A 46,442-nucleotide genomic window follows, 5' to 3' on the forward strand; every position below is an offset into this window, starting at 1 on the left:
GTTAACCTTTAACCTTTAACCTTTAACCTTTAACCTTTAACCTTTAACCTTTGACCTTTAACCTTTAATAGTTATCTATCCCCTCTCCAAGGTAATAAGGGTGACTTCTGGGTTACAAAAAAAGCGTCCTGGTAGATAAGTTCCTAAACCCCGGTTTACATAAAGTTGATTAGTCCCTATTTGATGAAATCCCTGGGCCCATTGCCAATTTCTGATTACTTGGAAGAATTCTTTTTTGACAAATGGCATCCGACGGCGCAGTTTTCTGGGTATGCTGCGAACAATATTGTTATAAACTGCGATCGCAGGACCGACACCGGGAATTACAATATGACCACCGTGAGTATGACCCGATAGCTGTAAATCTACCCGCCATTGTCGCAATATATCGGCGGTATCGGGGTTGTGGGATAAAACGATGCGTGGTGTTGCTGGGTCTAACTGGTTCATTACTAATCCAGGATTGAAATCAGAAGACCAATATTCAGCAAGTCCGACTAATGCTAATTCTTTCCCTAATGGATACGCAATTTTGTTGTCAAGTAATTCAATTCCTACTCTGTTAAAAGCGGCTGCAATTTCTGCTTTTGAATGGGGATAATATATGTCATGATTGCCAAGCACTGCATAAGTACCGCAACGACTTTGTAAATGCTTGAGTCGAAGTACTAATTGATTGATTGGAGCAGGGTCATCAGTTACATAATCGCCGGTAAATACAACTAGATCGGGTTCCGCTTTGTTGCAGGCAATTATGGCTTTTTCTAACATTTTTTCTGACAAACGTAAGCCGTCATAGTGAAAATCTGACATTTGCACTATACGGACACCTTTTAACGATGCTGGCAAATCTTGAATCTTAACTGTTAGTTTTTCTACACTTAACGGTCCGGTCAATAACCAGTGCATAAAGTAAGAAATCTCATTAAACCAATGCCCTTAGCGTATCAAATTAAAACTCTAGTAGCAGTATATTAAATAACTTGTTATCTCTAATGGTAGATGAAATTATTCAATAAGTCTCTGCCCAAATACTTTTAATTTAATTTAGATTTAAATCTAACTATTGAACCAATGGTAATAATTCATACTTGTAACTATTGCTTTAGTTAGAACATATACTTCGCATCTGTCTTAGGTCATAATACCTATTTATGTCGCAAGCAGGGTTAATTTAAGGGTAATAATTGATTAAAAATTAAGAGAAAGAAATTATTTAGCAATTTATCAACTTATGACTTTTACAACTGAAGACAAAACCAGAAAAGCTGTAGAACAATTTCTTGGCTTTGATGCTGATACTCAACTAGCGTTATTGTGGTATGGTTACTTAGATATCAAAGATAATTTAAATCCTGTTAACCAAGATTCCGCACAGCAAACTGCTAAGGCTTTATTCGATCAAATCCAGGCAATGCCGAAGGAAGAACAACTACAAGCACAGCGGGATATTGTTTCTGGTGCTAGCAGTGATATTAGTAGCTCCTATACATCTTTAAGTTCTAGCGCGAAGCTTGATGTATGGTTGAGACTTGCACAAGGGATGGAAGATGGTAGTGTTATTCAAGTACCCGATGACTATGAATTACCATCTAATACAAACGATTTTGTAAGTTCCATTAAAGAATTAGACTTTGAACAGCGCGTTAATTTTATGCGTAGTGCTGTAATGGAAATGGGTGCCAAATCTTAATTAATTTGCTATGGGGACGTAATATGATTGCGTCTCTATATAATTATGAATTGATAATTGTTCATTATTCATTGTTGATCGATTTAATCATATCGGCAGCTTTTTCAGCAATCATAATTGTGGGAGCATTCGTATTACCACCAATAATATTAGGCATTATTGAAGCATCTACGACTCTTAATCCTTTGACTCCATGAACCTGTAGTTTTGAATTAACTACTGACATCGAGTCATTACCCATTTTACAACTTCCGACTGGATGATATAAACTTTCTGCGGTGTTGCGAATAAAAGCAGAAATATCCTCATTTGTTTGTATTTCGGAACTGGGAATAATTTCTTCACCTCTATATGTATGAAATGCTTCTGATTGTAAGATTTGACGAGATATTTTGACACCTGATAATAAAACTTCTAAATCCTGTGGATTTTCCAGATAATTAGGTTGAATAAATGGCGGTTTTAAAGGATTTTTTGAACTTAATTTGATGTTTCCTTTGCTTTGAGGATATAAAAGAGTCGGACATAAAGTGAATCCATGCTGTTTGCGTTTGGTAAAACCGTGATTGATTAAACAACCGGGAACAAAATGCAATTGTAAATTAACCTTATCTAAATTATTTACGGTTTTTAAAAAGCCCCCAGCCTCGGCTATATTTGATGTTAAAGCACCTTTTTTAAAAAACAGATATTTTAGAAAATTTTGTGGATTTTTGAGATTAGCCAGGGTAATATTTTTTGTAGATTTATACACAACTGGTACAACTAAATGGTCTTGTAAATTTTGTCCAACACCGGGCAAATCTACTAATACCGGAATATTTAATGATTTTAGATGTTTCGCACAACCAATTCCTGAAAGCATTAATAGTTGTGGGGAATTAATTGTCCCAGCGCTTAATATTACTTCTCGATTAATTGTAACTTTGTGTTCTACATTTTTATTTTCATAGATTAATCCAACAACGCGCTTTTCTGCAAATAATATACTTGTAACTTGAGAATTAGTTTTTACAGTTAAATTTTTTCTAAATAACACGGGCTTTAAATAAGCAGTAGCAGCACTATGACGTTGCCCATTTTTTTGAGTTACTTGATAAAACCCAATTCCTTCTTGTTGTTTACCATTAAAATCATTGTTATAAGTTAATCCAAATTCTGTGGCTGCTTTGATAAAAACGTGAGATAAAGGATTGCGATCTCGTAAATCGGTAACGTTGAGAAGTCCGTTAACACTATGATATTCGTCGATAACTCTAGATTGGTTTTCAGCTTTTTTAAAATAATCGAGTACTTTTTTACCACTCCATCCTAAATTGCCTAAATTATGCCAGTTATCGTAGTCATCAGAATTACCTCTAATATAAATCATGGCATTAATGGAACTACTTCCACCCAACACCTTTCCACGAGGAAAATAAAGTTGACGGTTATTTAAATAAGATTGTTTTTCCGTGTAGTAAGTCCAATCATATTTAGTTTTAAATAAATCTCCATAACCCGCAGGAATATGAATTTTGAGAGATTTATCTGGGTTCCCAGCTTCTAAAAGTAGTACTTTGATTTGAGGATTTTCTGTCAAACGATTCGCTAATACGCAACCAGCGGAACCCGCACCAATAATTATATAATCGTACATTGAATTTTGGATTTTAGATTTTAGATTGGAAGTATAAAGTTAGGAGTTAGGAGTTAAGAATTAGGAGTTAGGAATTATCTCCCCCTCTCCCCATCTCCCCTCTCTTCTACCAAAGTGCAACTTGCTGTCTAACTTCTTCTATATTCAAATAATCGCTTGCAAAAGCTTTCCGTAATAAAGGATGGGGAATAAATTTATCGTATTTTTGGATTTCGGGTGCTTCTGCATCTGCAACTAAATGTTCGTTGATAATACGCTGTTCGCATAAAGATAAAATTTCATTTTCTAGCTGTTCAAATTTATCTTTTCCTAATTTTAATGTCATAAAATAAGGATTAACGCCACCTAGAGATTTAATTTCTAAAGATTCTCTACAAAAGTTATTTAATAATCTCTGGAAAGTGTTGTAAGCAACTGTACCCATCCAAGGGAAAATACAGCATTTGCCTTTTTCTAATTTGACTATATTACGTTTATCTAATTCAAAATCTTGTGTTAATTGACGTGCCGATCGCAAACGTTCTTGAGCATTTTTTTGTAAATAGGAATATTCTGTATCTTCTAATAAAATGCAACGCATACGCTGTAAGATTTTACTATGAATTGTTCCGCTACCACCACGCCAATAAATCCCGGCTTTACCTTCAACTTGTTTAACAAATATTGTTTTATTTGCAAAATCTATATCTAAAACTTCCCAGGTTTTTCCTGCTAATCCGAATTGACTACCGACGTTAGGTACTATAACTATTGTACCGATATCTTTTGCATCTTGTTTAACATTAAATTCCAAAGTTTCGGGGAATACTGCATAAAATTGAAATCTTTTAACTATTTTTTCTCCTGCTAAACCGAGGATTAATTTACCTTGTTCAGTTTTATTAATATGATCGATGCTGACTAAATAACGTAGCAATAATTTATAATCTTCTGGAGATATATTTTTAAAGGATGATAAATTTAATATATTAGCAAGAGCAGATGGTGAAATTTCTTTGCTTGCTGCCAAAATACTCATAGTCTGATGATAAAGCAAACTTAATGGGTATTTTATTGGTTCAATAGGTTCAATCCATTTGTCTTCTAAATAAAGTTGAATAATCGCAATAGACTGTAAAAGTTGCCAGGGAATTTGTTGGGGAAGGGGTGCTTCTAATAATTGCTTTTCCGAACAAACAAAGCGCATATCCGCAGGTTCTCCTCTTCTTCCGGTGCGTCCCAAACGTTGTAAAAAACTGGCTACACAATCCGGTGATTCTAACTGAATGACTCGCTGTAAATAGCCGATATCAACACCAACTTCTAAAGTCAATGTTGCAGCAGTCACTGCTGGTTTGTCAGGTTCCCGCATGGCATTTTCCGCAGCTTGGCGCAGAGAAGCGGATATACTACCATGATGAACATGATAAATATCTGGTAGATTTTGGGTTGCAGCGATTTGACGCAAAGATGCGATGATAGATTCGGTTTGTGATTTATTGTTAGCAAAAATCAGACATTTACGCGATTTACTCAAGTTAAAAATATATTTATCGCAGTCGGTGACTTCTGAGGTATCGGTTTTTCCTGGAACATAAAAGTGTTCCAAAGCTAATTTAATTTGTCGCTTTCCTGCTTCGATTTTCGGGGTAATTACCGTTCTATTTGTACCAGAACCAAGCCAATCTTCTGCAAGTGAATAATCACCTAATGTTGCTGATAAACCGATTCTACGGGGTTGATTTTTTGTTAACTTTGCCAATCTTTCTAATTGACAAAGAATCTGACAACCTCTTTCGGTACCCATAAAAGCGTGAATTTCATCGATAACTACAAAGCGAATATCACCAAAAAGACGTATTAAATCATGATGTTTGTTAATTAATAAACTTTCTAAAGATTCTGGTGTAATTTGGAGAATACCCGATGGAGTTTTTAAAAGCTGCTTTTTTCGACTTTGAGAAACATCTCCATGCCAATGGTACACCGGAATATCAGCTTCTCTCAATAAGTCGTTAAGACGTTCAAATTGGTCGTTAATTAATGCTTTGATTGGACCAATATAAATTGCACCTATAGTATTAGAAGGTTTTTCGTATAAGTGAGTTAAAACTGGCAAAAAAGCTGCTTCTGTTTTACCCGAAGCTGTACCTGCGGCAACTAATAAGTGAGCATCTGTTTCAAATATAACTTCGCAAGCAGCAGTTTGTACGGGTCTCAATTCAGTCCAGTTATGATTGTAAATGTATTCTTGGATAAATGGCGCGAGTTTACTGTAGGTATCGCTCATAAATTTGATATTATAATCCGGTTTAGCAGTAGTGCGATCGCTATGATGAATTAAGTAATTTTTATATTAGGCAAATTGTATCAGTATCTATTTAAATTGTAAAAAAATTGAGCAAGTGTTAATCCTTTAAAGAAAAGTGTAAATCAATCTAATATTTAATTATTTATTTCCCGAATTAATCGTAAGTAACATAGTTGGCAGACAAAAACGCTTAATACATAGAAGATATACAGTGAAGTAGTAATAAGCCGGGTAATCTATTATTGATATATTAAAGGCTAGACTATACTTGTGCAGAGCTTTCAGCAAGGACAATTTTATGTGGTATAAAACACTATGTAATTAAATTAGCTAGTATATTTAGTATCAATTCAAATTACTATACTAACTATATAGACATTGTGGAGACACAATGAGTTAGATTATTTAGTGTTAATTTGGATATTTATACAATGAATAATACCTCAAGATAAGGAGTTTTGTTGATGATGGAATTGTTGTCAAATAATATTTTTTTTAGCGCTAAAGTACAATTGACATTTTTGTTTGGAGTACTTAGCTTTGTTGCATTTTTTATTGGTCGTGTTTTTCCTCGGATTATCAAATTTTGCTTGAGTCAATTTGTATCTACTGAGATTGGTGATAAAGCTGAAAAATTATTGCAACCTTACATAAATTTAATTGGAATAGCTTTTGGATTGGGATTTTTAGAAATAGTTGCTTTATTTATTCCCGTATTAGATGATTATCCAGTTATAGAAAAAATTATTAGTTTAATTTTGACTATAGAAGCTTGCTGGTTAATTATTAGAATATGTGGAAAATATATAGATGATTATATATTAGAAAGTGCTTTAAAAAGTGGTCGTAAAGCTAATAGCGAACTACTTAACTTAGGAAAGTATACAGCTTACTTAGCAATTGTTTTTGGCGGAATTATCTTCTTTGCTAAAACTCATAATATAAAAATATTTAGCTTGCTAGCTAGTTTAGGAATTGGTGGTGTTGCAGTTGCTTTCGCGTCTAAAACTACAATAGAGCAGCTTCTTAGTGGTGTTGTATTATATGTCGATCATCCTTTTTATATTGATGATTATATTGGCTTACCAGACGGTACTTTTGGGCGAGTTGAATCTATTGGATGGCGTTCTACAAAAATTCGTACTTCGGGTAAAGGAACGGTAATAGTAATTCCGAATAATTCTCTGACTCAAATGAGTATCGAAAACTTTTCTGGTGCTAAAAAGGTAATTTCAATTCTTTCTTTGAATTTTACTCGTAAAATTGAACCGAAAGAACAAGCATTAATTGAGCAGGTAGTATTAACAAGCACTAAAGATATTTTTGGGCTTGATTCGCGCAGTACTCGGATAGATTTTAGAACTTTAAATAAAAATGACGAACCAAAGACTCAAGCTCAAGTTAGCTTATTCATATTAGGTACTGGTAAAGTATCTATGGAGTTGCGTCGGCAGTTACTTGATGTAGCCACACAAACTATTAATCAGAAGTTGAAAGGATACGGTATCGATTTCAATATAGAAGAACCAACTATCTATGTAGATGCTCCCGTTACAATCTAAAGGTAACTATGAAAATTCCTAATCAAGTATTTGACTTTCTATTACGAGAAGACATCCGTAACTTAGAAATATTTGTTTTGTGCGTTATCGCTTCTTTGTTTATCGGAAGATACACTCCCTTATTAATTAAAGTAGCTGTCAACCGTTTCTTGCCTCCACAAGTAACTGATATCTATGAAAAATTAATCTATACAAACCGTCAAGCCTTAAAATGGGCTGGTACTTCAATTTTAATTTTATTATCTTTAGGCTTAATTTCTCAATATGAAGGCTTCTATAAATTTTTACGCAATGTAGTGGAATTAGCAGTTATTCTCAGTATTGCTTTTTTAGCTTCCGGTGTTTTTCGGCAATTGATTAGAACATATGGTGTTACTATTATTCGTAAATTGGGCTATCAGGCTGACGATTTACTATTGATTGTTGAAACTATCTTTAATCTGACTATAGGATTTATTGCTGTTTTAGTTTTTGCTAACGATAAATTTAATTTAGTCGGTTTAATCACTGGTTTAGGAATTGGTGGATTAGCAGTTGCTTTTGCAGCCCAAAAAACTTTAGAGCAATTCTTAGGTACTATTGTTATATATTTGGATCGACCTTTTGTAACAGGTGAATATATTCATTTACCGTCATCAAGTAGCTACGGAGCCGAAATTTATGGACGAGTTGAATCTATCGGATTTCGTTCTACAAAAATTCGTTCTTCTGGTAAAAGTACTTTGATGATTGTACCTAATTCTATATTAGCTAATGTAGAAATTGAAAACGTAACCCGTGGGAAAAAAGTCATGGTGTTGCTATATCTTGACTTCAATCAAAAGCTACTTGATAAAGGACAGGCTTTAGTAAGACAAGTAGTTGAAGACAGTATGGAATCGCTTTTTGGAGTACAACCTGATAGCACAAAAGTAGTTTTTGAAGACTTAAACTCAAATTCTCAAACAACGAACGCTGATATTTCTGGTATTGATGCATCAGCGACCGATCTTACTACCGGCAAAGATTTACAACTAGAACATACAAGAGCTAGAATTACTTTCTTTCTTTTAGGTTCAAACCAAAATTCTCTTGAGTTGAGAAAACAATTATTAAATTTAGCAAATGAAAAGGTTTCTCATAAGTTGAATAATTTTGGAATTGAGTTTGTCATGCAAGAACCTAATATTTATATTGAAGCACCAGTTACTATTTAGGATTGGGAATTGGGGATTGGGCGTTGGGGATTGGGCATTGAAATTAAAGCTTTTTTGAAAGTTGATTTTTTTGTAGTGCGGGCATCTTGCCCGCTATTTCATAAATATATTGTTTGTGAATCTTTAAAAATATCTTGTTGACTAGAACTTAGTTTCAATGCCCAATGCCCAATACCCCAATGCTCTATACCTCATTTTTTCCATTTTGATGTTGGGAATATCGTAGTAAAGCTTGTTCTAATTCGGGTGAAAGTTTTAGAGGTAAATCACCGCTGCGTAAGTGTAGGTCTCTTTGAGGGAATGGAATTTCGATATTATGTTTTTTCAGAGTTGCTTCAATTCGGAAATATAGATCGCTTTTAATTGATACTTGATGACTGGGTACGTCTATCCATACGAGTAATTCAAAATCTAAAGAACTGTCACCTAAGCCGGTAAATAATACTTGAGATTGAGGAACTGCAAGCACTTCAGGATGATTTTTTGCTGACTCTAAAAGTGCTTTTTTAACAAGATTTACATCAGAACTATAAGAAACTCCTACTGGTATATGAATCCGAGAAATTGAATTCCGATGGCTCCAATTAATCACTTCATCTTCTAAAAAACGCGAGTTTGGTACTATTATCGATACTCTATCTAAAGTCCGAATTACTACACTACGCGCACCAATACGTTCTACAGTTCCCATGTATTTGCCAACTTCAATAAAATCACCTACTTGAATTGGTCTTTCAAATAATAATACTAGTCCGCTACCAAAATTTTTGGCAATGTCTTGGAATCCGAAACCAATACCAACACCTAATGCACTTGCTAATATTGCTAAAGAACTTAAATCAATTCCAAAAATTTGTAAAAGAACAACTGAACCGACCCCAATTAGCATATATCTGAAGACAATTGCGATTACTTCCTGCGCTCCCCGACTAATTCGCAGTACTCCTAAAATTCGCGATCGCAATATATTAGTAACGGCACCCGAAAGTACAATCAATCCCAGAAATAAACCAATTAAAACTAAAATATTAGTGATTGTAAAGTCTTTAAAAATTCGTGAAGTCAGGCTCAATCGTATACTATTAGCAATATCAAAACTCCATTGCCGCGTTAAAGGAAATAGATTAGTAATATAAAGAGTTACACCTACCCAAAGTGCTGTTCGGGTTAAGGCTAAAGTTACTTTTAATAATATATTTAGACTGTTTCGCTGTGAGTTTTGATCGGCAGAATCTTCCGATGTTACTAATGGGAAAACATTTTGCTGCAATCTTAGCCATACTCTTCCTAAAACCCAATGAAGTGCTACTGTTAGCACTATAAGCATAAAACTTAAAATTAATGTATTCCGAATAAACTCTGCACTTCTTTCTTTTCTAGCTTTCTCAAGTGTTTCACGAATTATCTGCGCCCATTTTTCTGCTTGTTCGTTGGGATTTTGAGGAGAAACAGCGTCTTTATCGGTGACAGTAAAATCAAAGTTGTTAATAAAAACTCTTACATATTTTTCATCTTTTTGAATCTTTATCTCAGGTTGATTTTCAGATTTTAGTGCTAATTGAAGAATTTCATTAATATACTCAGCCCTTTTTTTTGCTGTTGTATCGCTGGTACTTGCAACCTGGAAAAGCTTGCTACCATCAATGTCTACGGCCGCAAATTCATTGGACTGTGCTACCGCTTGCGTAAGCTCTAAGCTAAATACAAGCATCAAGATTATGATTGCTGCTTTTACTGCTTTAAAATATTTATAACTACGTAATTTCGGTTTATTTTTCATATTTACTGGTGCTGTGAGAATAAGAGAAGTTGTAAATAAGACAGTCGATTACGTAACAATGTCTAGAAGTAGCAAGAATCTTATATATCTTAAAAGCATTGAAAAAATAATGCCACTAATCTTTAGCATAGGCTTATACTTTTTCGATTCAAGTAGAAAAAACATCGAGCAACCGCATAATCCTAGCTACTTATATAAAGCTTTATATCTGCCGATGTTCCCATGCTGACAAGAACGCGGTAATCTGGATTTAGTTCCCAGCAAGTAGTAATTAAAGGTCAAAGCTTAAAGCTTAACTGTTCATTGATAATTGCTTATTAACTATGTTGAAAAAGATTGATAAAAGCATTTGGGTTGCCGAACAAAAGTTAAAATACTGGGGATTAGAAGTTGGTACGAGAATGACTGTTATTCAGCTTAAAAACAGTGAATTAGTTGTTATTTCTCCAATAAAGGTGGACAAGCTCACGATCGATCAAATCAACGAAATGGGTAAAGTTAGTATCATAATCGCTCCTAATCTTTACCATCATCTTTCTATTTCAGATTTCAAATCAGTTTATGCCGATGCTAAAATTTTTGCTGCTCCTGGATTAGAATCAAAACGTCAAGATATTAAAATTGATCGAACTCTTGATCGCGGTAAAATTGGTCAAGATGAAATTGAATATTTCTTGTTTGAAGGTTTTAAAATTATAGATTTAAAAGGGCTATCTCCATTAAATGAAATTGTTTTTTTGCATCGAGCCAGTAAAACTTTGATTTTAACTGATACTGCTTTTCATTTTGATGAAAGTTTTTCCTTAACAACTCAGTTGACTATGAGATTAATTGGAGGATATAAAAAATTGGAGCCTTCAATTTTAGAGAAATTAGCGACCCGAGACAGAGAAAAAGTTAAGAATTCAATTAACAAAGTGCTTGATTGGGATTTTGAGCGAGTCATTATGGCTCACGGTAGTATTATAGAAAACGAGGGTAAGAGAAAACTTAAAGAAGGATATGAATGGCTAAAGTAATTTTAGATTTTAGATACTTCGGCAAGTCTTACAGTGAGCTACGTCGAACTGCTCAGCACAAGTTTTAGATTTTGAATTAAAATTTTGTCTCTGTAAAGTATTAGAAATTGTCCCCTTGTCCTCCCATCCCCTATTCTATTTTTATTTCTTCCCGATATGTCCGCGATCGCCAAGGCTTCCATAATCATAAATTTGATTTTGAACTGGTTTTACTTCACCGTTTTAGAAAGTTCTCAATTAAAAGCTACTTTGGGAAAATTCCTGTTAGGTATTAAAGTCACAGATTCAAACAATCAGAAAATATCTTTTATGCAAGCTAATATTAGATATTGGAGTAAATTTATTTCTATTTTAACTTTAGCGATCGGTTTCATTACGATTCTGTTTACTCCCAAAAAACAAGGTTGTCACGATATGTTAGTTAAAACTACAGTTATTAAAAAGTAAAGTTTAAGTTCCTATTCCCTAGTCCTTTATTAAATATAATTTTTATTATGTCTCAACGTCCTATCTACCTCGATTGTCATTCTACAACACCCGTTGACGAAAGAGTATTAAACACAATGTTACCTTACTTTACCGAACATTTCGGCAATGCTTCAAGTATCGGTCATATGTACGGTTGGGAAGCCGAAGCTGCTGTAAAAAAAGCGCGTGTAACTATTGCTGAAGCTATCAATGCAACTCCCGAAGAAATCGTTTTTACAAGTGGTGCAACGGAAGCAAATAATTTAGCTATTAAAGGTGTTGCAGAAGCTTATTTTGCCCAAGGTCAACATATTATTACTTTAGAAACCGAGCATAATGCAGTTATCGATCCCTGTAATTATTTAAAAACTCTTGGCTTTGAAATTACATTTCTTCCCGTACAAAAAGATGGAATTATTAATCTCAAAGATTTAGAAAAAGCCTTTCGTGACGATACTATTTTAGTCTCAATAATGGCAGCTAATAATGAAATTGGGGTTTTACAACCGTTAGCAGAAATTGGGGCAATGTGTCATGAACGCAATATCATTTTTCATTCAGATAGCGCTCAAGCGATCGGTAAAATACCCCTTGATGTACAAGCGATGAATATTGACTTAATGTCACTCACAGCACATAAAGTTTACGGAGCAAAAGGTATCGGCGCTTTATACGTGCGTCGTCGTAATCCCAGAGTTAATCTGGCTTCCCAGCAACATGGTGGCGGACATGAACGGGGAATGCGATCGGGTACATTATATACACCGCAAATTGTGGGATTCGGTAAAGCAGTAGAAATTGCTCTGCAAACCCAAGCAACAGAGAATGCATATCTAACTCAACTTAGACAAAGTTTGTGGGAACAGCTTTCGCAACTAACAGGAATTCATCTCAATGGACATCCGACCCAAAGATTAGCGGGGAATCTGAACGTCAGCGTTGAGGGGGTAGACGGTTCAGCATTACTATTAGGATTACAGTCAGTAATGGCAGTTTCCTCCGGTGCGGCTTGTTCGTCAATAAGTACTGCACCTTCCCACGTTTTAACAGCATTAGGTCACTCTGAAAAACTAGCTTATGCTTCCGTGCGCTTCGGTATCGGTAGATTCAATACAGCAACGGAAATCAATAAAGTTGCAGAACATTTTATTTCCACAGTTGAAAGTTTGCGAAAACAAGCTGTGATGATTTAGATATTGATTATTGATAGATACACAATATTTAAAGCTTACTTCCTAGGGAAATCAGCCTCGACTAATCGGAATTTCAATTACGAACTCTTTACCTTCTGCTGAGGACTCATAATACAACTTCCCGTAATGTTTATCTACTACAATTTGATAGCTGATAGATAAACCCAATCCCGAACCTTTGCCGACTTGTTTGGTTGTAAAGAAAGGGTCAAATATTTTAGACTCAATTAATGGTGGAATTCCCGAACCGTTATCAGCAATACGAATTATAATATTACTATTTCCAGATAATTCTGTAGAAACTCGAATTTGAGGAATGAAAGTTTTATTGTTCTTGACTTCATCTTCTAAAGCATCGATCGCATTAGCCAAAATGTTCATAAATACTTGATTCAATTGTCCTGCATAACAATCAATTTTGGGTAAGGAAGAATATTCTTTAATTACCTCAATTTCGAGATAATTCGGTTTCAGTCTCAAACGATTATGGAGAATTAATAGAGTACTATCAATTCCTTCATGAATATCAACTTTTTTAAATTCTGATTCATCAAGTCGAGCAAAATTACGCAATGATAAAACTATTGCTTTGATTCTTTCAGTACCGTTTTGCATCGAATCAAACAGTTTAACAAAGTCTTCTTTAATAAAATCTAGCTCTACCGTTTCTATTTCCTTTTGTATTTCCTTCGCTGGATCGGGATAGTATTTCTGATAAAGTTCAATGATTCTAACTAAATCTTGAGCGTATATACTCGCAGGAATTATATTACCATAAATAAAGCTGACGGGATTGTTAATTTCATGGGCTATACCTGCGACCATTTTACCAAGAGCAGACATTTTTTCGCTTTGGATTAGTTTTGACTGGGTACATCGAAGTTCATCAAGAGTTAATTCTAAATCTTTTGCTTTTTGTCGTAGTAAAGCTTCTGATTGTCGTAAGGCAATTTCTGCCATCGATTCACTAATTCTCTTGTTGAGTAAAAGAAAATTATTGCTTGCTTCAGAACGAATTTTTAAACGTAAAAGAATCATAGCATCAGAAGTAGGAGAAGATGGTTGAATTAGCGCACCTTCACTACGACAAGTTAAATTTTCGTTATGCTGATAAAAATTCAAACATCCAAGCAGCATTTGCCGAGTTCTTGAACAAGCTTGTAAATATTGACTAACTTTCTCAACCGGGTCGGAAACTAAATCAAATAGCTTTTTTTGCTGTATTTCTTTAGTGGTTAAGCCTAACATTTTAGTTACAGCTTTGTTAATAGCTAAAATTTCACCTTCAACGTTGAGGAGTAACATCGCTTCTGGTAAAACGTTCGCTATTTCAAGAAATTGTTCTGAAGTTATTAAAGATTTTTCCCTTAACATTTATGTCCAGTATTAATTAGTTTAAATAATTTGCAGTCATTATTACACCGAAAGTATAATAATGCTAAACACTCCAATCAAACTTATGAAAAAGCTTAGTTTGTTATACCCTTTACTAGCAATTATTCTTCCCTGTTACTTGGTCAAAAGTATCCTTTACCCTTTAAAATACTCTCTCCCAACTGCTTCTTCCGCTTCTTCGCTGTGTTCTAAATAAACTACAACTCTGCATCCAGAATTACCATTAGCAATAGTTTCTTGCAACTCAACTTTTGCGTAACCGAGATTATCAGCAGCTATCGAACCAAAAACATTGGAGGTCATCATACACATTGAAGGACGACCTTTAACTTTTTCCCCGAAGGGACAAACACGGTTGCCAAAAACAATTTTTTTATCGCTCTCTTCGATGATGTAAAAGTCACCTTGGATGCGTTTTTTTAAGTCAACTAAAACTTCAGCAACTTGCTCTCGTGAAAGATTTGATAATTTGAGAGCAGATTTATATTCTTGATCGATTTGTCTACCCATTGTTTGACCGACCACGCTAATAAATCCGGAAGCTTCTTCCAAACCAACCAAATCCTCTAACGTTCCAGATAGTTCTCGAATTAAGGTACTGAAAAATCCTTCTCGTTCTAATGGAACGTCTAAATTATTTATCGAGGTATCTGTAACTGTAGATTTAATCATAATTACTTATGCTCTCTTTTTTCTAAACAACTATAGGACTCAGACACAAATTACGTAATTAAATCATTGAGTGAAACCAAATTTACCTAACGTAATATTAAAATTCTCTCGGTGGTACGTTTTAGTACAATGGAAAATCTTAATGTTAGTCCTGAATTATTTAAGGTGATTTAGTTTTATGGTTCCCAAAAATATTCCGGGAATAACATTTACGGTCTAATTTTTGTAAATAAATTAAATCTAAAATCAAACTCTCAAGGAAGAAAATCTATTTTTGTCCAAGCTGATGGTTCAGAGAGACTAAAAGCATCAGAATTTATCCTTTACCCGGAGGAATATACAAGCAGGAAAATTGCATCCTCCCTAAGCTAGATTAAAATACCGATCTATGTTGATATTAGTCTAATAAATAATTTAATACTTTGTATTAATACTTGTACTAGTATCTACAAAATAACTGATACTACAAAGCTTCCAGGTTGTTTGCCACTTTCTAGAATAGCTAAAAACGTATTAATTTGAGAATTAGAAAGTCAAGGGAAAAATATATTTACGTAAAATGACTTAGTTGATAATGCTCTAAATTCAGGATTTATTCGGGATTTTACACTTAAAATAAAGCTTGTAAATTGTAATTATATGCAATTTTTTTTTAGTAAAAAAGTTAATTTATGACCATTTATTTTCAAAATTAACCATTTTAGACTTTAAACAACTTAAAAATATTACTTGTAACTAATATTGCTTTGTATCTAAAGAATACTTAATACCGCGATAATTCAGTATGACCTCGGTTTAAACTATTATTTTTTTATTAAAGAATCATTGCAGATTCAAATAATTCAGTTAACGGCAAAGTACTTTTAAACACCTTGAGCATTTTTTACAAGGCTTTTTGAAGGGAATGTCGCCATAAATAATCATTAATGGGGTAACAAAAATGGCAGAAGTCCTTGCATTGAATGAGAAAGTGTTGCAAGAAGTCGTCGGTTTGCCATTACGTAACGATAATGATGTTGACAACTTTTGGGAAAGGGAAATTAGACCGCTATTTAATTTAGAGACTTTATTTTTTAGAGTTAAGACCTTAGATGGAAACTACGTTAACTACGTTAATCTAGATAATGGTGCTACAACCAATCCCTTTGCACAACTCAAGCAGTATGTCAATGAAAAGCTAGACTCTTATGGTAGCGTGCATCGAGGTTCCGGGCAAAAATCGATTATCACTACGCAAGAATACGATTCAAGTCGAGACGTTATCCGAGATTTTGTCGGTTCTAGCCCAAATAACTATGTAATTTTTTCAAAAAATACTACGGAAGCCATTAATGGAGCAGCTACGCTCTGGGCTAAAAGACCTGGTAAAATCTTAGTCTCGGACATCGAACATTCTTCAAACTTGCTACCTTGGGTAACTAGAGATGAAGTAGTTCAGTACAGAACCCGACCAGATGGAAGTGTCGATCTAGCTGAAATCGAAAATATTCTCAAAGCACACCAACAGAAATCAGAAACTGAGCAGATCAAGTTGCTGACCATGACTGGTGCTTCGACAATTACCGGGTACAGACCACCGATTTATGAACTAGCAGCTTTAGCACATCAGTACGGTGTGAAAATGTTTGCTGACGTGTGCCAATTAATTCAGCACGAGCAAGTAGATATGCGTCCCGATGATGACCCAAGTCATTTGGATTTTGTGGCTTTCTCCGGACACAAAATGTATGCTCCTTATGGAACGGGAGTTTTATTAGGACCAAAAGAATTTTTTGATGATTCTTATCCCTATCAAATTGGTGGCGGTAACTTACCATACATCACCAGAAACTTAGAAATTAAACGTTTTTTCACAGAACGAGCGCACGACCCCGGAACACCCAACGCAATGGGTGCGATCGCGATTGCTAAAGCGATTGAAATTATCGAAAAACTCGGACGCAAGCGAATTGCTAACTACGAGCATTCTTTGGTTGAATACACATTCGCTCGACTGCGACAGATTCCCGGTGTCAAGGTACATATTAGCGGAGAAGACATAGCTCACGTTATTCCTTTTGATATTGATGGGTTTGATGGACGTTTGGTAGCGGAAATCCTCGCGCAGGAATTTGGAATTGGAGTTAGGGCTGGGGCTTTCTGTACCTATGAATATATCCGCAAGCTGAAAAATATTTCTGATGAGCGAGATTTAGAAATTGCTGCGGAAGTTGAAAGCGGAATTACCCGCAATATTCCGACAATTATTCGGGCAAGTTTCGCCGTGTACAATACCTCTGAAGATTGCGATCGCTTTTTGTATGCAATTTCAACTATCGCTCGTAACAAAGCTGAACACTATCTATCATCCTACAAACAGGATGAAGCTACTGGTGTTTGGACTGTCAAAGATTCTAATTAATAATAAATTATTAATGTAGAGACGTAGCACTGCTACGTCTCCTTCCTTTCCAAATTCTAGATAATGTTAAGAACATCGAGGATAATAGCTTGAGCAATGACTTTGACCAAGAGGATTATCTGCGATCGCGAGTTGATGAGTATATCTGGCAAAAAAGCAAAAACAACGGTTTATCTCGTCAGCGCTTTCTACAAATATTAGCCAGTATCGGAGGTGCAGCTTTTGGGGGATTGGCTATACCTGCATCTGCTCAAGGTCAGCAAAAAAACTTTAATAGCGAGAGCAGAATAATTAAGCCATTACCACCAGGATATATTTCTCACACTAGTGGCAGTTTGGAGATGAACTGGGAAGCGATGTATGGACGCGGTTATCTAGTCCCAAATGACTGGTTTTACGTTCATAACCGCAGTAAACCTGTGGCTTTTGACCCGTCTACTTGGCGTTTGCGAGTTGGAGGTACGGGTATCGGTACTCATGAGTTTACTTACGATGATATTGTTGGTATGCCCTCAATCTCGGTAACAAGTGCGATCGAGTGTGCTGCAAATGGGCGTATTTTCTTTGAGGAAGTTTACAATAAACCGTTTTCTGGAACCCGGTGGAGACTGGGTGCAATTGGTGTCGCTGAATGGACTGGAGTTCCACTCGGTTTGCTATTAGAACGGGCTGGATTGAAATCGAATGCGGTGGATGTCTTAATTCAAGGGAAAGATGTGGATTCCCTCGATTCAAAGGGAACGAAAGCTAAATACAGCTTTGTGGTACCAATTGCAAAAGCCAAAATGGATAATTCGTTGATAGTCTATGCAATGAACGGCGAACCTCTACCTATAGATCACGGTAGTCCATGTCGGGCAATATTTCCCGGTTGGGCTGGAAACGCGAATGTGAAATGGATTGAGCGAATCGCAGTTTCTTCTGAGCCGATATATAGCGAGTGGATTGCTAAACAAGCATTCCTCCGAGGTGCGGACTATCCAGCAAAAGGTGAATTAATTACTTCGCTAAATGTTAAGAGTGCTTTTGAGTTAGCATGGCCAGCGACGCTCAAGGCTAAACCTTACTTGCTGCGAGGACGTTCCTGGTCTGGGAAAGGAAAAATTGTCCGTGTGGAAGTGAGTTTAGATGAGGGTCAAACTTGGCACATTGCACGATTGCGGGAACCTAATTTTCCCTTTGCATGGGTGCGGTGGGATGTTGATTGGAATCCAGTTCCAGGGGAATATTCTTTACAAGCTCGCGCTACAGATAATTTGGGCAATACTCAGCCTTTAACAGTTCCTTGGAATGATAAAGGATTGCTTTATGGAGCCGTTGTTAGTCATCCGGTTACGGTACAAGGTTAGAGGTCAAAGGTTAAAGGTTAGAGGTCAAAGGTTAAAGGTTGAAGGTCAAAGGTCAAAGGTAGAAGGTCAAAAGACCTGTATTTCAAATTTGGACCCAATTTTTCACAGAATATTTTATTTGACAAAATATACTTAATTATGATTGATTTTGTGTGGTTGATTTTGGCGGTTGGGGGGTTAATCAGCGGGATGATATCGGGACTGCTGGGAATCGGTGGTGGTATTGTGACAATTCCGTTGATGGTGACGTTGGGTTATACACCAGTTGAAGCGATCGCTACTAGTAGTTTGTTTATTGCGATCGCAGCGATTTCTGGAAGTGTTCAGAATTGGTTAATGGGTTATTTGAATTGGAAAAAAGTGATTTATTTAGGAATTCCAGCTTTTTTAACTACCGGAATTGGAGTCTATTTTGCTAATCGAATTCCACCCCACATTATCCTTTTTACTTTTGGAATTATCCTACTACTTAATATTTATTTGATAGATTTACGTAAACAATTAGCTGCTGTGGAAGTAAAAAATACAGAAGCAGTCGCATTTAACCCCATAATATCTAGAATTGGTACGGGAGGTTCGGCGGGAGTTTTAGCAGGTTTATTTGGTTTGGGTGGCGGTACAATTATGGTACCGATGCAAATGTTGCTTTTAAAAGAGGAAATTAAAGTAGCTATTCAAACAAGTCTTGGTGTCATTGTAATTACAGCTTTGGTTGCCTGTATTGGACATACTTTAAAAGGAAATATTTTATTTATTCCAGGTATAGTTTTAGGATGTGGTGGTATTTTAGGATCGCAGATTAGTACTCGGACATTACCAAAATTGCCGGATTCTACTGTAAGTCTTGTGCTACGAATATTCTTAGGAATACTTGCAATTTACATCTTTTGGGAAGCTTGGATCAACTATAAAATTATTAGTATATAAAGGCGATCGGCTATTAAAAGTAGTTAATAATTTTGTCTTTTTTTCTCTGTTCCTACTCCTTTATCTTATAACAACAATCAATTCTGAGCGATCGGAATTTCAATAATAAACTCTGTACCTTGTGCGGGTGAAGATTCACAAGATAATTTACCATGATGTTTATCTACTATAATTTGATAGCTAATAGATAAACCCAATCCCGTACCTTTACCAACTTGTTTAGTTGTGAAGAAAGGATCGAATAATTTAGACTGAATTGATTGCGGAATTCCCGAACCGTTATCAGCAATACGAATTAGAATATTGCTATTTCCAGATAATTCTGTAGAAACTCGAATTTGAGGAATAAAACTTTGATTTATTTTCACTTGATCATTTAATGCATCGATCGCATTAGCCAGAATATTCATAAATACTTGATTTAATTGTCCTGCATAACAATCAACTTTTGGTAAAGAAGCATAATCTTTTATTACCTTAATTTCGGGATGATTCGATTGCGACTTTAAGCGGTTATGTAAAATTAGTAGCGTACTATCAATACCTTCATGGATATCTACTCGCTTAAATTCTGCTTCATCAAGTCGAGAAAAATTCCGTAGTGATAGAACTATTTGTGTAATCCTTTCGGCTCCATTCCGCATCGAATCAAGTAGTTTCACAAAGTCTTCTTTAATAAAATCTAGTTCAACCGCATCGATTTCTGTTTCTATCTCTTTTACTGGGTTGGGATAGTATTTCTGATAAAGTTCGATAATTCTAATTAAATCTTGAGCATATTCGCAAGCAGGTTCGAGATTACCATGTACAAAGCTAACAGGATTGTTGATTTCATGAGCGACACCTGCAACCATTTGACCGAGAGAAGACATTTTCTCGCTTTGAATTACCTGGGCTTGGGTACGTTGCAGTTCTTGTAAAGTTTTCTGAAGAGATGCATTTTTATCATTTAATTCTATAGTTCTTAAATTAACTCGATGTTCTAAAGTTTGATTGCTTACTTCTAATTCTTCGTTTATTTCTTCCTGTTTTTTTAATAATAAAGCCACCTGTTTGGTCATGTAATTAAAGCTTTGAGCTAAAATACTAATTTCATCATTACCATCAATCTTAATTTGAGTCGAAAAATCTCCCGATGCTATTTTTTTTGTCGCGTTAGTTAAGTAGAGAATGCGGTTAGTTATCGAATGCGTAACTTGAATAACGACTAAACTGAATACAATTGCTCCAACAACAGAATAAATAATGATACTAACCCACATTTGCTGTTGATTTTGTTCTAAACTAGCCATAGGATTAAGCAATACTAATTTAGATTTTGTGCCGTTCAATCCCACAATCTTTACAGCATAGGCAATATAATTATTTCCAGCAATATTAACTTGTACTGGTAATGATTCAGTTGTAGGAGGCTGCCAAGAATTAATTTTGGCACTGGGTAAAGTGGATGCAGTGACGCGATTAGCTTGGAATTTAACCAAGTGTGGTTCTGTATTAGAACGGATACGAGTTAGAAACTCATCATCGATCGCAGTACCAACAATTACCCCACCTAATATTTTTTCAGTAGATTTTACTGAAGTTAAACCGATAAGCAGTGAAGCTTTATTGTCCTCGGTTGAAATCACATCAAAAAAATCCATCCCAATGCTAGCCGCTTGATTAACCGCAGCATTATTTATTTTGACCGAAATGAGTTTTTGCTGACGTACTTGTGCGAGAATTACGCCATTTGTATCGATAATTTTAATAAAATCTAGCTGTAATGATTCTTTCAGAGGTAATAAGTTTCTTAATAATGTAGCTTTATCTTTTTGTGCTACCAGTGGAGAAACTTCTTTAGAGTCTGCAACCCATCTGGCTTTGAGAAACAATAATTCTTTTTCCTGTGTAAAAGTATCTGTAACTAAAGAAGAAACTCCCTTTGTTTCTGCTTTGAGCTTTTCTTCTAAACGCTGAGTGAAAAAATAGCCGAAACTTATTGTCCCCATTGTCCAGATGCTCATAAAAACAAAAAGTAAAGGTAAAAGAATTTTGGTTTTTAGAGGGAGTTTTGAATAGGCTTGTTTTAACATCTGTGTTTATTTCTGAGTTGATGGTATAAAGCCAGAATTATTTAAAATTTCTACACCTTTTTCACCAAAAATAAAGTCTAAAAATTCTTGAGTTGTTGCGCTTGGTTGTTTACCTCGAACAATACCAATATGACGCACCATTTTATATTTCCCGGACTGAATATTCTCTTGGGTCGGTTCTACATTATTCAGACTCAAGCGGTTGACTGGTAATTTATTGGAAATAGTATAAGCAAGGGAAAAAGCCCCAATACTATAAGGAGTATTTTGCAAAGCGTTGATTAATTCTGGTTCGTGACGCATAATCGCGGCTTTTGGTGCATTTTCTAATTTCCCCAGGTAATACTCGCGTAAAAGCTTCTTTGCTGACTCGTCTTCTGGACGGTCTAAAACCACAATTTCCGCATTTGGTCCCCCTAATTCCCGCCAATTCGTCACCGCTCCACTATAAATTGCTTTTATTTGCGATGTTTGTAAGTTACTTACTCCCTTAACGCTCTCGTGAGTTGCTACTACTAATCCATCTGTAGCAAGTTCTTTATATATTGCAGAACCATCGTCTTCTTCTGGTTTCAATTTACGACTGATACTACCAACATCCACTAATCCTTTTTTGACCCCAGAAATACCACTTTCGGATTGGCTTTTGGGTAAAAAAATCAATTTAACGTTGGGATTTTGAGCCTCGTAAGCATCAGCTAACGTCTTAGTGGCTGCATGAGTACTGCTCGAACCAGTAATTTTTATTTCCTGTTGAGTCTTAATCTCTGCTTGGGTAGTGGTGTTAGAAGTGCAGCTAGGAAGACCTAGTAAGGCAGTCATCCCAAATACTACTGTAAATAATAGGTTTGGCTTCATTGAATTTGCTTTGAGATAAGATATGTAAACTAGTCACGAAGTTGTTCTAGTTATAGATTTCCCAAATTCGCCGGATAAATTGAGATATTCTCCTAATCTTTAGCTTTTCTTTAACACCTTATGACTTACTTATTATTCTTAAGCATCGGCTTCGCGATTATTTGGTTAGCGATAAATATAAAAGAGGAAGTTTATCGTATATCTGCTCTGATAATGGGAACTTTAATTTCAATTTGGGGTTTTTCTTTAAGCCCCACATCTTTTCAAGTATTAATTGAACTTGCGGGAGTTGTATCTGTATTTTCTTTTTGCGTCCGCTGTTGGAGTAAGGATTAAGATGGGGAATAGGTAATAGGTAATAGGTAATGGGTTAAAAAATATTAGTTAAACATTTATAATCCAGTCTAATATTTATTTATTACTCTTTAGCTTAATCACTTCTAACTATTCTCTTACTTAGCGAGTAATTTTAAAATTTACAATGGATTCTTATACATAATGTCAGTAATAAAAGAAATTAATCACGCGAATGCTTTAATTGTTGGTGCTAGTCAGGGGATTGGTTTGGGTTTTGTAAAAAGTTTATTGCCAGACAATAATATTGCTAAAATTTACGCAACCTATCGTAATGGCGATCGCGCGACGGAGTTAATCTCATTACAGAAGGAATATTCCCAAAAGTTAGTTTGTCTCTCGATGGATATTACCGAAGAGTCGCAAATATCTGCTGTTGTGGAACAGATCGGCAAAGAAACAGACAAGCTACATTTGGTAATTAACTGCATCGGAATTCTACATGAAGGGGAAATGCAGCCAGAAAAAAGCCTCCGACAAATTAATCCTGAAAATTTGATGCGCTATTTCCAGGTAAATAGTATCGGGGGAATATTATTAGCCAAACACTTACAGCCGTTGTTTAAACATAACGAAAAAAATATTTTTGCCTGTATTTCTGCCAAGATAGGAAGTATCGGGGACAACCGTTTAGGTGGTTGGTACGGTTATCGAGCATCGAAAGCAGCACTAAATATGTTTATGCGAACTACGGCAATAGAATATAGTCGAAGATGCCCCAAAACAATCGTAGTTACCTTACATCCAGGTACTACAGATACCAACCTTTCCCAACCCTTTCAACGCAACGTATCCCCAGAAAAGCTATTCCCCGTTGATCGCACTGTCAATCAATTACTGAGTGTAATCTCTAACTTGAAACCAGAAGATAGCGGCGAGTTTTTCTCCTGGGATGGTAGCCATTTACCGTGGTAACTTTGTGAAGATACAGGTAAATAATGTAGAGACGTTGCAGTGCAACGTCTCCCAAGATTTGATTCCCAACCGTAAATTTACCACCGTGTATATACAAACCTGTCATTTGCCTCAAATCCTATTCCTGCCATGTATATACAAATTACTCCTCATTCCCCAACCCTTCACCCCGTGCAAACATTTCAATCACTTCACTGCGGCTGAGTTGATGTTGCTCGGCAATTAAAGCCAATTTCTCCCAAGCTGTATCGGTAAGTCTCATCGAACGCAAGCGTTTTTGCTCGGTTTTATAATCCGACTCAAATTTACCCGAATCGCTACGATTACATCGATGGGATTTATGTTTTGTGGCTGAAACGCTTTGATTGCTGGTTAATAAGTAGATTAAATTATTAATCAATCTATCTTGGTCGATGGGCATGATATCTTTACCGTGTAGCACTTCACTTGTCATCACGAAATGCATGAATGTCCCCATGAATATTCTGGCTGCTACTTCTGTATCGGGTAAATTTAATTCCTGATGAGACTCGAAAAATTGGGTTAAATCCTGTAAAACCGATTTTTTAAAGTTATTTACGAAAGCTCTTGCTAATTGGGGAAAGCGTCCTGACTCTCCGATAATTATCCGTAATAATCCTAGCGCTTCTTCATCGCCCATCATCGCGAATAGCATACTGTTTGCTAAACGACGCAAAATAACCCTGACTTCTCCTGATGTCGATCGCGCTTTTTGGGGATTAAATACGGCTTGATATTTCTGTTTGATTAATCGCTCGATTAAAGCCAGAAATAAACTTTCCTTATCCTGAAAATGGCTATAAACCGTGGTTTTAGATACTCCGGCTGCTGCTGCAACTCCATCCATACTAGTAGCTGCAAAGCCATGTACTAAAAATTCTTGTATTGCTCCTTTGAGAATAGATTCGGCTTTTTCGGATAGTTGTGGTTGTTTCATGAGTTACGGAGTAGGAAGTAGGGAATTCATCCTTTAGTTAGATACCCCTTGACATTATTGTACTATACAGTATAGTTTATTAGTATAGCTAAACCGATTAGTACATTTTTTATTTTTATCATATCCAGGAGGCACCCAATGGTGCGCGATACAGCAGCTAATAATAACGATAATTTCTCGTTCAAACCTAATTCTCGGCAACTATTGATAATGGCGATCGCCGCAACAATTGCCGTGGGTGGTGTAACTACTTACAGGCAAGTTAAGACGGAATCGAATGCAGCAAAAGAAGCTCAGGTTGTTGTACCTGAAATTACGAAAATCACTGCTTTAGGAAGTTTAGAACCCAAAGGAGAGATTGTTAAGGTTTCCGCACCCACATCCAGCCAAGAAAATCGAGTCGAGCAACTGCTGGTTAAGGAAGGAGATAAAGTTAGTGCTGGACAAGTAATTGCGGTTCTTGATAATAAAGATAGACTGCAAGCGGATGTTGTTAAAGCCGAACAACAGGTAAAAATTGCCCAAGCTAATTTAGCAAAGGTGAAAGCAGGTGCAAAAAGCGGTGATATTACGGCGCAAAAAGCCACAATTGCCCGTTTGGAAGCACAATTAGAAGGCGATCGCGCTGGTCAAGCGGATGCGGTTATTCGGCTGCAAGCCCAGTTAGCAGGTGATATTGCCGCGCAACAGGCAACAATTGAGAGAATTCAAGCGGAAGTCAGAAACGCACAAGCCGAGTATCAACGCTATCAGCAGCTATATAACGATGGTGCTATTTCGCGGTCGATTTTTGATAGCAAGCGTTTGGGAATGGAAACAAGTCAGAAGCAACTGAGTGAAGCAAAGGCTGTTTTAACAAGAATTGAAGCCACAGGAAGCAAGCAAATTAGCGAAGCTCAAACTGCTTTGAAACGTATTAACGGTACCGGAAGCAAGCAAATCAGCGAAGCCGAAGCTACATTAAATAGTGTTTCTGAAGTGCGATCGGTAGATGTGCAGGCACAATTCGCGGAAGTTAAGGATACTATAGCGGCTGTAAATCAGGCAAAAGAGAAGCTCAAACAAGTGTACGTGCGGAGTCCCCAAGCTGGTGAGGTGTTGGAAATACATACTCGTGCAGGGGAAGTAGTTTCCAGTGACGGAATTGTCGAGATTGGAAAAACCAGTGAGATGTATGCAAAAGCGGAAGTTTATCAAACAGATATTAGTAAAATAAAAGTCGGACAAAAAGCCAAGATTACCAGTAATTCTTTACCAAATGAATTGCAGGGAGAAGTGGAATGGATTGGTTCCAAAATCCGTCGTCAAACAGTTATCAATACCGACCCTAGCGAGAATATTGATGCAAAAGTTGTAGAAGTTCGCGTGCGTTTGGACGATCAATCTAGCGAGATAGCGAGCAAGTTTACCAATTTGCAAGTTGAGGTGGAAATTAGTAAGCAGTGAGCAATTGAGTAAATGGCTCAAATTAAAAACCTCACCCTCAATCCCCTTGGTAAGGAGAGGGAAGCTGGAAGCAAATGAGGTCTTCTTATTTTATCTTTAATTACATCTGTTTACTTAGCAAAGAATAATCAATCTAAAATCTAAAATTATATTATGACTGGGTTTATTGCACAATTACGGCGGCGCACTCCTTTGGGATGGCTGCAATTAAATCATGATAAAGGTAGGCTATTAGTAGCACTTTCTGGTATTGCTTTTGCTGATGTTTTAATGTTCATGCAGCTTGGTTTTCAAGGGGCTTTATTTAATAGTAATACTCGTTTGAATAGGACTTTAGAGACAGATATTGTATTGATTAGTCCTAAAGCTAAGAATATGCAGAGTTTATCTACATTTTCAAGACGAAGACTGTATCAAGCAAAAGATATAACTGGGGTTAAATCTGCTGAACCCATGTATGTCAGTGTTGTCAAATGGAAAAATCCCCAAACTAAGCAAGAAACTTCGATTCAAGTGTTAGGAATTGAACCAGATCGACCGGCTTTAAATTTACCGGAATTAAAGCAGGAATCGTCGTTACTCAAGTTACCAGATACTTACTTATTTGATAGAGGAACCAAAGGGAAATATACAGAAGTTATCGCTGATATTGAGCAAGGTAAAACCGTGAATACGGAAATTGAAGGACGTACCATAGACCTAAGAGGATTATTCTTTTTAGGAACTTCCTTTGGTGCGGATGGTAATTTAATTACTAGTGGAGATAATTATTTAAGATTGTTTCCCAAACGTCAAGCTAGCAGCATTAATTTAGCTTTGATTAACGTCAAACCAGGTTATGACCCTGTAGAAGTCGCGAAAGACTTGAAATATCGGTTTCGAGATTTTGACGACATTAAAGTTCTTACCCATGAAGAATTTATTCAATTTGAAATAGACTTTTGGTCGAGGGAATCTCCCATTGGTTTCATCTTTACTTTGGGTACCGCAATGGGATTTATTGTAGGGGTAATTATTGTTTATCAAGTACTTTCAACCGATGTTAATGCTCACATGAAAGAATACGCGACATTCAAAGCAATGGGATATCGCAATTTCTACTTATTAGGTGTAGTATTTGAAGAAGCATTGATTTTAGCACTACTAGGTTTTATACCGGGTTCTGTACTACCTTTAGGACTCTACCAACTAACAAAGCAAGCAACAAATTTACCGATCGCGATGACCCTAGCACGAGCAACCACAGTATTTATCTTAACCGTAATTATGTGTGCTATCTCCGGCGCGATCGCAACTCGTAAAGTCCAGTCAGCAGACCCCGCTGATATGTTTTAATAGTTAGGAGTTAAGAGTTAGGAGTTAGAAATTTAAAGCTCGTAATTATATTACCTCTAACCTTTAACCTTTGACCTTTGACCTTTGACCTCTAACCTTTGACCTATTCTTTAATATGTCTTCTGTAATTTCTATTCAAAATCTTGACCATTTTTTCGGTAAAGGAAAGCTCCGCAAGCAGGTATTATTTGATATCACCTTAGAAATAAATGCTGGTGAAATCATCATTATGACGGGACCTTCTGGTTCTGGTAAAACGACGCTGTTAACCTTAGCCGGAGGTTTGCGATCGGCTCAATCTGGTAGTTTACACGTATTGGGTCAAGAACTATGCGGTGCTAGTGCGAGAAAGTTGACGCAAGTCAGACGCAATAACGGTTATATCTTCCAAGCGCACAACTTACACGGCAGTTTAACAGCTTTGCAAAACGTGAGAATGGGTTTGGAAGTACATAAAGACATTTCCACAGCCCAAATGAGAAATCGTTCGATTGAAATGCTCGAAGCGGTAGGATTGGGTGAACGTGTAAATTATTACCCGGACGACCTATCGGGAGGACAAAAGCAAAGAGTTGCGATCGCTCGTGCTTTGGTAGCTGAACCAAAAATCGTCCTTGCTGACGAACCGACAGCAGCATTAGATAAAAAATCCGGTCGTGATGTGGTGGAATTGATGCAGAGTCTAGCAAAGGAAAAAGGCTGCACGATTTTGTTAGTTACTCACGATAACCGCATTCTTGATATCGCCGATAGGATTATATACATGGAAGATGGACGTTTAGCGAATAATCCCGATGTTGTTACTAAAGTTGCCTAATTGTGATTTTTAGAAGTTGTGATAATTCAAAATCTAAAATCTAAAATTAATTAGATTTAATTACAGGTACCACTCGTCGTTGAAAAGGTAATTCTAAATGATCGCTAAGTTCTTCGATCAGCCATTCTAATTCCGTTTGAGTTATTCCGGTAAGTTTGTATTGCTTATTTCCAGCCCAAACAATAATTGTGGGTGAAATTTCTTTATAAATAGTTTTCCTTTTGGAACTTGTGTTTTCTTGGAGAAAAGAGTTGGTATATTCCAACTTAATTATATCTTTACGGAGAGATGGGCGGGGTCTTTTGAATTTAAAACCGAAAATTTTGTAGATTAGAGAAATTTTATTTTTATCTATAACCAGCCGAGTTTCTCCATATAATTCAAATATAAATTCTGCCCATTGAAAAAATCCTATCCAAACAATAGTTAATGAAATAAGCCATCCAAACAGCGGGAAATTCCTAAAAACCATGAGGAAACATAGTCCAATAAAAGTAGACAATAGATAACTTATTAGTTTTATTGCTGAACTAAAAATCCATCCCGGTTCTGGCTTAATAATTTCTATGTTCTCAGCAGTTTTGTTTAATTTAATTTTGGTATCAAATGGTTTAATTGCGGTATAGTTGGCAAAACTTAAATTAACTTTATCTGGTTTTTGCAAAGTTTCTAAAGCTACTTGAGCCGAACTAAACCTTTTTTCTTGACTCGGTTCTAATACCTTTTTCAACCAATTAGTAAAATGCCGACTTAGTTGGGTTTTCTCCTCAAACTGAATTTGTAAATCTTTTTGAGGTAAATCTGCTGGATGAGTTCCAGTTGTCAGATAAATTAAAGTTGCTCCCAAACTGTACAAATCGGAAGTAGGAACAGCACGTCCACCAAAATGTTCTGGTGACATATAACCGTAAGTTCCGACAACAGTTAAAGTACCACCTTCAACAGTGGTAATATTCTGTACCGAGCCAAAATCGACCAAATAGACTTCACCAACGCTATTCCCCGAACGGTTGGTCAGTAAAATGTTGCTGGGTTTGATATCGCGGTGGATAATTGAGGGATTGCGATCGTGTAAATAAATTAAAATATTTAATAGCTTTTCGGCGATTTCTTTTAACTCAGCTTCGTTGAAAGTACGTCCCGTTTTAACTTGTTCTTCCAACGATTTTGCATCAATATAGCTTTGAACTAAAGCAAAACCTTTAGTATCGGGTGAATCGACCTCAAAAAAATCGAGATATTGGGGAATCGTAGGATGAGATAGATTTTGTAAAATTTGCGCTTCTCGTTCAAATAGTTTTAAGCTATCCCATTCAAAATCGCGATCAAGCTTGAGTAACTTGACCACAACTAAATTTTGAGTTTGATTATCTAACGCTAAATACGTATATCTTCCTGGTTTTTTGCCAAGTTGCTCTTGGATCGAATAACGGGAACCGAATATGTCACTTTTCATATTTTTTCTTAAAGTAACTTTTTGCGATATTAAAACTTCTACACTTTATTTTTGTTAAATTACTTAAACCGCACTATTAGATAATGTGATACTAGCTTGAATTAAATTGTTCCAAGTACATATATCTGTTATAGCAGTAATAAATTATCTGTGAGAATTTCGCGAATCCGGTTTGTTAAACAATACTTTCACTACATTTAAAAGATTGAGTATAAATAAAAACTGAGTAAATATAACTTAAAGCCGGATATATGAGGAAAAATAATTGCCAATCTCCGAAGAAACCAACCAAGGTTGATAGTTATTTATGCAGGACGTTTAGCAGTTAAACTTTCTTTAGTTCGCGATAAAATAATTAGGTATCACTATCAAGAATTAGTAGTTGTACAAATAGCTTTTTAGAACCATTTAAATTATGCCCCTGCAAGAAGAGATAGACAAAACAAGGCAAGAAATTCGTACAGATGGATATTCCATGTCTATCGGTGAATGGATTAGCCTTTATCAAAATAATGAAATTGATATTCATCCCAGTTTTCAAAGGTTTTTCCGTTGGTCTGACCATCAAAAGTCAACTTTCATAGAGTCAATTCTTTTAGGTATACCAATTCCCCCAATTTTTGTTAGCCAAAGAGATGATGGGATTTGGGATGTTGTTGATGGTGTTCAAAGATTGTCTACTATATATGAATTCATAGGTATTTTAAAAACAGATGCTGGAGAACAAGATAAATCGACCGTAGCTTTGCAAAAAACCACTTACTTACCTTCTTTAGAAGGCAAAAAATGGGACGATCCAAATGACAAAGATAATTCTCTTACTCAAGCACAGCGTTTATTAATTAAGCGAGCCAAAATTGCAGTTAACATTGTTGAAAAAGAAAGCGATGAAATGGTTAAATACGAACTATTTCAAAGACTGAATACAGGAGGAGCCATCGCTACACCTCAAGAAGTAAGAAATTGTATTCTCTTAATGTTAAATAAAGATTTATATGATTTGATGCGATCGCTTGCTAATTATGAATCATTCATAAGTTGTATTGCTTTAAGCGATAAGCTTTATGAAGAGCAGTATGATATGGAATTAGTCTTACGTTTTATTCTTCTTTTTGATAAAGATGAGGAAAGCCTTAAACAGTTGAAGGGAGATGTCAGCGTTTTCCTTACAGACGGAATCCGTGAAATGGCTCGTAATAAAAAATTAGATTATGGCCATATAGAAAAAGCTTTTAAAAAAACATTTGATGTTCTGAATGAATCTTTAAGTGACGAAAGCTTTAAGAGATACAAACCCGAACAAGATAGATTTCTTGGAGGCTTTTTATTATCAGCATATGAGGTAATAGCATTAGGAATTGGATACCACTATCAAAATCCACCTGAAAAAAAGCAAATAATTTCTCAGGTCAAAAGTATTTGGTCAAATTCAATTTATCAGGAATCGTCGGGAGCAGGAAAAAATGCTGCAAGACGTTTACGTCATCTTATTCCTCTTGGTAGAAAGGTCTTTTCTCCCCAATGAAGCTTAGAACTGCTGAACAGCTAATTGATAGACTATCTGAGGAGCTTATTTGGCGAAAAAAAGAGCTTTCAGAAGTTAAATCATTGATAGAAACTAAATTTTCTATTTCTAAACATAACGCATTAATTCGTAGTGGGATATGTCTTCTCTATGCTCATTGGGAAGGTTTTGTTAAATTAGCTGCAAATTCCTATCTTGAATACGTTAGAATGCAAAAACTTTGCTATAAAGACCTTGCTAGTAATTTTTTGGCTTTAGCAATGAAAGAAAAACTTAATCAAGTGAAAGAGACGAATAAACCTTCATTATATATACCTGTTTGTAATTTTTTTTTGGACGAATTAAATCAAAGATGTGAGCTACCGAAAGATGTAATTTCTACCGCATCAAATCTCTCTTCTGAAATTTTAAAAGAAATAACTAGTATCTTGGGAATTGATTTTTCACCTTACTCAACAAAATCCGTATTAATAGATACCAAGCTTTTAAAGACAAGAAATGAAATTGCCCACGGGGAATATTCAATATCTGATAAAGAAGAATATTTAGAGTTACATACAGAAATAATTGCAATGCTTGATATATTCCGTAACCAGATCGAAAATGCAGCTATTAATGAAGACTATATACGAAATTAACTGTCATTGAATTTAAAAAAAATTGATGTTTTATATATGGTTTTATAAAATTGAATATTCGCGTTTTAATACTAAATCTATGAAGACGTTACAGTGTAACGTCTCTACATGAGGTATTTGTGTGTAAACAGGATTAAAAAAATTAGACTTTACTGGAATGTATTTGACGCTGACTAACAATAATCATCCCTTTATGTAAAGCTTCTAAACGTGTATTAACTGGATTTTGTTCTAGGACTCGTCGCAAGATTTTTAAACGTCGCAATCGGTCTTCTACTATGCCGATAGCTCCGACAAGATACACTGTTCGTCGATTTTCGTAGGCTTCTTTAACGATATTTTCTATAGCTAAAGTTGCAGTCACACCAACATAAGGAACTTCGCTTAATTCTAAAATTAGAACATCGTAATCTTCTACAATTGACATTTGCTGTGAGATGGCTTTTGCTGCACCAAAACTCATTGGGCCACCAAGACGAAATAATAAAATCCGACCATTGGCTTGGCTTAAAATCAGTTCTTCTTCAACACTCAAACGCAATTTGTGATTATTTCCGTTAGGAATTGTTACTGCTTGAACTTCTTTTGCCTGTAAGTCGGATAAACGCTTGAGAGTTAATAAATTAGCACAAAATACTCCAACCCCTACAGCAGTAATTAAATCCACAAAAACTGTGAGAAATAACACACAATACATTAATGCGGTCGCCCGGATTGAGATCGTATGGGCGCGTTTAAGAAAACTCCAATCGATAATATCTATACCAACTTTGATTAAAATACCCGCTAAAACCGCATTAGGGATGTTTTCGGTTAATTTCCCAGCACCTAGAACAATTATCAATAAAACTAAAGCGTGAACCATTCCTGAAATTGGAGTTTTACCCCCAGCACGGACGTTAACAACGGTTCGCATTGTTGCACCCGCACCCGGTAATCCTCCGAATAAACCGGCGAATAAGTTACCGATTCCCTGTCCGATTAATTCTTTATCGGAATCATGAGTTGTGCGAGTAATATTGTCCGCAACTAAGGAAGTTAACAGCGAATCGATAGACCCCAAAGTTCCCAACATCAAACCATAACCTACCATGTCCTGTATCTGGTCTAGTTTGAATAGGGGTAAATGCAGCTTGGGTAAACCTGTGGGAATTTTACCGATGACTGGAATATTACTATCAGGAAATATAAAAACAGAAATCAGCGTACAAACGACTAACGCTAATAAAGGTGCGGGAATAATCCGATTTAGTTTTGGAGGGGAACCGAATACTATAATCAGCGTTAAAATAGCTAAACCCGTTGCGACTGGGTTGGGATTCGCGATGAATTTAGACAAATTTTGCAGCGATTGGACTACATTCGCAGAACCTGGATATCCGAAAAACGGTCCGATTTGGATAAATAAAATAATAAATCCAATTCCCGACATAAAGCCGGAAATTACCGTATAAGGCATCAAAGTGATATATTTGCCCAAACGCAACAATCCAAAAAGGATTTGAAATACTCCCCCCAACATCACCACAGTAAAGGCGATCGCCAAACCCGTTTCTGGATTTTTGTTAACTAAGTTACCAAATACCGTTGCCATTACCACTGTCATCGGACCTGTGGGACCGGAAATTTGCGCTGGAGTTCCACCAAATAATGCTGCAAAAAAACCGATAAAAACAGCACCGTACAGCCCCATAATCGCTCCGTCATCTGGTGATACTGAAACCCCAAATGCTAAAGCTAAGGGTAAAGCAACAATTGCAGCAGTCAAACCACCAAATAAATCCCCGCGCAGGTTCCTAAAATGTAAGCCGTGAACAAGTTGCATAGAGATTACGAGTTAGTTAAGAGTTAAGAGTTAGGAGTTGTTGAGCCTTTAGCTTATCTCTAATTTAAAATCCAAAATATACACGGATATTGCTTAAATTGCACCGTGCTATTTAATAAAAAATATTTTATTTATTTCATCTAAATCTATTCAGTTATATAAAAAAATGGTATTTTGCTGTAAACATAAATAAAGTTTACAGCGAACTAATTGATTATTTACTTTTGTCGGAAAAAATACTTTTAAATATTAATTATCTGTCGCTGATGTTATTTGTATATATTTACCTATTCCCAATTTCCAATGCCCCATTACCAATTACCAATTCATAAACTAAATTCAGCAACATCATCTTCATCAACTTCTGTATTATCGCCTAATGTAGTAGGTTGAAATTCAGAATCATGGATGATCTTACCTAAACTAATCTGGGGATTTTGATGCAAGATACTCAACACGCTGATGAAATCGCGGACAATTTCGCCGGGAGTAAGTAAAGCTTCAGCCCCCAAACGATTAACAATTTCTGTCACAAATTCTTTTAAATCTTTAGTCGTCAAAGCTTTTTTATAGCTGTAGTTAAGAGCGTGAATATCGGCTAATCTCTCTAATAATGTTAGGATTTCTGATTCGCTCAAAGGATTCAACTTCATTACAGGTCCGTTGAATTCCTGTACTCCTGCTTTGGCAACAAAACGACTTTCTTTAGTACGTCTTCTCCACGCTGAATCTGAAAATAAACCCCGATTTGGGTCTTCTAAAAACTTTACCGTTCCACCGATAATTACGCCTAAATGTTCGGCTTTACACTGCATTGTATCGTTAAAAATTCCTAACAATCTATTATAGTTTTTCTCGCGACTAACTGTAGGCGAAATTTGATACAAATGCACTGCTTCATCTAACAAAACCAACAAACCTTTATAACCAATTTCAGCAACAAATTTAGCGAATAACTTAACGTAATCATACCAACTTTCATCGTCAATAATTACCCGTACTCCTAAAGCGACTCTTGCTTCAGTTTTAGTATTAAATTCTCCTCTCAACCACCGCAATGCAGCATTTTTTAAATCGTCATCATCCGAACGATATCCTCTCCAATAAGCGACAATTACGCTACCAAAATCAAACCCGTGGACTAAATCTTCGATATATTGAACTACTTCTCTAATTTTGGTTTCTACTGTATCGTCAAAACCTTCATCCAACGGACGCATTCCGCTTTCTTGGGCTACTTCCTGCTGAATTTTATTGATCCATCCTTCCAAAATGGAAACCAAAGCACCACCATCGGGACGAGTTTTTGTAGCAAGACGACTCATTAATTCTCGATAAGTAGCCAAACCTTCATTATTAGTTCCCGCTAATCGTCTTTCCAAAGATAAATCGGCATCGGTGACGACAAAACCTAACTCCATCGCTCGATTACGAATAAGTTGCAGCATAAAGCTTTTACCGGAACCATAATTACCAATTACAAACCGAAATGCTGCTACTCCTTCGGCAACATCTTCGATATTTTTTAAAAGGCTATTTAATTCCTTTTCTCTACCTACTGCAATATGTTCTAATCCAACTCTAGGTACTACTCCCGCACCTAAAGAGTTTATCAAAGCTGTAGATACTTTTTTAGAGATTTTTGGCTTTGTCATTCGATTTTAGATTTTAGATTACCCTGCGGGAAGACGCTTCCGCGTCAATAGATTTTAAATTTTGGATTTTGTAGTATAACTTATGCTGGTAGATACTATATAGCACATCCGCAGTAATGAACCTAATTAATCATATAGCATTCCTCAATCTAATCATAGATTGTAAAGAAAGCGGGAATTGTCTATGGGATTTTTTTGAGAATTCAAAACTTCGCTTATTTGAGTATAATGAATTTCTTTATTCTTTTTATATTCAAAATTATGATTCAACTACTTGGTGAGTTTTTGCTCGGGGCTATTTTGTGGATATTTGCCGAAATAATATTCTATGGGCTGTGCTACTTTACAGGTAAACTCTTAATTCATTTGGTAACTTTTGGGAAATATTACCCTGGTGATGTGATTAAAAAGAAAGAACTACGTAAATCTCAAAGAGCTAAAGGTAGAAAATTTACTTATATAAAAGATAAGAGGAAATATATAAGTTTTGAGACTGTATCATTGATTGGTCTGATATTTTGGGTAATAGTTGTATTAATATCATTGGCATTTATTTCTTACTCAGCATAAGCCTAGCTTTAGTTTAAATAAAATAATTTAGTGACTCTTCAGCCTTCCTTAACTAGAAGAATGTTCTTTACTCTTAACCTCTTCAGACATCGCAATTAATTTTTGAATATTCTGCTGGTATTCTTGATAAATTTGGGGAATATCGTTGCTCGTGGAAATAATTAATTCGCCAATTGTATCTTGAGCGCGTCCGTTGATAGAATCAATTAACAAACTTGGCATTGTAATATTTTCTTCAGCTATCTTTTTAATCGCAGAATTAGGATCGTCTCCTAATACTGCTTTTAAGACTTGAATTTCATGTGCTGGTAAATTTTGCAGCAAATCCTGCCAATATGAAGGTAATTCTGACGATGTACTCTCTGTTGGTTCAATGGTAATTGTTTCGATCAAGTCAGCAAAAGGAAATTCTGTTTCTTCCTGTTCTTGAATCACCGATGGTTGACTATCCAAGTTTTCTAATTGTTGGAGTAATTCCCAAACCTGGTTTTGTAACAAGTCTCTTTCTTCTTGAAGTAATGAAGTTTGATTTTTTAATTGTTCTAGAATATTTCTTTCTTCTACTGTCTGGTTTTTTAATAACTTTAAGTTTGCTTCTAACCTTTCTTGTTTCTTATTTCTACTAGATAATAGCTCTTTTTGCTTTTTCTCTTCACTTTCTAATTCTTGAATCTGGACTCGTAACTCATATAATTTCTCTTCTAACTGAGGTTTAAGTCTTGAAAGTAAAGTAGAATTATTTTCTAATTCCTCTTTCTCTTGCAGCAGTTCGCCGATTGTAGCGTGTAATTGGGTGATCTCAGATTTCGATACATTACAATTTAAATCCAAACGTCGCTTTTCTGCGGAAATATTATTTAATGAATTGTTCGCTTCTTCAGTCGATTTCTCTATATGCTTAAATTCATTTCGGAGACGAATGACATCCGATTCTAATTGCTTTTTTTGAAGCGCAAAAGTGCTTAATTCTCGGTTAAACGAATCTCTTTGATTGCGGCGATCGCCAACTTGGTTTTGTAGTTGATTTGACTCAATAAGTAAAGCCCGACGATGAGCTTCTAACTGACTGACTTCTAGAGCAATTCCATTTTGTACGTTTTCTAGTTCTTTGATTCTTTTATAAAACGAATCTGAAACCAGTAATTCATGATTTCTACGTCTTTTGTCTGTTCTTTTATCTACGATAAATGTCGCTGTATACGTAGCAAGTATAGTTATAATGCCGGTAAATATGGCACCATAAAAATTCCAGGTGAAAACGAAAGCCAAACCGAAGCTCACCCCAAAAGCAACTATACCTATAATAAATCGATTACTCACCCTATCGTGCATATTACTGCTTGTTTTTAACATAGTCCATTTATCTAAATATGTTGCCACTGCATTAAACCTCACATCTGAAATTTTTATACCCCGATGCTGTAGTTTTAATCATTCAGCTTAAATATGAGTATAAAAAAATAATTCATAAGTCAATATATCTATCTAAAAAGATTATTAGGGGAGTAGGGAGCAGGGAGTAGGGAAGAGGGAGGAAGGAACGGGAAAGTTAACTGTAACTTTTTGTTGCTCATAACTAATTGCTTCTCAATCTAAGATTAACAATATAATTTCTCTTCCTACTCCCAATTCCGAATTCCCTACTCCTTACTCCCTATTCCCTTATCATCACTACAGTTTTTAACGTCTATCAACTCAATTGTTTTTTCAGCTTTTAAAAAATCTACAAACTGTCTTGCTGTTCTTCCAGAACGACCATTATGACGAGTTGCCCATTGCAAAGCCTGAAATTCTAGTTCTTCTGTACTAATATCGATGTTAGATATTTTTACCAGATGTCGGACAATTTGTAAATAGGCATTTTGAGAAGCGGGTTCAAAGGTCAAAGTTAAACCAAAGCGATCGCTAAATGAAAGTTTTTCCTGTACGGTATCCCAAGCGTTGACTTCATCGGATTCCTTGGGTCGGGGTCTATCTGCAAAAAACTCCCGAATCAAGTGACGACGGTTGGAAGTTGCGTAAACTACAACATTTGGCGATCGCGCTGTTAAGCTTCCTTCTAAAACAACTTTGAGGGCTTTGAAAGCATCGTCATCTTCCTCGAAAGAAAGGTCATCAACAAAGATTATAAATTTTTGCGGTTGATTTCGTAAGCGTTCTAGAATTCGCGGTAAGTTTTTAAACTCAGATTTTGCAACTTCTATCAAGCGTAAATTGCGATCGGCATATTCATTTAATAAAGCTTTTACTAAGGAAGATTTACCACTACCGCGACTCCCGTAAAGTAAAACGTGCAGCGCTAGTTGTCCTGACAATAAAAATTCCGTGTTTTTGATTAAAGTTGCTTTTTGAGATTCATAACCCACTAATTGATCCAACTTGACTGCATCGGGATAGCGGATACCAGTAAATTCACCCTGCTGCCAGCAAAAAGCTTGATAATCCGCAAACATACCTGTACCATACTTTCGATAGAATGCTGCTAAATCTTCCACAGCATCAGACCAATCTGACAAGTTCCGTAATTTCTCAATCTGCGGTAACTGGTGAGTAGCTGCTATGTTCTGCCGTTCTGTATACCATACCACCGGCAAAATCGGTAGATGGGCTACACACTGCACCCATTCACCCAGAGTTGCAATGCTGCATTCATGGAAACTTTGCAGAGCTTGTAGATCGTGTTTCGCAGCTGCAATCAAAGCCGGAGGTATTTCCGTTTGTAATTGGACTTTATTGCTAAAAGGATTGTCGTCTACCAAAATTTGAGAAATCAAATATTCTTCCCAATTTTGATTTTTGCTAGCTAAAACTTTGAAGAAATAGCTGTAAGCCTGGAGAGTGTCTCGTGCTTCAGCGTTAGGGTAGCGTATCGCTTGCAGTAAATCAAGAAAGGCTTTACCTATTTCCCCTTCAAGTACAGATTGGTAAAGTAAAAGAGAAGCTGCTTGACGTTGGAGAAATTGAACTTTAGCAATAATCGCTCTTATATTCATTTATTGTTAGAGAATAGGGAATGAGTTGGAGAAAGATTCAACGTTAATTTTCTACCGACGCACAGAATAATAGCTGGAAATCGACACAGGTTTTAACAATGCAAAGTATTTTGGCTGCTGGTATATACGGCATCTTTTCAATTATCGGTGGCATCATTGGCTACAAGAGCGCTGGCAGTAAAGTTTCTCTGATTAGTGGTACTATCTGCGGTTTATTATTGCTGCTTGCCGCTTACCTGCAATTTCAAGGACAAATATTGGGTTTAACTTTAGCTGTGGTTATTACCAGCATTTTAGTAATTGTTTTCGCTATCAGGCTCGGCAAAACACGTAAATTCATGCCAGCAGGATTGATGGTTGCTTTGGGTCTCATAGCGTTAGCAATCATGTTGTTTCAATTAATAGGAAGATGAAAGGGAGTTAGGAGTTAATAGTTCTTAATTACCAATGCCCTATGCCCAATGCCCCATGCCCAATTCCTTATTGCAAATAATTGTAGATATTTAATTAGTAGAGAAATACTGAATATCAAATAATATCTGTAAACAAGGGTTTTTTTTGACCTTTAATCTTGCTTATTAAGAATTATTTCTATAATGGGAAAAACTTTTAAATTTCAAGCAATTCGCCGTGGGAACATTATGTAGAAATGTTGCGAAACGAGAATAATCCTCAAATACTCCGTAAAAGGTTATCTCAGAGATTTAATGGTTTTACGTAGAATTTCGGTTAATTAGGATTGTTGATAGTCTATGAAGATAATTATTAGGCTATGAGTAAAGAAAAATAATTGTATTCTTCCGGAATTTAGATAAAATCTCTTGTACTGTGTGAGTACTAGCTGTTGTAAGAGATAATTAAATTAATGTTTGCTAATCTGCTGGCTGTTCAAAAAAGGAATCTTGGGAAAAGAACAGGCATTAAAAGGTTGAAGCACAAATATCTATATTCGCGTAAGTAAAAATTTGAATTAAGATTAAAGATTTCACAGTGTAATAAGAGTGAAACTTAAAGCAATAGTAAAGAATTAATTGGCATTTTGGCAGGTTTTTCTCAGTAAAATCCGATATGAATAGGGAGTAGTCATCATTTTGTTGAGATTCTCTTGAAAACGGGCTTTGTTGGGGAATGCTGTCATTTAAGCCAAAACCAAAAAAAGCTAATTTTAAAGGAATCTAAGGAAGTAAGGCATAAATGAAATTTTCACTATCTTCTCAAAACGTTATCCAGTACCTGCACGAAGCAGGTCTGAGTAGCTCAGAAGATGGCGCAACCGCCGATGCAGATTTGCCACATAGTAGTAGCCGTAAAAATCTAAATATACTGGTTACTTTGGCTCCAAATCGCAAGCTTTTGGTTAAACAAGAACTAGCCCAAGAATTTAATGGTATCCCCCATGAATTCTTTAATGAATGGCTGTTTCACCAACTGCTAGAATCGTTCCCAGTTCTCGGCAATACAAGTGCGTTGTCTCCGCAATTAGTACATTACGACGAGGAAAATTCTATCCTTGTGCGTAACTACCTTTGGGAATACCGAGGACTGGAAAGCTATTACAAGCAGAAGTTGTATTTTCCTCCAGAATTAGCTTCTTCGATAGGCGATAATTTAGCAGCACTGCACCGTGCAACTTTTAAATGTCAAAAGTACCGTGATTTTATGGCTACTGCTCCAGTTGGGCAGATTCGCTATCAGTACTTTAATCCAGCACAGGGTATAGATTATCTTGAACCTGAGATTTTTGGCAAAGTTAGCAGTGCGGGGCTTGCATTTTACTCTCGCTATCAAAATTATGACATTTTAGAATCCGCGATCGCCGAGTTAGCGTCTTCGTTTAATCCTTGCTGTTTAACTCACAACGATTTGAAACTAGAAAATATTTTAGTACATTCTCGTTGGCAGCATTTGGATAATGCCGAAGTGAAGCTGGTTGATTGGGAAGCCTGTGCTTGGGGAGACCCTGCTTACGATTTGGGAACTTTGTTAGCGAGTTACTTGAAAATTTGGTTATCCAGTTTAGTTGTAGATTCTACTTTGGAGTTAGAGGAATCTTTGGAATTAGCGGCTATTCCGCTGGAGATTCTTCAACCTTCGATGTTAGCTTTAACTGAAGCTTATCTTAGAGCTTTCCCAATGATTTTAGAGTACCGTAAAGATTTCATCCAATCGATTGTTAAGTTTGCCGGTTTAGCCCTGATAAATCAAATTCAGAGCGAAATTAACAGCCAGCAAAATTTACATCATACTAGCTTAGCTACTCTTGAATTTGCCAAAAACATCCTAACCAGAACCCCCGAATATGTAATAGATATTTTTGGTAAGTCAGAACTGCAAATTCTCAAATCTTTTCTACAGTCTGCCAAAATTACTGCGGATAAAAGGGAGAACAATTTAATTCCCCTTTATTACGAAAAGACTCGCCTGCGTGGGTGTTAATTAAATCAATTTTAGATTGTTATTCTAAAACTTAGAATCTAGATTTGATTCATCAAAAGTCAACAGTTAACAGTAGTCATCAATTAATAAATGATTGCTGTTGACTTTTCTTTTCTCTTGTTCGGATTGAGAAGTCTGGTTTTTAGATAGGAGTATCTGTAGCAAACTGACAAATTTTATAAGAACCCGACGAATATCGAATTCACATATATTTAGGTTGCATTTATTCATCACTTCTCATTGATAAATTTCGATAAAATAATTATGATAACTTCTTCTAAAAATTCTCTATCAAATACTTTCTACGATATCGTTAGTAAAATAAAAATAGAATCTAACTTTTCCATTCTTCATCCCGATTATCAGCCATTTGGTTTGTCTGCTTTAATGGCAGAAACACTTGAAAAAAGTTCTATAAAATTACAAAACAAATACCTTACCTTATTAGTGCGAAACTTTCTGTACGGTATTTATTACAATAACTCTCTACAAAGTGTATTAGCGGCTAATACCAGTAATCCCAACCTTTTATTACATCAAGATTTAGAAAATAATTGCGTATTTGAAATTGATCGGGAATTTTACAATCAGTTACACGAATATAATCGCGGTACGGGTTATTGCGATCCCGATTGGCAGATATTGCGAATCGAACCCGATGGTAGTTTGGCTGTAACTAAAGCTGGTTTAACGCTACACGTTGAAGAGAGTCATTTAGAATCAACAACTACCGCTAATATTAACGATCTAATTGCGATCCGACTACCAAAAAACCGCTTAAATAACGGCTTTTATTTAGCAGTTAGTAACTCAAGTAAAAAACAAGAGTTTGATACGAGTATATTTTTTAACTTAAATACCGAAGGTACTATTGCATTAATGGATAGTTTGACAAAGCAATTAAACGACGCTGAAATAGCCTTCAACTTTCAAGTTCCCCATCATCCTTTAGGTTGCGATCGCTATGATGCGGGGATACTGAATTTTCAACGTCAAGACTACCTGATAATACAGAAATTGCTCAAAGACATTTACACAGAACATCAATCTTATTTTCAACCAGAAATACCGTTATTTGCCAAGTTTTTAGCACCGGGATTAAGTTTAGCCGAACAGCCAGTAGAAAAACCCCTTAGCAAACAAAGTTTCGGCGTAAATCGTTGCCAAATTATAGCTAATGCTTTATTTGCAGCATGGGAAAAAGATATTAATTCACCTGAAGAAAAGGTAAATATAATTCGTCAGCATTTCGCGGGAAAATTCGTTGATTTAGAACGTCCTTACCTTAATGCAAATTCTGAAGATATTTATAATTGGGCATAGGGGATTGGGGATTGGGCATGGGAAAATAGTGAACATGGGAAGATATATAATCTAAAATTTTATAATTCCTAACTCCTAACTCCTAACTCCTAACTCCTAACTCCTAACTCCTAACTCCTAACTCCTCGTATGTCTTTTACTTACAATCGGACTATTCGATTTCAAGATACTGATGCTGCTGGGATTGTATACTTCGCGAATGTTTTAACTATATGTCATGAAGCTTATGAAGCAGCTTTAGAATCATTAGGAATTGATATTAAGCAATTTTTTACAAATCCATCTACTGCTTTTCCCATCGTTCATGCTGATGTAGATTTCATGCGTCCGATGTATTGCGGGGATAAATTAGTTGTTAACTTAACTCCTTTAAGAATCAGCGTTGAACAGTTTGAAATTGATTATCAAACTTATATAAATGAGAAATTAGCCGCTAAAGCAACGACACGTCATGTTTGTATTGATGCAGCAAGCAGAAAGAAGATAGGATTGTCAGCAGAAATAGTGAAATGTTTGGAGAAGTTGCGTTAAAGGCTGTTTTTAAACCCCGTTAGCCCTCACCCTCCAAGGGTGGGGCTACAATAACAAAGCCCACCTGCGTGGGCTAGGAAGTAATCAAAATTTGTATTAGCTAGATATATAACGGTTTTCAACTGGTTGACACTCCCCTTCAATTTATTGATGGGGATTCTTGCTTCATCCGTCCGCCCTAGAAACCTAAATACAAGTATTCAAATTTCCCCGTTTGGATACGTCCACAAGCTTACACGGACTGCCCGACCGCGTTTGAAATAATTTATTAATTTTTCACTTTACTCTCATATTTGTACAAGATTTTGGGATTATTGCCCCCAGGGTTCCGGATCAAGAGCCGTCCGCTAGACCTACTAGGCTTTTTATATGTGCGCTTTACCGCTTCGATTAATATACCACAAAAAGCTTATAAGACTGGCGACTAAAGTCGCAAGCGCACTACACTCCCATAATTAGAAATTAGGGGCACTGTGCACGTTCCCGGTAGAATACAGACTAAACCTCACCCCGTCCTTTCGGACACCCCTCTCCTTACCAAGGAGAGGGGAAGGGGGTGAGGTCTAATTTTGTACTCGACTCAACCCAAAAGCGCTATAGAATTGCCTATAATCTGAGCGAGCGTTGTTGAATCAGCAATAAATTACAAAAATTTATTTTGAGGTATGCCAATTGAATTAATACCTTAATTGCAGCCCGTGCAGACGGGCTTTGTTTCTGTAGCCCCACCCTTCGAGGGTGCGGGCGATTTTAACAATTATGTAATAGGCAATGACGTGTATTCCATAGCAATATCATAAAGCTTCTGACGATTGATTTTACCTTGAGAATTACGAGGTAAGGAATCAACAGCAATCCAAATTTTAGGAATTTTATATTTACTCAGCTTCTTCTGAAGTAAAACTTTAATATTTTCATTTAAAATCTGGGAATTATTCGCAACACAAACAGCCGTTACAACTTGTCCCCAATGGCGATCGGCTAAACCAATTACGCACACATCAGCTACCATTCCAGTTGCTCTAATTGCGGCTTCAACTTCTGCGGGATAAACGTTTTCTCCGCCAGTAATTATTTTATCGCTATTTCTTCCAACAATATTTAAATAACCTTGTTCGTCTAAAAAAGCTAAATCATCTATTTGTAAACAAGTCTGTATTTCACCATTTAAAGGATAGTAACCAAGGGTTAAAGATTCGGCTTGAATATGAATGCTGCCAATTTTATTAGTTTTTAAAAACTCTCCCTCACCAACAATTTGTACTTTCGCATGAGGAAGAATCTTGCCGCAACCAACTTTACCTTTAAGAAAATCCTCTGGTTTTAAAGTCGCAATTTGAGAAGCAGTTTCCGTCATTCCGTAGGTAGGAGCTAATCTGATATGGTGAAATTTGGCTTTTTGTAATAATTCATCCCAAGCTGGCGCACCTCCTAAAAGTACGGTTTCAAATTGACTAAGCCATTGAGTTAAATCTGATTTTTGTAATAAACGTTCTAACTGAGTGGGAACTAAAGATATAAAAAAATCTAAGTTATTTTTAAATACATTATTAATATCAAATTTATCTCTAGATTCAAGCATCTTAAAAGGTAAAATAGCTAACTTACCACCAGTTAGAAAACAGCGCATAAACTGCATTAAACCGCTAACATGATATAGCGGTAATAGACAAAAAGAATTAACTTTATCTATTTGAAAATATTCTTGAAATCCCCTCACAGAAGCCGTCAAAGTATCCCAAGTATGAACGGCAAATTTAATTTTACCCCCAGAACCCCCCGTAGCAATCATTATATGTGGGGATTGGAAATGGGGCTTTGTAGATTGGGGATTAGGATTATACCAATTTTCCGTTCCCCAAATAATATCGGGTTCAACTAAATCAAATACTTGCTGCCATTCTTGTTTTCCCCAGTCGGGATTGCAGAGAAATACCGGGCAATTCTCTCTACAAGCAGCAATAAAACTGGCTAAAAAACGCACTGGCTGGCGTTCGTTTAAAATGATTTTTGGTAGAGCAGAATATGTTTCCTTAAATCGAATTATATCTAAATCAAATTTTTTAATTAACTGACCAAATAGATGACTATCTTCGCAAATTAAGGCATCATTTTTTATAAGATTATTTACAAAATAGCTGAATTTGTTTTCCATAAATCCAAACACATTTCCTCATCTTCTGCAAAATAATGATTGACACCAAAGCCTACTGCCCTTTTTTTATGCGATAATTCTGCGGCTAATGATAATGCAGCATCTCTTCCAATAGAGGTTTCAAAAACCGATGAAAATACAGTATCAATTTGATGGATTGAACAAAATTGGCGTAAGCGTGACGGGGAACCAATTATACCGGCTTTGATTACAAAAATTTCTCGCCAACCTTTTTGGTAACAATTTTCGAGTTGTTTGATTGTAGCTACAGATTCATCTAAAGCTATTTTTGTGATGTAACGCTGGCTTAATTCCAGCATTTGCGACAATTGATTAACCGAAAGCGGCTGCTCAATGAATTCGATTTCCAAATGTATATCATCATTTATATTGATATCATCGCATTTTTGCAGCCAAATCTCAGCTTCGCGATCGCTTAATCCTCCATTCGCATCCAATCGCAGTTTTGTGACTGGTAATTCTCGAACCAGTAACTCAAAGATAGATAGTTCCTCAGTGATGGAATAAACGCCGATTTTCCACTTGAAAGTACTTGTACCATGCTCCCACAGTTCTCGCCATTGATTTAAAGCAGCTTTACCAGCCGGTAATAATCCGCTAGAAGTAATTTGAGAAAACACAGTAGAACTATCTTGTATTACCATTTCTCTTGCTGACTCAAACCCAAACTGACAAGCAGGTAATCGATCGGGAATCGAAAAGATCTCCTCATCAGTAATCTTGTTAGATAACTTTTGACAGAATAAAACTGCTTGTTCCCAAGTTTCCGAACCAAACCAGCTAATAGGAGCAATTTCTCCCCAACCGACTCGATCGGTTTCATCCATAAGACGAATAATAACTCCATCCCGAGTTTCCCAAACACCGTGGGACGTGTTTAAGGGAGTAAGAAATTTGCGACGATAAGGACGAAATTCAAATTTGTAAAACACCTGGCAGTTTTAGATTTTGGATTTTGGATTTAAAGAGTTA

Annotated in this window: 37 protein-coding genes; 21 read left to right on the plus strand and 16 right to left on the minus strand. The window is 36.1% G+C overall.

Translation table 11 applies throughout. The features are described 5' to 3' along the window. Positions 1-75: 75 nt before the first annotated feature. Positions 76-909, minus strand: a complete 834-nt coding sequence (locus tag VB797_RS15855; RefSeq protein ID WP_323238668.1) for a metallophosphoesterase — start codon at positions 907-909, stop codon at positions 76-78. Positions 910-1,234: 325 nt separating this feature from the next. Here VB797_RS15855 and VB797_RS15860 point away from each other — a divergent pair, with 325 nt between their 5' ends. Further along, positions 1,235-1,693, plus strand: coding sequence for an orange carotenoid protein N-terminal domain-containing protein (locus tag VB797_RS15860; protein ID WP_323238669.1), 459 nt, complete (start codon positions 1,235-1,237; stop codon positions 1,691-1,693). 64 nt (positions 1,694-1,757) lie between these two features. On the opposite strand, the gene VB797_RS15865 is transcribed toward VB797_RS15860, so the two are convergent. Next, positions 1,758-3,332: a choline dehydrogenase gene (locus VB797_RS15865; RefSeq protein ID WP_323238670.1), complete on the minus strand. Its 1,575-nt coding sequence runs from the start codon at positions 3,330-3,332 to the stop codon at positions 1,758-1,760. A 106-nt stretch (positions 3,333-3,438) separates the two neighbouring features. Continuing rightward, on the minus strand, positions 3,439-5,601 hold the full coding sequence (locus tag VB797_RS15870) for a DEAD/DEAH box helicase (protein ID WP_323238671.1): 2,163 nt from the start codon (positions 5,599-5,601) through the stop codon (positions 3,439-3,441). A gap of 533 nt (positions 5,602-6,134) precedes the next feature. On the opposite strand from VB797_RS15870, the gene VB797_RS15875 reads away from it, so the two are divergent. Next, a complete protein-coding gene (locus VB797_RS15875; RefSeq protein ID WP_323238672.1) occupies positions 6,135-7,184 on the plus strand; it encodes a mechanosensitive ion channel family protein in 1,050 nt (349 codons plus the stop codon). Positions 7,185-7,192: 8 nt separating this feature from the next. Then, positions 7,193-8,380 (plus strand): mechanosensitive ion channel family protein, encoded by a 1,188-nt coding sequence (locus VB797_RS15880; protein ID WP_323238673.1) that lies wholly within the window; start codon positions 7,193-7,195, stop codon positions 8,378-8,380. Between the two features lie 184 nt (positions 8,381-8,564). Here VB797_RS15880 and VB797_RS15885 read toward each other — a convergent pair whose 3' ends face one another. After that, positions 8,565-10,160: a mechanosensitive ion channel family protein gene (locus VB797_RS15885; protein ID WP_323238674.1), complete on the minus strand. Its 1,596-nt coding sequence runs from the start codon at positions 10,158-10,160 to the stop codon at positions 8,565-8,567. A 323-nt stretch (positions 10,161-10,483) separates the two neighbouring features. On the opposite strand from VB797_RS15885, the gene VB797_RS15890 reads away from it, so the two are divergent. The 3 genes from VB797_RS15890 to VB797_RS15900 all read left to right on the plus strand — a co-directional run bounded on the left by VB797_RS15890 (position 10,484) and on the right by VB797_RS15900 (position 12,840). After that, positions 10,484-11,179, plus strand: a complete 696-nt coding sequence (locus VB797_RS15890) for a DUF4336 domain-containing protein (protein ID WP_323238675.1) — start codon at positions 10,484-10,486, stop codon at positions 11,177-11,179. Between the two features lie 132 nt (positions 11,180-11,311). Next, on the plus strand, positions 11,312-11,626 hold the full coding sequence (locus tag VB797_RS15895; RefSeq protein WP_416350877.1) for an RDD family protein: 315 nt from the start codon (positions 11,312-11,314) through the stop codon (positions 11,624-11,626). 47 nt (positions 11,627-11,673) lie between these two features. Beyond that, the gene (locus tag VB797_RS15900) at positions 11,674-12,840 is read left to right on the plus strand and encodes an IscS subfamily cysteine desulfurase (RefSeq protein WP_323238677.1); all 1,167 of its coding nucleotides are present in this window, start codon (positions 11,674-11,676) and stop codon (positions 12,838-12,840) included. A 51-nt stretch (positions 12,841-12,891) separates the two neighbouring features. Here the strand turns inward: VB797_RS15900 and VB797_RS15905 are convergent, their stop codons facing one another. Together VB797_RS15905 and VB797_RS15910 are read right to left on the minus strand one after the other, a co-directional pair. Further along, positions 12,892-14,214 carry an ATP-binding protein gene (locus tag VB797_RS15905; protein WP_323238678.1) on the minus strand — a complete coding sequence of 441 codons (1,323 nt, stop codon included), beginning with the start codon at positions 14,212-14,214 and terminating at the stop codon, positions 12,892-12,894. 156 nt (positions 14,215-14,370) lie between these two features. Continuing rightward, positions 14,371-14,907, minus strand: a complete 537-nt coding sequence (locus VB797_RS15910; protein WP_323238679.1) for a methanogen output domain 1-containing protein — start codon at positions 14,905-14,907, stop codon at positions 14,371-14,373. A 940-nt stretch (positions 14,908-15,847) separates the two neighbouring features. On the opposite strand from VB797_RS15910, the gene VB797_RS15915 reads away from it, so the two are divergent. The 3 genes from VB797_RS15915 to VB797_RS15925 all read left to right on the plus strand — a co-directional run bounded on the left by VB797_RS15915 (position 15,848) and on the right by VB797_RS15925 (position 19,584). Further along, complete coding sequence (locus tag VB797_RS15915; protein ID WP_323238680.1) at positions 15,848-17,308, plus strand: aminotransferase class V-fold PLP-dependent enzyme; 1,461 nt, start codon at positions 15,848-15,850, stop codon at positions 17,306-17,308. 89 nt (positions 17,309-17,397) lie between these two features. Beyond that, the gene (locus VB797_RS15920) at positions 17,398-18,657 is read left to right on the plus strand and encodes a sulfite oxidase (RefSeq protein WP_323238681.1); all 1,260 of its coding nucleotides are present in this window, start codon (positions 17,398-17,400) and stop codon (positions 18,655-18,657) included. Between the two features lie 138 nt (positions 18,658-18,795). After that, on the plus strand, positions 18,796-19,584 hold the full coding sequence (locus tag VB797_RS15925) for a sulfite exporter TauE/SafE family protein (RefSeq protein WP_323238682.1): 789 nt from the start codon (positions 18,796-18,798) through the stop codon (positions 19,582-19,584). Between the two features lie 77 nt (positions 19,585-19,661). Here VB797_RS15925 and VB797_RS15930 read toward each other — a convergent pair whose 3' ends face one another. Both VB797_RS15930 and VB797_RS15935 read right to left on the minus strand, forming a co-directional pair. Then, entirely contained in the window at positions 19,662-21,659 is a 1,998-nt protein-coding gene (locus VB797_RS15930) for an ATP-binding protein (protein ID WP_323238683.1), read from the minus strand. A gap of 6 nt (positions 21,660-21,665) precedes the next feature. Beyond that, positions 21,666-22,517, minus strand: a complete 852-nt coding sequence (locus tag VB797_RS15935) for a substrate-binding domain-containing protein (RefSeq protein WP_323238684.1) — start codon at positions 22,515-22,517, stop codon at positions 21,666-21,668. A 120-nt stretch (positions 22,518-22,637) separates the two neighbouring features. Between VB797_RS15935 and VB797_RS15940 the strand changes: the two genes are divergently transcribed. Together VB797_RS15940 and VB797_RS15945 are read left to right on the plus strand one after the other, a co-directional pair. Next, positions 22,638-22,853 (plus strand): hypothetical protein, encoded by a 216-nt coding sequence (locus VB797_RS15940; protein WP_323238685.1) that lies wholly within the window; start codon positions 22,638-22,640, stop codon positions 22,851-22,853. Positions 22,854-23,015: 162 nt separating this feature from the next. After that, on the plus strand, positions 23,016-23,786 hold the full coding sequence (locus tag VB797_RS15945; protein WP_323238686.1) for an SDR family NAD(P)-dependent oxidoreductase: 771 nt from the start codon (positions 23,016-23,018) through the stop codon (positions 23,784-23,786). Between the two features lie 142 nt (positions 23,787-23,928). Here the strand turns inward: VB797_RS15945 and VB797_RS15950 are convergent, their stop codons facing one another. Continuing rightward, a complete protein-coding gene (locus tag VB797_RS15950; RefSeq protein WP_323238687.1) occupies positions 23,929-24,744 on the minus strand; it encodes a TetR/AcrR family transcriptional regulator in 816 nt (271 codons plus the stop codon). A 138-nt stretch (positions 24,745-24,882) separates the two neighbouring features. On the opposite strand from VB797_RS15950, the gene VB797_RS15955 reads away from it, so the two are divergent. The 3 genes from VB797_RS15955 (at position 24,883) to VB797_RS15965 (ending at position 28,342) form a co-directional block, all read left to right on the plus strand. Continuing rightward, positions 24,883-26,190 carry an ABC exporter membrane fusion protein gene (locus tag VB797_RS15955; protein ID WP_323238688.1) on the plus strand — a complete coding sequence of 436 codons (1,308 nt, stop codon included), beginning with the start codon at positions 24,883-24,885 and terminating at the stop codon, positions 26,188-26,190. A gap of 153 nt (positions 26,191-26,343) precedes the next feature. Beyond that, positions 26,344-27,525, plus strand: coding sequence for an ABC transporter permease DevC (gene devC / locus VB797_RS15960; RefSeq protein ID WP_323238689.1), 1,182 nt, complete (start codon positions 26,344-26,346; stop codon positions 27,523-27,525). 115 nt (positions 27,526-27,640) lie between these two features. Beyond that, a complete protein-coding gene (locus VB797_RS15965) occupies positions 27,641-28,342 on the plus strand; it encodes a DevA family ABC transporter ATP-binding protein (protein WP_323238690.1) in 702 nt (233 codons plus the stop codon). 46 nt (positions 28,343-28,388) lie between these two features. Here the strand turns inward: VB797_RS15965 and VB797_RS15970 are convergent, their stop codons facing one another. Further along, positions 28,389-29,798, minus strand: coding sequence for a serine/threonine-protein kinase (locus VB797_RS15970; RefSeq protein WP_323238691.1), 1,410 nt, complete (start codon positions 29,796-29,798; stop codon positions 28,389-28,391). Between the two features lie 415 nt (positions 29,799-30,213). Between VB797_RS15970 and VB797_RS15975 the strand changes: the two genes are divergently transcribed. Together VB797_RS15975 and VB797_RS15980 are read left to right on the plus strand one after the other, a co-directional pair. Further along, positions 30,214-31,323, plus strand: coding sequence for a DUF262 domain-containing protein (locus tag VB797_RS15975; RefSeq protein ID WP_323238693.1), 1,110 nt, complete (start codon positions 30,214-30,216; stop codon positions 31,321-31,323). Then, positions 31,320-31,961 (plus strand): MAE_28990/MAE_18760 family HEPN-like nuclease, encoded by a 642-nt coding sequence (locus tag VB797_RS15980; protein WP_323238694.1) that lies wholly within the window; start codon positions 31,320-31,322, stop codon positions 31,959-31,961. Before VB797_RS15975 ends, VB797_RS15980 begins: the two co-directional genes overlap by 4 nt. 142 nt (positions 31,962-32,103) lie before the next feature. On the opposite strand, the gene VB797_RS15985 is transcribed toward VB797_RS15980, so the two are convergent. Continuing rightward, entirely contained in the window at positions 32,104-33,786 is a 1,683-nt protein-coding gene (locus tag VB797_RS15985) for a SulP family inorganic anion transporter (RefSeq protein WP_323238696.1), read from the minus strand. Between the two features lie 326 nt (positions 33,787-34,112). Then, a complete protein-coding gene (locus VB797_RS15990) occupies positions 34,113-35,441 on the minus strand; it encodes an ATP-binding protein (protein ID WP_323238697.1) in 1,329 nt (442 codons plus the stop codon). A gap of 261 nt (positions 35,442-35,702) precedes the next feature. Between VB797_RS15990 and VB797_RS15995 the strand changes: the two genes are divergently transcribed. Next, positions 35,703-36,011, plus strand: coding sequence for a hypothetical protein (locus VB797_RS15995; RefSeq protein ID WP_323238698.1), 309 nt, complete (start codon positions 35,703-35,705; stop codon positions 36,009-36,011). Positions 36,012-36,059: 48 nt separating this feature from the next. Here the strand turns inward: VB797_RS15995 and VB797_RS16000 are convergent, their stop codons facing one another. Beyond that, entirely contained in the window at positions 36,060-37,364 is a 1,305-nt protein-coding gene (locus VB797_RS16000; protein WP_323238699.1) for a tellurite resistance TerB C-terminal domain-containing protein, read from the minus strand. A gap of 287 nt (positions 37,365-37,651) precedes the next feature. Then, a complete protein-coding gene (locus VB797_RS16005) occupies positions 37,652-39,004 on the minus strand; it encodes an ATP-binding protein (protein ID WP_323238700.1) in 1,353 nt (450 codons plus the stop codon). Positions 39,005-39,102: 98 nt separating this feature from the next. On the opposite strand from VB797_RS16005, the gene VB797_RS16010 reads away from it, so the two are divergent. The 4 genes from VB797_RS16010 to VB797_RS16025 all read left to right on the plus strand — a co-directional run bounded on the left by VB797_RS16010 (position 39,103) and on the right by VB797_RS16025 (position 43,294). Beyond that, positions 39,103-39,417 carry a TMEM14 family protein gene (locus tag VB797_RS16010; RefSeq protein ID WP_323238701.1) on the plus strand — a complete coding sequence of 105 codons (315 nt, stop codon included), beginning with the start codon at positions 39,103-39,105 and terminating at the stop codon, positions 39,415-39,417. A gap of 781 nt (positions 39,418-40,198) precedes the next feature. Continuing rightward, positions 40,199-41,440: an aminoglycoside phosphotransferase family protein gene (locus tag VB797_RS16015; protein WP_323238702.1), complete on the plus strand. Its 1,242-nt coding sequence runs from the start codon at positions 40,199-40,201 to the stop codon at positions 41,438-41,440. A gap of 264 nt (positions 41,441-41,704) precedes the next feature. Next, positions 41,705-42,763, plus strand: a complete 1,059-nt coding sequence (locus VB797_RS16020) for a T3SS effector HopA1 family protein (protein WP_323238703.1) — start codon at positions 41,705-41,707, stop codon at positions 42,761-42,763. A gap of 129 nt (positions 42,764-42,892) precedes the next feature. After that, complete coding sequence (locus VB797_RS16025; RefSeq protein ID WP_323238704.1) at positions 42,893-43,294, plus strand: thioesterase family protein; 402 nt, start codon at positions 42,893-42,895, stop codon at positions 43,292-43,294. Between the two features lie 757 nt (positions 43,295-44,051). Here the strand turns inward: VB797_RS16025 and VB797_RS16030 are convergent. Both VB797_RS16030 and VB797_RS16035 read right to left on the minus strand, forming a co-directional pair. Continuing rightward, on the minus strand, positions 44,052-45,449 hold the full coding sequence (locus tag VB797_RS16030) for a 2-succinylbenzoate--CoA ligase (protein ID WP_323238705.1): 1,398 nt from the start codon (positions 45,447-45,449) through the stop codon (positions 44,052-44,054). Then, positions 45,422-46,402 carry an o-succinylbenzoate synthase gene (locus VB797_RS16035; protein WP_323238706.1) on the minus strand — a complete coding sequence of 327 codons (981 nt, stop codon included), beginning with the start codon at positions 46,400-46,402 and terminating at the stop codon, positions 45,422-45,424. Before VB797_RS16035 ends, VB797_RS16030 begins: the two co-directional genes overlap by 28 nt. Positions 46,403-46,442 lie beyond the last annotated feature (40 nt).

Source organism: Rivularia sp. UHCC 0363, from assembly GCF_034931125.1.
Classification (GTDB): domain Bacteria; phylum Cyanobacteriota; class Cyanobacteriia; order Cyanobacteriales; family Nostocaceae; genus Rivularia.

Coding starts and splice junctions, on each gene's coding strand:
- VB797_RS15855 (WP_323238668.1), bottom strand. CDS start 909: ATGCACTGGTTATTGACCGGACCGTTAAGTGTAGAAAAACTAACAGTT.
- VB797_RS15860 (WP_323238669.1), top strand. CDS start 1,235: ATGACTTTTACAACTGAAGACAAAACCAGAAAAGCTGTAGAACAATTT.
- VB797_RS15865 (WP_323238670.1), bottom strand. CDS start 3,332: ATGTACGATTATATAATTATTGGTGCGGGTTCCGCTGGTTGCGTATTA.
- VB797_RS15870 (WP_323238671.1), bottom strand. CDS start 5,601: ATGAGCGATACCTACAGTAAACTCGCGCCATTTATCCAAGAATACATT.
- VB797_RS15880 (WP_323238673.1), top strand. CDS start 7,193: ATGAAAATTCCTAATCAAGTATTTGACTTTCTATTACGAGAAGACATC.
- VB797_RS15885 (WP_323238674.1), bottom strand. CDS start 10,160: ATGAAAAATAAACCGAAATTACGTAGTTATAAATATTTTAAAGCAGTA.
- VB797_RS15890 (WP_323238675.1), top strand. CDS start 10,484: ATGTTGAAAAAGATTGATAAAAGCATTTGGGTTGCCGAACAAAAGTTA.
- VB797_RS15900 (WP_323238677.1), top strand. CDS start 11,674: ATGTCTCAACGTCCTATCTACCTCGATTGTCATTCTACAACACCCGTT.
- VB797_RS15905 (WP_323238678.1), bottom strand. CDS start 14,214: ATGTTAAGGGAAAAATCTTTAATAACTTCAGAACAATTTCTTGAAATA.
- VB797_RS15910 (WP_323238679.1), bottom strand. CDS start 14,907: ATGATTAAATCTACAGTTACAGATACCTCGATAAATAATTTAGACGTT.
- VB797_RS15915 (WP_323238680.1), top strand. CDS start 15,848: ATGGCAGAAGTCCTTGCATTGAATGAGAAAGTGTTGCAAGAAGTCGTC.
- VB797_RS15925 (WP_323238682.1), top strand. CDS start 18,796: ATGATTGATTTTGTGTGGTTGATTTTGGCGGTTGGGGGGTTAATCAGC.
- VB797_RS15930 (WP_323238683.1), bottom strand. CDS start 21,659: ATGTTAAAACAAGCCTATTCAAAACTCCCTCTAAAAACCAAAATTCTT.
- VB797_RS15935 (WP_323238684.1), bottom strand. CDS start 22,517: ATGAAGCCAAACCTATTATTTACAGTAGTATTTGGGATGACTGCCTTA.
- VB797_RS15940 (WP_323238685.1), top strand. CDS start 22,638: ATGACTTACTTATTATTCTTAAGCATCGGCTTCGCGATTATTTGGTTA.
- VB797_RS15945 (WP_323238686.1), top strand. CDS start 23,016: ATGTCAGTAATAAAAGAAATTAATCACGCGAATGCTTTAATTGTTGGT.
- VB797_RS15950 (WP_323238687.1), bottom strand. CDS start 24,744: ATGAAACAACCACAACTATCCGAAAAAGCCGAATCTATTCTCAAAGGA.
- VB797_RS15955 (WP_323238688.1), top strand. CDS start 24,883: ATGGTGCGCGATACAGCAGCTAATAATAACGATAATTTCTCGTTCAAA.
- devC (WP_323238689.1), top strand. CDS start 26,344: ATGACTGGGTTTATTGCACAATTACGGCGGCGCACTCCTTTGGGATGG.
- VB797_RS15965 (WP_323238690.1), top strand. CDS start 27,641: ATGTCTTCTGTAATTTCTATTCAAAATCTTGACCATTTTTTCGGTAAA.
- VB797_RS15970 (WP_323238691.1), bottom strand. CDS start 29,798: ATGAAAAGTGACATATTCGGTTCCCGTTATTCGATCCAAGAGCAACTT.
- VB797_RS15975 (WP_323238693.1), top strand. CDS start 30,214: ATGCCCCTGCAAGAAGAGATAGACAAAACAAGGCAAGAAATTCGTACA.
- VB797_RS15980 (WP_323238694.1), top strand. CDS start 31,320: ATGAAGCTTAGAACTGCTGAACAGCTAATTGATAGACTATCTGAGGAG.
- VB797_RS15985 (WP_323238696.1), bottom strand. CDS start 33,786: ATGCAACTTGTTCACGGCTTACATTTTAGGAACCTGCGCGGGGATTTA.
- VB797_RS15990 (WP_323238697.1), bottom strand. CDS start 35,441: ATGACAAAGCCAAAAATCTCTAAAAAAGTATCTACAGCTTTGATAAAC.
- VB797_RS15995 (WP_323238698.1), top strand. CDS start 35,703: ATGATTCAACTACTTGGTGAGTTTTTGCTCGGGGCTATTTTGTGGATA.
- VB797_RS16000 (WP_323238699.1), bottom strand. CDS start 37,364: ATGTTAAAAACAAGCAGTAATATGCACGATAGGGTGAGTAATCGATTT.
- VB797_RS16005 (WP_323238700.1), bottom strand. CDS start 39,004: ATGAATATAAGAGCGATTATTGCTAAAGTTCAATTTCTCCAACGTCAA.
- VB797_RS16010 (WP_323238701.1), top strand. CDS start 39,103: ATGCAAAGTATTTTGGCTGCTGGTATATACGGCATCTTTTCAATTATC.
- VB797_RS16015 (WP_323238702.1), top strand. CDS start 40,199: ATGAAATTTTCACTATCTTCTCAAAACGTTATCCAGTACCTGCACGAA.
- VB797_RS16020 (WP_323238703.1), top strand. CDS start 41,705: ATGATAACTTCTTCTAAAAATTCTCTATCAAATACTTTCTACGATATC.
- VB797_RS16025 (WP_323238704.1), top strand. CDS start 42,893: ATGTCTTTTACTTACAATCGGACTATTCGATTTCAAGATACTGATGCT.
- VB797_RS16030 (WP_323238705.1), bottom strand. CDS start 45,449: ATGGAAAACAAATTCAGCTATTTTGTAAATAATCTTATAAAAAATGAT.